This window comes from Terriglobus sp. ADX1 (assembly GCF_036877645.1).
Classification (GTDB): Bacteria; Acidobacteriota; Terriglobia; order Terriglobales; family Acidobacteriaceae; genus Terriglobus.
The window spans coordinates 1-40,796 of record NZ_JAEDXV010000036.1 but is presented as its reverse complement, the minus strand read 5'-3'; the positions used below and the strand labels follow the sequence as shown (position 1 = coordinate 40,796).

Below are 40,796 nucleotides of genomic sequence, written 5' to 3'. Positions count from 1 at the left end.
ATACCAGACATTGCCTGAAGCCTGCGGCGCAACAAACGCCAACTTCATATCCATAAAGGCGCGCGACAGCCCAAGAATGTCTCCCGCGTTACTGCCGCGGCCATGCAAAAGCACAACGGCTCCGGCGGCCTCCTTTAGAGGCTCGCCTGCCGTATAAACCGGACTCAGATCATGAGGTCCTTGCATCGTTCCAATCTCCTTTCTGTGCAGGGATGACGGCCTTTACACCGTCACCGCCGTCTTCGACGACTGCTTCAGTTCCACCGGGATCAACCGGCGCTCAATCTGCTCAAGCAGTCCCTGGTGCATCTTCGGCACACGCAATGCCTCGCCCAGCGTCTCCATCGGCTCGTCAATTGCAAAACCCGGCTCGTCCGTTGCCATCTCAAACAACACACCACCCGGCTCGCGGAAGTAGATGGAGTGGAAGTAGTCACGATCCTGCACTGTCGTCACCGGCAGATGCTTCAGAATCTCCTCTCTCCACGCAAGCTGCGACGCATCATTCGGCGTACGGAACGCAATGTGGTGCACCGATCCCGCACCACTGCGTCCATAACCAGCATTTGGGTTCACCACCACATCAATGTGGTTGCCCAAAGCCGCGCCTTCCGGCGCAGCATAACGAATCCGGTTGCCGTCACGACCAATTTCCGCAAAACCCATCCAAGCCAACGTATCCGCCGTGGCGTTTTCGTTGCGGTGCAGCATCGTCACACCAAAGAAGCCACGAATGCTGTGCTCCGCAGGCACATCCGCATACCGCGGCACCTTCGTTGCCGCAGGAGTATCCGCATGGCCCACAATCTCCAGCTTCATGCCATCCGGATCAGCAAATGTCAGCACATCCTCCGCACCGTTGAAACGCAAACCGGTGTGCTCCACCAGGACGCCCTCGGCAGTAAGCCGCTTCTCCCAGTAAGGTATGGAAGCCGTCGGCACAGAAAACGCTGTATGCGTAACCTCACCCGCACCTGCGAGTCCACGGCGTGCACCCGGCCATGGAAAGAACGTCAAAATCGTTCCTGGCGTACCGGCATCGTCACCAAAATAAAAGTGATACGTGCCCGGATCGTCAAAATTAACGGTCTTCTTCACCAACCGCAGACCCAGCACCTGCGTATAGAAATCCAGGTTGCGCTGCGGATCGGAAGCAATCGCCGTCACATGATGCAGTCCTTGAATCTTCGCCCGTTCGGTAGCCATTGTCTTAACCCTCCGCAATAATTGATTCGATATCGAAAGAAAGGATTCATTCGCCCTTCTGCGGCTATTTGCCCTTGCAATACCGAACACGATAGCGTTCCGCCATGGTCCGGTTTTGCAAACTGTTCGTCTTCTTCCTCTCGCTGTCCTGTGCCGTCTCTGCGGTCGCACAAAAAGATGTTGTCAATGAAGTGAATCCACTCATCGGCACCGGCAATGGCCCCATCGGGTACGGCGGCACCATGCCCTTCGTAACAACGCCCTTCGGCATGACGAACTGGACGGCGCAAACCCGGCAGAACCGCCTCAGCGTCACCTCGTACGAGTACGGCGACAAGACCATCCAGGGCTTCATGGGCACCCACCAACCCGCCATCTGGATGGGCGACTTCGGCTACGTCACGCTGATGCCTGAAATCGGCGATCTGAAGATCACGCCCGAATCACGCGCTCTGGCTTACGACCACGCACATGAAACCACGCACCCCGACTTCTACAGCGTGGACATGAAGACGCAGGACGGCAAAACCATCCATGCCGAGATGACTGCAACCGAGCGTTGCGCCTATCTCCGCTTCACCTTCCCCGCTGGCGTGCAACCGCGCATTCTGTTGGAGTCCTCGCGTCCCGGCATCAACGGCAAGGCATCCGTCGATATCGCAAAGGGTGAAATCGCCGGTCAGAACCCACACCGCATCGACAACAACCTTGGACCATTCGCGCTGCCGAAGTTCAGCGGCTACTTCGTCGCACAGTTTCACCAGCACACCACCGATGGCGACACCTACGGCCTGAACACAGCCACTGCGCGCGGCGCATCCGTCACCTTCGCCAAGACGACCGCGCCCACGGTGATTGAAGTACGCGTGGGAACATCCTTCCTCAGCATCGATCAGGCGCGCGAGAACATCACCAAAGAAATCCCTGCATGGAACTTCGCTGCCACGCGCCAGAAACTTCATACCATCTGGCAACAAAAATTAAGCAGCCTAACGATCGCAGGCGCTACACAGGATGAGCGCATCACCGCATACACCGCGCTGTATCACGCACTGCTGTACCCGCGTGTCTTCTCGGAATACGGCCGCTACTACAGCGCTTTTGACGACACCATTCACAACGGCGCGTCGTACACCGATTACTCCATCTGGGACACCTTCCGCGCAGAACACAGCCTGCTGACACTCGTCGCACCGGAACGCATTGACGGCATGATCACCGCACTTCTGCAGGACTACAAGGAAGGCGGATGGATGCCCAAGTGGCCCAATCCCAGCTACACCAACATCATGATCGGCACCCATGCCGACAGCATGGTGGCGGAAGCCATCCGCAAGGGTTTCCATGGATTTGATCGTGAACTGGCATGGAAGGCCGTCTATAAGGACGCCATGACGCCCCCCGACGGCGACACCACACGTCGCTGGCTGGACCGCGAAGAGCACACGCCCTACGAAGCACGTGCAGGCCTAACCTACTACAAGCAACTCGGCTTCATTCCTACCGACAAAACCGACGAAGCTACCAGCCGCACACTGGAAGACAGCTACGACGACTGGTGTGTGGCGCAGGTAGCCAAAGCCCTCGGCCGCGATGAAGACTATCGCTTCTTCCTGAAGCGCTCGTTGAACGATCGCAACATGTTCGACAAGACGAACAACCTGATGCGCGGCAAAACCTCCGACGGCAAGTGGGCGCCCATCGGCGGCTCGCGAGACACCGATGGCAACCGCAGCGTCTCCGGATGGACGGAAGGCGATGCGTGGGTCTACACGTGGTCGCCCTTCCATGACATTGCAGGCGTGGAAAAGCTGATGGGCGGCCCTGAAGTCGCCAGCAAGCAACTGGATCAGCACTTCGCAGGCAATCACAACGTCCACAAGAACGAACCCAGCCATCACTACGGATACCTGTACGACTTCACCAACCAGCCTTGGAAGACACAAGCAAAGGTTCGTGAAATTGCCTACAAGGAATACGCCAACCTGCCCGCTGGCCTGGACGGCGATGACGACTGCGGCCAGATGTCCGCGTGGTATCTGTTCACCGCACTCGGCATGTATCCGGTGAATCCCGCCAGCGGCGACTACATGATCGGTAGCCCTATGTACGGCCGCATGAGCCTGAAATTAGCCAACGGCAAGGCTTTCACCGTCATCGCTGACAACAACAGCCACAGCAACGTGTACATCCAATCCGCCACGCTGAATGGCAAGCCGCTGGATAAGCCCGTCATCACATGGGAACAAATCCAGTCCGGTGCAACGCTGCATGTGGTGATGGGCGCACAGCCTTCCAAGTGGGCGTCTGCATGGCACCCATCGCTGCCTGAAGCAGCCATGTAATCAAGCGGCGAAAAAGCGTGTAGCAACGCACGCTTTTTCGCCGTCACAAATCATTCGAGGGCGCGCTATCCTCGTTCTACCGCAATGATCCAACGACTGCTTTCTGCCGCTGCCCTTCTATGTGCTTTTGTGTATGCCGTGCCCTCACGGGCTGACGTAGCCCTGCTCATGGAACAGCCCTATGGCGAGTTCGGCAAATACAACCCGACAGGCCACGCCGCAGTCTTCCTCAGCGATATTTGCGCAGAGACACCGACACAACTACGCCGCTGCCGCCCCGGCGAATATGGCTCCGTTATCAGCCGTTATCACAAGATCCACCATCAGGACTGGATCGCCATGCCGCTCGTTCCGTATCTTTACGGCGTAGAGCATCCCTCGGAAATTCCAGCGAGCGTTACCAAAGAACAGGTGAAACTACTTCGCGATGCCTACTGGCGCGCCCACCTGCAACAGTTGGCTCCGCCTGATAAGAACGGCGACGCGCCCAAGGGCGAATGGCCGCAGCTTGTGGGTTCATTGTTTGATCGCACCATCTTTGGCTTCGCCGTGCACTCCACGCAGGAGCAGGACGACCGCTTCATTGCCATCTTCAACGACAAGCGCAACGTGGGCCATTTCAACCTGTTTTTCCACAACTGCGCCGACTTCTCGCGCGTGGTGTTGAACACCTATTACCCCGGCGCGATCCATCGCAACGTCTTCGGAGACTTCGGCATGACCACGCCCAAGGGCGCTGCAAAATCGCTGGTGAAGTATGGAGAAAAGCATCCGGAACTTCACCCAACCACCTTTGAAATGCACCAGGTTCCCGGCGACATGCCCCGCAGCACCAATATTGACGGCGTGTCAGAATCGCTGGTGAAAAGCAAGAAATACCTCATTCCACTGGCCATTCTGCAGCCGGAGGTTACCGGCGTCATTGCAGCGGACTTCCTCACCCGAGGCCGCGCCAAGCTGCCCCGCACAGCCACCGCATTTGCCGTGCACGACTGGAAAGTGCAACCACAGCCAGTGGATGAAACGGCATCCCATCCGGACGAGGTAGGCTCACCCAAGCTTGGAAGCTAGGATCAGCCAATTTCCCGGCGATATTCGCTCTCAGAGCCGGATCGCGGCTTTAAAATCAAAGCCATGAGCTATCCGGCAAACTACCGCTACACCAAGGAACATGAGTGGATTGACGCCCACGGCAACGAAGCCACCGTGGGCATCACCGAACACGCCCAGAGCCTGCTTGGCGACATTGTTTTCGTTGACCTGCCCAAGACAGGCACGGAATTGAGCCAGAAGGAATCTTTCGGCTCGGTGGAAAGCGTGAAGGCGGTCAGTGACGTGTATGCCCCCGTCTCGGGAACCGTTACCGCTGCAAACGAAGAGCTTGCCAACGCACCGGAAAAAATTAACGAAGACGCGAACAACACCTGGCTCATCAAGCTCACCCTGAAGGATGCTTCCGAGTTGGACGGCTTGCTGGATGCCGCTGCATACGAAGCTTTCGTAGCTGAAGAAACGCACTAAACGAGTTCTGTTCGAGAAGGGCCGCCGCTTCACCGCAGCGGCCCGCGAACCTTCTACTCACCGCCCCTCCGCACACATACCAGACGAGGCAACATTCCCATGCGTTACCTTCCTAAGTCGCCCGCCGACCGGGCCGCCATGCTCCAGGAGATGGGCGCGGCTTCCATCGACGATCTGTTTGATTCCGTCCCCGCCGAATTTCGCCTCACACGCGATCTGAACGTTCCGCGTCAGCACTCTGAGCACGAAGTCATTGAAGCGTTCAAAGTCTTCGCCAGCCAGAACGCCACCGGATATGCGTCGTTTTTGGGCGCAGGAGCCTATCGCCACTATCGTCCGGTGCTGATTGACACGGTCGTTTCGCGCGGCGAGTTCCTCACCAGCTATACGCCCTATCAGCCGGAAATCGCTCAGGGCACGCTGCAGGCGCTCTTTGAGTTCCAGACCATGATCTGCGAGCTCACCGGCATGGATCTGGCCAACGCCTCCATGTACGACGGCAGCACCGGCGCAGCAGAAGCCGTGATGATGGCCGTCCGCGTCACCGGCCGCAACGGCGCTGTCATCGCGCGCACCGTGCATCCGGAATACCGCGAAGTGCTGGCCACCTACGCGCAACACCAGGGCATCCCGCAGACCGAAGTGGGTTACACCGCCGATGGCCGCGTGGATTACGCCGCTCTGGATGCCGCCATCACCAGCGACACCGCTTGCGTGCTCATCCAGTCGCCCAACTTCTTCGGCACCATTGAAGACGTTGCAAAGATCGCGGAGATCGCACACGCCAAGGGTGCTCTGCTCATCGTCTCCATTGCAGAAGCGATCTCACTCGGCATCGTCAAGCCGCCTAAGGAAGCCGACATTGTCTCCATGGAAGCGCAGAGCTTTGGCGTCCCCGTGGGCTACGGCGGCCCGTACTGCGGCGTCATCGCCGCCAAGGAAAAGTTCCTGCGCCAGATGCCCGGCCGCCTCTGCGGTCAGACCGTAGACCAGAACGGCGACCGCGGTTTCGTATTGACGCTGTCCACACGCGAGCAACACATCCGCCGCGAAAAGGCCACCAGCAACATCTGCACCAATCAGTCGCTCGTCGCGCTCATGGTCACGGTCTTCCTCACCGTCTACGGCAAGGGCCTGCAGGAACTCGCAGAACAGAATCTTGCCAAGGCACACTTCACCGCACAGTCGCTGGAGAAGAGCGGAGCCAAGCTGCTGTTTGCAGGAGCACCGCGCTTCAACGAGTTCGTCATCACCACACCGAAATCCGCAGACGCCACCAACACGGCACTGCTGGAAGAAAAGATCATCGGCGGTCTGCCGCTGTCGAAGTGGTATCCCGAACTCGGTGAAAACGCATCCCTGTGGTGCGCCACGGAACTGACCACGCGTAAGGACATCGACGTCGCAGCCACTGCATTGGCAAAAGCATAAGCGGGATAAGACATGGATCTAAACAGCCTGCACAGTGAAGAACTGTACGCAGTGGAATTCGTAGAGAAGCACCTGCAACTTCGCTTTGCGGACGACGCATTGCTGACGCTGTACATCTGGCCGGAAGTCGCGGATGCCGATGGCATCTCCGTGGGCTACGGGCAGACAGGTTATCGCGATGCGTTGTGCTCACTGATTGGTGAAACGGTCAGCGAGTCACAGTTCCACGACGACACAGCCCTCACCGTGGAGTTTGAGAATGGCACCCTGCTGGCACTGAGCCTGCGGGATGAAGACCGGGACGCAACCGAGGCAGGCTCGTTCCGCACAATTGATGGCGAGGTTTTCGACTTCTAGAGGCAAATCTATGAAGAACGAACATCACTACAACACGAGCATCGTCTGGACGGGCAATCGCGGCACCGGCACTTCGTCATACCGCGACTACGCGCGTTCTTACGATCTGACCGCACCGGGCAAGCCTCTCATCGCAGGCGCCGGCATCTCTGTCATCGCTTACAGCGACAACGCTGAAGGCACGATGCAGTTGAATCCCGATGGCTCAGGACACTTCACCTCCGTCACATTGCATCCGCAGGTGACGATCGCTACAGGACACGACCTTACCCAGGCTGACGCGCTGCATCATCGCGCGCATGAACTTTGCTTTATCGCCAACTCCGTCAACTTTCCCGTTGCGTGTGAAGCGACCACCGCACACGCCGCAAACGATTCGAGGGACATCTAATGGCAGACACACCTTTTGTTGGTACGCCGCGCAAGGCCACCACGCACGTCAACCAGAACGAAGGCTTGATCTTTGAGAAGAGCTCGCCCGGCAAGAAGGCTTATCGCCTCGATGCACTCGACGTTCCTGCGATCGACGCAGCTTCGCTGCTCGGCGACGCCGTGCGAACAGACAACCTGGGCCAGATGCCGGAGTTGAGCGAAATCGAAATCGTTCGCCACTTCACTCGCCTGTCCACGTGGAACTACGCCATCGACCTCGGCATGTTCCCTCTCGGCTCCTGCACCATGAAGTACAACGGCCGTGTGAACGAGGCCGTCGCACGCCTGGAAGGCATCGCGGAAGCGCATCCTTACCAGCCGGAATCGCTCTCGCAGGGCACACTCGGCATCATGAAGCAGTTGCAGGACTGCCTCATTGAAATCACGGGCATGGACGCCATCACGCTACAGCCCGCTGCTGGCGCGCACGGTGAGTTCACTGGCATCCTGATGATCCGCGCGTATCACGAGAGCAAGGGCAACGCCCGCAAGAAGGTGCTGATCCCCGACTCTGCTCACGGCACCAACCCCGCGACCGCAGCGGTCGTCGGTTATCAGATTCAGAACCTGAAATCGAATGCCGATGGCGGCGTCGATCTAGAAGAACTCCGCCGCGTGGTCGATGAAGACACCGCCGCGCTGATGCTCACTAACCCGTCCACCATCGGCGTCTTCGAATCGCAGATCAAGGAAATCGCAGACATCCTGCACGCCAAGGGCGCACTGCTGTACATGGACGGCGCAAACATGAACGCGCTCGTCGGCAAGACACGCCCCGGCGACTTCGACGTGGACGTAATGCACCTGAACCTGCACAAGACCTTCTCCACTCCGCACGGCGGCGGTGGCCCAGGCAGCGGCCCTGTTGCATGCAAGGCAATCCTCGAGCCGTTCCTCCCCGCACCCATCGTCGTTGAAAAGGCAGATGGCACACTCTCATTCGAGTACAACCGTCCGCACACCGTAGGCCGTGTTCGCATGTTCTACGGCAACTTCGGCATGTTCGTTCGCGCACTCGCCTACACACTGGCCAATGGCCCCGATGGTCTGCGCCTCACCACGGAAGACGCCGTGCTCAACGCGAACTACATCCGCGCGAAACTCGAGGGCATCTTCGATCTGCCGTACAAGACCAAGTCGATGCACGAGGTCGTCTTCAGCGACAAGCTGCAGGCAAAGAACGGCGTTAAGACCGGCGACATGGGCAAGCGTCTCATCGACTACGGCTTCCACGCCTATACCGTCAGCTTCCCGCTCATCGTTAGCGGCGCCATGATGATCGAACCCACCGAAAGCGAATCGCGCGAGGAACTCGACCTGCTCATCGACGCGCTGCAGCAGATCGCGCGCGAAGCCGCCGAGAACCCCGAGCTGGTGAAGACCGCACCGCACACCACGCGCATCCGCCGCCTCGACGAAACCGCCGCAGCCCGCAAGCCCATCCTGCGCTGGCAAGGCCCACCCGAAGACGTGGAGGCTGACACAGCCGCCAAGGAGTGGTAAGCCAAGGCAATGGATGAGGCAGCGCTCAACGCATTATCAAAACGTGTTCTGGACGCTGCCTTTGCGGTGCATACACAACTTGGCCCAGGATTGCTCGAAAGCGCATATACCGCTTGCCTTGTGTTCGAACTCAGGCAAGCTGAACTACTGGTACAAACAGAGATTCCGGTTCCCATTGTCTATCGAGGACAGAAGCTCGCCGAAGTTGGCTACCGGATGGATATTCTCGTTGAACACGAAGTAGTCATCGAAGTGAAGTCTGTTGAGGCAATTGCACCGCTCCACGAGGCACAGTTGGTTTCCTATCTCAAGTTATCCAACAAACGCCTTGGTCTGCTTATCAACTTCAATGTCCCTTTCCTCAAAGATGGAATTCGTCGACGAGTGAATCGACTGTAAGAGCAGTACGCAAAGAGCGCGGAGTGCGCGCAAAGAACGCCAGGTAGAGTCTTTGCGACCTTCGCGTGTACTTTGTGACCTTTGCGTACTGCTTTTTCGAAAGGAGCCACCCTTGTCCGCCTTCTGGGATCACAAAGAAGAACTGGAGAAATACGAGTTCATGATGGGCGTCGAACGTGGACGCCTGGCTGTCGCGATGGACGTGCTGACAGACGCGCTGGCTCTCGTGGGCCAGCACGGCGTCTACTGCACCTCCAACCGCAACCCGACGGTACCCGCGCTCGACATTCAAGCCGTCATGCGCGGCATCAACGACGCCAAGGAGCTCATCGGCTCCTCCATGGAAGAGATCCGCAAGAAGAGAGAAGCCTCGCAAGCTGCGGGATAGTACACTAACACTTGAGCACCCGTAGCTCAGCTGGATAGAGCGGCAGCCTCCGAAGCTGTAGGTCAGAAGTTCGAATCTTCTCGGGTGCACCATATTGGAAACATAGAGAACCCTGGCGATTGCCAGGGTTCTCTATTGCATATCGAATCGACAAGTAGAAAAGCCCCGGACGAATCCGGGGCTTTCCTGTTTCCAATACTGCGTTTGAATTAGAAGGTGAACTTCGCGATGAACTGCATCTGGCGGGCACCATACAGCAGGTTGCCCGTGCTGGCAGGCGCGCCAAACGCATTTGCAGCGCTCGATGCTACGTAAGGAGTGATGCAACCCGTGTTGCCGCCAGCCGTGTTGCAAGAGGTGGAGGTCGCGGTCGCCTGGGTGTAGGTCGAATACGTCGAGTTCACGCTGGTAACAATCCGGTGGTTAAGCAGGTTGAACGCTTCGGCAGTGAGCTGAAGCTTCGCGCGCTTGTAGATCGGAATGTCACGGGTTACGCGGAAGTCGAAGTTGTTGAATCCGGGTCCGTAGATCGAGTTACGACCAATCTGCGGAGGACGACCCGTCGTTGCAAAGCCAGAGCCGGAGCTGATGGCGCCACCGTAGATGTTGCCACCGGAACCGCCCGCCACTGTTCCGCTCATACCGAGGAATACCGGCTGACCACCAGATGCCGTATCCGTACCGGAGAACTGGAAGTCGTCCAGGATGTGCTTCACCCAAGGGTTGCTCATCAGGATGCGCGGCTGGTAGTTGAAGCTGAGCGTCATACGGCTGCGGATATCGATATCCGAGTTGCCGTTTTCAAGACGAATGTTGTTCGGATCAAGCGGGGTGTCACCACCATAGAACGTACCGTTTGTACCCTGAACCTGACCGGTATCCGTTGCATGTGACCAGGTGTAGTTCATCAGAACTTCCAGGCCGTTCTGGAACGGACGACGAAGGGTCACACCCAGGCCGTTGTACCAGGTATTCGCGACACTGAAGCCCGTGTTGTACGAGGTTAGCGCCGGAACAATGCGGTCAGAAACCAGGTAGTACGGAACATTCAGCGTTTGGGAAGTGTTGCCGCTGGCATCCTTCACCTGGAACGAACGGTTTCCGTGCGGTGTCTGGCCAACCAGGTTGGCGTCGATGAACACCGGCAGACGCATGCCGCGCGTGCCCACATAGCCAACCGACAGGCTCATGTGGCCAGGAAGTTCCTGTTCAACTGCCAGGCTGGCCTCATGCGCGTACGGAGGAACGAAGTTCGGATCCAGACCGTGGAAGCTCTGCGCACCAGCGTTCTGCGAACCACCCACAATAGGAGCTGGAGCTCCTGACGGGCGTAGCTGTCCGGAGATGTCCGGTCCGGGAGGTGTAAACGGCAGGTTCGGGAACTGGATACCAACTGCATTTTGAGCAGCAGTCGTAGCGCAGACGCCGTTGCAGCCGGAGTAGTTGTAGTTCACCTGGATCACGCCATTTTCCACGCGCATCGCGTAGTAGGTGGATCCCTGGTTTAGGCCGGAAAACAGACCATAGCCACCACGCACCACGGTACCCGGATGGGGATTCCATGCAAAGCCCACGCGCGGAGACCAGCGGTTCGTGTTCTTGATGGTGGACGAGTAATAGGTGGAGAGAGCGCCGTAGTTGGTGTTGTTCTTGATCGGCGCCGGGGTGATCTGGATGTCGTAGCGAATGCCAGCATTCAGCGTAAAGCTCGGCGTGATCTTCCAGGAGTCTTCAGCGAAGCCGTCAAACATCTTGAAGTAGAAGTCATCCTTGCCGGCGTTCGCGGCATTGTTCAGGATGTCTGTCGTCTGCACCAGGCTGTAGAAACGGTATCCCTGGTTCGGAGCCGTGTTTCCTGCAACACCGTGGAATACGTCCGCAGTGTAGTTGGAGAAGTTAGCACCGTTGGTGGAACCAGAGTAGGCGTATACGCCGCCGCCCTGGTACAGGTTAATCATCACTTCGTGTACCAGGTTGAAGTCGCCACCGAACTTGAAGGTATGGCGGCCACGAGTGGTAGAAAACACGTCCGTGATCTGCATACGCTTTTCATCCGGCTCAGCGGTACGCGGCAGTGCATTCGGCATGCCATAGGTGAACGTACCAATGGAGACCGAAGGTGCAGGTGCGTTTGCGCCAGCAGTCTCAAGGTCGCGGCCAAGCTGGAAGTGAACCTGGTTCACGCTGCGATCAGAGACCTGCGTGGTCAGGCCCGCAACCAGGAAGCGCTCGTGATAGCTGGTGGGCGCATTGGTCGAAGGCGACGACCCGCTGAAAGTGTTCGCAGTCGAGTAGCCGTACGTGGAATCGAAGTTCGCCCAGTTGAAGTTCACGAACATGTCATTCCGCTTCGAGATATGCCAATCGATACGGGGGAAGAACAGGTTCTGCTTCTGGAAGCGACCAGGTGCGCCAAAGGCATTGGCTTGCACGAATGCAATCGCGGACTGGCACTGTGCAGCAGTCAGGTAATACTGCGTAGCATGCTGGCCGTCGGGGCCGAGAACGCCGTTGTTCGCGCACTGCGTCGGCGAAATCACGTTGTTCGACGCGATCGTGCCGGAGTCCGTAGTGGAGATCGTGTTCGTGTTGTAGTACAGCACGCGGCCCACGCGACGGAAGCCGTCAAACGTGAAGAAGTAGAACAAGCGATCCTTGATGATCGGGCCGCCCACCGATCCACCAAACTGGTGCTGCTGGTGCACAGGCTGCGTCAACAAAAACGACTTCGACTGTGCAGGAGCTGTATTAAAGGCTGACCACTTGGTCTGCGGATCCAGCGCGTTCATCGAGGGATAGCGCAAGTAATAGAACAGGTCGCCATGAATTTCGTTGGTGCCGTTCTTGGTGATTGCATTCACCTGGCCGCCTGCAGCCTGACCAAACTCAACCGAGTAGTTCGACGTGTTCGCCTGGAATTCCTTGATGGAGTCAACCGAGTAAACGTACGGAGCGCCCGAAGCACGGCCACGCGCTTCGCTGAACAACATCTGGTTGTTGTTTCCGCCGTCAACGTAGTTCTGGTTGTACAGGCCGCTGATGCCGTGGAAGCTGACCAGGCCGCTGCCGCCATCGGGCGTCACATTCGGCGTCAACAGGACGAAGGAGCTCCAGTTACGGCTGTTTACCGGCAGGTTGCCGATCAGGTTCTGGTCCACCACCTGCGACACTTCTGTCTTTTCCGTGTCCAGGATCGGCATTTCGCTCGTCACCTGAACTTCAGTGGAAGTACCGGCAGCAGCAAGCGCCGCATCCACCGTCAGCGTCTGACCGACGTTAACTACCAGATCCCGACGATCAACCTTGCCAAAGCCCGCGCCGGTCGCAATGACTTCATACTTACCGGGCTGCAGGAACTGCACCAGGTAGTCGCCCTTGCTGTTGGTCGTAATGTCACGCCGAACACCGGTGTCGGTGTTGATGACGGTAACGGTCGCATTCGGCACAATGGCGCCGGTGGAATCCGTCACAGTACCGGAGATGTTGCCCACACCGGCGGTCTGCGCAAATGCGGTTGCGGCGCTGAGACTACAGGCGAGTACCGCCGTAGCCCAGAGCTTCATTGTTCCCATGTTGTTCTTCAAGGCGACTCCTGCAAACTTTTCTTGCAAAATCTCCGCGGCACTTCAGGCGGCTGCGGGTTCAAAAACTTCGCCGTACATCGGCGATATCCTGCGCTTCGATCGAGTATTTGTTCCCGTTCAATGAAGTCGAAAACGCAAATTAAGGTGATATTTCTACGGTCGGGCAGGTTTGCACCCTATGTCAAGCAGGAAAAATGAAAAGAAAGTGAACGGACGCAGGTTGTCGCAGGAAAACCCGTACTTCTATGGCAGAATGTACGAATTTCCTAAAAATCATAGGTTTACAGGCGTTTTAGCCGAGTCGATTAGTGCAGCTTGTCGGGGATGACAGCGTGCTGCAAAAGCAGTTCAAACGGGACAATGTTCAGCGTGTTTTCATGCGTCGCTTCCAGCACCACAGGGCACGCGGCACCCGCCTCAAACACCTGCAGCCAGCGCGCCGCGCATACACACCAGCGATCACCCGGTTTCAGCCCTGGAAAGCCATACTGCGGCATCGGCGTGATCAGGTCGTTGCCCAGGTGCTTTGACACAGCCAGGAACTCCTCTGTGAGCACGCAGCACACCGTATGCACGCCAATGTCGTCTGGTCCGGTATCGCAGCATCCATCACGGTAGAAGCCGGTCATGGGATCGCAGCCACATGTCTGCATTGGCTGACCCAATACGTTCTTCGATTCCGCTTTGACGGGTTCCACAAAAGACATGCGACACTCCTCGTTCCAGTATAGGAGCGAGACAGAGCCATCGCACACCCGGTACAACTGTGTGCATGTTTCTGCGACGCTTCCTCCTCGCCGTACTCGCTCTTACCGCCGTCTCCCTTTCAGCACAGCAGCCCCCCGTTCCGCACAAAGAGGCGATGCGTCGCGTAGAAGCAGGCATCACCGCATTGCAACGCTGGTACGTACAGCGCACTGGGCTTTACCAGACCACCGGATGGTGGAACTCCGCCAACGCCATCACCATGCTGGTGGACGCGATGCACGCAGGCCTGTCTCGCTCGAACGAAGCGACCGTAAGCAACACCTTCACGCAGGCGCAGATCGTTGTGCCCAAGTCCGAACAAACCGGCGAACTCGTAAAGATGAGCGGCAATACCAGCTTTCTGAACGAGTTCTATGACGACGAAGGTTGGTGGGCGCTTGCGTGGATTGATGCCTATGACCTCACTTCAAAACCGCAATACCTTGCTATGGCACAGTCCATCTTTCGCGACATGCAGGGCGGATGGGATGACACCTGTGGGGGCGGCATCTGGTGGAGCAAGAAGCGGCATTACAAGAACGCCATTGCCAACGAACTCTTCTTTGACGTCAGCGCATCACTTGCACGTCGCGGCACACACGCTGACCGCGCAGAAGCACTCGAATGGGCAAAGAAGGAATGGACGTGGTTCCAATCCACTGGCATGATCAACGACGATCATCTGGTGAACGACGGCCTTGACATCAACAAGTCCACAGGCGTCTGCCGCAACAACAAGCGCAACGTGTGGACGTATAACCAGGGCGTCGTATTGGGTGCGCTGACCGAATACTCACGCGCAACACACGACGCATCGGCGCTGACAGAAGCACGTACGCTTGCCGATGCCGGACTCGCACATCTCACAGACGACAACGGCGTCCTGCATGACACCTGCGAACCTAAGTGCGGATCCGACGCGAATCAGTTCAAGGGTATCTTCGTGCGCAACCTGCGCATTCTCAATCACGAGCTACACGAACCCCGCTATCGCACCTTCTTCGCGGCCAACGCAAACAGCATCTGGCAAAACGCACGCACCGACAAAGATGAACTCGGTGTGCGATGGAGCGGCCCTCCCGCTGAACTCAATGCAGGCACACAGGTCTCAGCGCTGGATGCACTCGTAGCAGCCACAAGCGATCGCTAAGACATCTGCCAGAACAAAAAGAAAGCGGCCACTGAAAAGTGGCCGCTTCATTCTTACTGCGATAGAACTACTTCGCGTTCATTGCAAGCTGCTGCTGATATTCCTCGTATGGCCCCTTGTGATCAGCGATCTGACCATGCTCAAAGTGCCAGATACGCGTGCCCACTTCCTCAATCAGATCCTGATCGTGCGTGACCAGCAGCACAGTACCTTCATACTTTTGCAGTGCCTGATTCAGCGCATTGATGCTTTCCAGATCAAGGTGGTTCGTCGGTTCGTCCAGGATCAGAATGTTCGGCTTCTGCATCATCAGCTTGCAGAACAGCAGACGCGCAGCCTCTCCACCAGAGAGAGCCTCAGTCTTCTTCAAACCTTCTTCACCGCGGAACAACATCTGTCCAAGAATGCCGCGAATCTCTTCCGTCGACTTCTTCGGATCAAAGCTGTGCAGCCACTCTGAAACCGTGGTGCCATGCTGAATGGCAGCCTTGTGGTCCTGCGCAAAGTAACCAATCTGCGCTTCGTGTCCCCACTTCACTTCACCAGTAGAACGCGGAAAGTCGTTGTCCTGCAGATCCGGCATGCCCGACAGCAACGACTTCAACAGCGTCGTCTTACCCGTAGCATTACGGCCCATCAGAATGACCTTCTCACCACGCATCAACTGCGAAGAGAACGGCTTGAACACAGGCCCATGCGTGCCATCAGGAGCAGGCGTGTCATAGGTGTGCGTCACGCCTTCCACTTCCAGCACATGCTTGCCGCTGGGGCGCAGCATGTCAAAGCGAATAAACGGGCGCTGAATGTTCGAGCGCGCAAGTTCCGTCGTGGCCAGACGTTCCACTTCCTTCTTACGGCTGTTTACCTGCGACGAACGCGTACCAGCGCTGAATCGTGCAATGAAGTCATTCAACTGCGCAATCTTCTTCTCGCGCTCTTCATTCTGCGACTCGATGCGGTTACGGACGCTGACCTTCTGCATCACCATCTCGTCATAGCCACCGGTGTAGGTGATGATCGTTTGGTAATCGATGTCCGCCGTGTGCGTGCAGACCGCGTTCAAGAAGTGGCGATCGTGCGAGATGGTGATGAGCGTTCCGCGATATGCCAGCAGGAAGTCCTGCAGCCAGTGGATCGACTCAAGATCGAGATAGTTCGTCGGTTCGTCCAGCAGCAAAGCATCCGGCTCACCGAACAGTGCCTGCGCCAGCAGCACGCGGACCTTCTGGCCGCCCTGCAGCTCGCTCATCTTGCGCTCGTGCACTTCGTTGGGGATATCCAGGCCCTGCAGCAGAATGGCCGCATCGGCTTCGGCTTCATAGCCGTTCTCATCGCCAACAACGCCTTCCAACTCACCCAGACGAATACCGTCATCGTCGGTCAGCTCGGCCTTGTTATACAGCGTCTCGCGCTCTTCCAGCGCGGCCCACAGCGGCGCATTGCCCATGATGACGGTATCGATCACGCGATACGCATCAAACGCATACTGGTCCTGGCGCAACACGCCAAGCTTGCGAGGACGAACAACGGTGCCCTTCTGCGCTTCCAGTTCGCCGGTAAGGACCTTCATGAAGGTCGACTTGCCCGCACCATTGGGACCGGTCAGGCCGTAACGACGGCCCGCAATAAATTGTGTCGACACGTCCTCAAACAGAATCTTGGAGCCGTACCGCATCGTGACATTCGAGACAGAGATCATCACTCCAATTCTCTCATGTGGCGAATACTAGGAGAAAACCACAAACATCACGCGAAAATGAATTCTGATCTGGAAGCCATGAACCTACTCTTCATCTGCAGCCGGAACCGTCGCCGAAGTCTTACGGGAGAAGTCCTCTTCGGAGAACGACCAGGTGTCAACGCACTTTCAGCAGGCACAGCCCCTGACGCGGAAACAGTTGTATCTGCTGACCTTGTGCAGTGGGCCGATGTGGTTTTCGCGATGGAAGCGACACATAAACGCAAGCTGATGAAGCGTTTTCCGCGGGAATTGAAGGATAAGCAACTGATTGTGCTTGGAATCCCTGATCGTTATTCCTACATGGATGAAGCTTTGGTGAACCTGTTGCAGATCAAGGTAGAGGCACATCTCAACAAATCCTAGAAATGCTCTACGGGGAAACATAACTTGAATCTCCCCGCAGACACTCGATTTACCAGGCGCTCTTCACCACACCGCCATCCACACGCACTGGCGCACCATTCGTGCCGCTGGCCTGCTCGCTGCAAAGATAGACAGCCATCGCGGCCACTTCTTCCACCTTGGCAAGTCGCTTGTTCAAGCTGGAAGGACGATCCGTAGCAATGAATTGCTTTTCCACCTGCTCTACAGTGATGCCCTTTTCCTTCGCAATCTTCTCCATCATTGCAGTCACGCCTTCACTCTCCGTGGGACCGGGCAACAGGCTATTCACCGTCACGCCACTCGCCGGAATCGTCTCTGCAATGCCGCGCGCCAGTGCAATCTGCGCTGCCTTCGTCACGCCGTAGTGCACCATCTCCGGTGGAATCTGCACACCGCTTTCGCTCGAGACAAACAGCACGCGTCCCCACTTACGTTCCACCATACCCGGCAGATACTGTCGCGTAATGCGCACACCACTCAACACGTTTGTGTCCAGAAAGCGCATCCACTCCGCGTCATCAATCTCAAGAAATGGCTTCGTTTCAAAGATGCCAAGGTTATTCACCAGCACATCCACCTGCGGCAACGCTTTGAAGAGTGCAGGCGTGCCTTCAGCCGCACTCAGGTCCGCTGCAATCCCATGAACATCCCCGGCAAGCTGCTTCAGCGCAGCGTCGACACGTTCCTGCGTGCGCCCATTAATCCAGACAGTCGCACCTTCCGCCGCAAGTCCCTTCGCAATCGCCAGTCCAATACCCGCAGTTGATCCGGTTACCAGCGCGCGTTTTCCCTTGAGTCCCAAATCCATCGGTAGCACCTTCCTATCCGCTTAGATTCGTGCCGCCCCCGTGGCGATGCGCGCCAGAAGTGCCTGCACCTTCCCGCTATCCACCGTCTGCGCCGCAACCGCAACGCCGTCCCGAAGATCCTTCGCCACTCCGGCCACCACCAGCACCGAAGCCGCATTCAGCAACACAATATCCCGCCGCGGCCCCGTCTCTCCTGCAAAGATGCCGCGCAGAATTTCCGCGTTCTCTTGCGCATCGCCACCAGCCAAGGGATCGTCAGACATCTGCAATCCTGCGTCCTCCGGTGTCACGGTATAGCGACGCACATTGCTTCCCCTCACCTCTGCCACCAGGCTCGGCCCTGAGAGCGATAACTCATCCAGCCCACCTGCTCCATGCACTACCAGCGCATGATGCATGTGGCCGCTGTGAGCCAGCGCATGAGCCACATGATCCACCGCCTCTGCCGAGTACACACCCAGCACCTGACGCTTCGCTCCCGCCGGATTTGTCATCGGTCCAAGCAGGTTGAATACCGTTCGGAACGGTAACGCCTTACGCACCGGAGCGACGATTTTCATGGCCGGATGCATCCTCGGCGCCAGCAGAAAAGCGAACCCATGTGCCCGCAACGCAGCCGTTGCCGATTCCGCCGTATGCTCCGTTTCAATGCCCAGCGCATGCAACACGTCGGCCGATCCGGAACGCGACGTCACCGCCTTATTGCCATGCTTTGCAACGGTCACGCCCGCCGCCGAAGCAACCAGAGCTACCGCCGTGGAGATGTTGAATGTCCCCGATCCATCGCCGCCCGTACCGCACGTATCTACAGTGTTTTCGCGCTCTTCGTCACTCAACGGCAATGTTGTTGCAGCACGCCGCATCGCAGCGTGGAAGCCCGCCAACTCCTCCGCCGACTCGCCACGACGATGCAGCGTCGTCAACAAAATAGCCATCTCGCTTTCGTCAAACGCGCCGTTCAAAAGATCCGTCAACAACTGTTCTGCGCTGTCAAAGCGCAGCGTCTCGCCGTGGTGGACAACAGACTGAAAGAGTTCGGTGGAAGCCATGCAACTCCATGGTCGCAGATATGCCGCACAATTCGATAACCGAACACGCGTGCGATATCCATTTACGTGTTTCATCGCGCTCCGCTACCATGAGCCGTGTTGTAACCCAAGAGCGCTTTGTTCCAACAAAACGCCGCTCCGGAGCTGTTCTGAACGATGAAGATTCACGAGTACCAGGCGAAAGAGATCCTGCGGAAATACGGCGTCCCCGTCCCCGAAGGCGAAATGGTCACCACGCTGGAAGACGCCGACCGCGCTGCGAAGAGCCTCTTCTCCGCCGGCAACCCCGTCGTTGTGGTTAAGGCGCAGATTCACGCAGGCGGCCGCGGCAAGGGCGGCGGTGTGAAGGTCACCAAGAACATCGACGCGGCCAACGAAGCCTCCAAGGCCATTCTCGGCATGCAGTTGGTCACGCATCAGACCGGCCCGCAGGGCCAGAAGGTGCAGCGCCTGCTCATCGAACAGGGTTCCGCCATCGACCGCGAACTCTATCTCGGCGTCACGCTGGACCGCGGCAACGGCAAGCTCACCTTCATGGCATCGCGCGAAGGCGGCATGGAGATCGAAGAAGTCGCGCACAGTAACCCGGACGCCATCTACAAGGAAGCCATCGAGCCCGCGCTCGGCCTCCAGCCATGGCAGGCACGCAATCTCGCATTCAAGCTCGGCCTCGAAGGCCCGCAGATCAACCAGGCTGTCAGCTTCATGATGGGCCTCTACAAGGCGTACGTCGAAACCGACTGCTCCCTGCTTGAGATCAACCCGTTCGTCACCACCAAGGACGGCAAGCTGCTCGCGCTCGACTGCAAGATCAACTTCGACGACAATGCGATGTTCCGCCACAAGGATCTGAAGGAACTCCGCGACATCAGCGAAGAAGACCCGCTCGAAGTGGAAGCCAGCAAGGACTCGCTGAACTACATCCGCCTCGACGGCTCCATCGCCTGCATGGTGAACGGTGCCGGTCTCGCCATGGCGACCATGGACATCATTCAGTACAGCGGCGGTTCGCCTGCCAACTTCCTCGACGTAGGCGGTGGCGCAAACCAGCAGCAGATTGAAGCAGCATTCGCCATCCTGCTCGCCGACCCGAACGTGAAGGCAATCTTCATCAACATCTTCGGCGGCATCCTCCGCGTTGATGTGCTGGCAACCGCAGTCGTCGCAGCAGCTCGCAATCTGAATGTCACCTTGCCTCTCATCCTTCGCTTGGAAGGAACAAATGTTGAGGAAGGCCGCAAAATTCTTGCCGAGAGCGGCTTGAAGTACGCCGTCGGAGCAACAATGGCCGAAGCAGCACAACTCGCAGTGGAAGCTGCAAAGGGATAAGGTGGCTGGCAAAATCAAGCAGATTCAGGTCGCGATTGCTGCGTGTTTCGAAGAAAACACGCAGCCTCTCACTCGCGCCCAGATCGTCGCTTGGATTGGCGGTCACTATCCAGACAGTGGCTTTAACCCAAGCACCATAACTGCGCAGATATATCGTTCTTGCATCAACGTGCCATCAGCGCAGGAATATAGTGCTCCGAAGATTCTGTTCTTCGACAAGCAAAATCGGACGTACAGGTTGGCTTCGGGAACAGACACAGTCGTAACAGTTGTCGACGAGGAAAGTCCGGTAGAGAGCAGTGAGGAAGAAGCGTATTCGCCTTCGTCACGCTTTGCTCTTGAATCACACCTGAGGGATTATCTTGTTGCAAACCTTCAGGTAATCGAACCAGGTCTCGTTCTCTGGAACTCTAACCCGCCAACTGTGGAGTATCAGATTGGCAAGAGACGCATAGACATACTCGCGAAAGATAAGGCGGGAACGCCTGTTGTTATCGAGTTGAAGCGTGGGTTGGGCTACGACAAAGTGGTTGGGCAAGCACTTCTATATCAGGGGATGATTGCGCGAGAGATGAACATCCAGCGCGTCCGAATCATCCTCATCGCCAGCGAAGTTTCTGATGAGTTGAAGATTGCTTCATCCAGACTTTCAGATATCGATTTACTCGAATATTCAATCTCAATGCAGACCACGAGGGTAAACACAACCCTCCTTGAGGAGTAGCGACATGGCAGTATTGGTCAACAACGAAACACGACTCATCGTTCAAGGCATCACTGGCCGCGAAGGTACTTACCACGCGAAAGGTTGCCAGGACTATGGAACGAAGGTAGTCGGCGGTGTTACTCCAGGCAAAGGTGGCACCACGCACGAAGGCTGGCCTGTGTTTAACACCGTAGAGGAAGCTGTCGCCGCCACCGGCGCAAACGCCACCATGATCTTCGTTCCGCCACCGTTCGCAGCGGACGGCATCATGGAAGCCGTCGCAGCAGAAATCCCGCTGGTCGTCTGCATCACCGAAGGCATTCCGGTGCTGGACATGGTGAAGGCGTGGACTGTCGTGAAGGACTCCAAGTCCATTCTCATCGGCCCCAACTGCCCCGGCGTTATCTCGCCCGGCATGGCCAAGATCGGCATCATGCCCGGCCGCATCCACAAGCAGGGCAAGGTGGGCATCGTCTCGCGCTCCGGCACGCTAACCTACGAGGCTGTACACCAGCTCACGCAGCGCGGCATCGGCCAGTCCACGGCCATCGGCATCGGTGGTGACCCCATCATCGGTACCAAGCATATTGACGCCATCAAAATGCTGAACGACGACCCCGATACTGAGGCCATCGTAATGATCGGCGAAATCGGTGGCACCAACGAAGAGCTGGCAGCCGAGTACATCAAGGCGCACGTGAAGAAGCCGGTTGTTGGCTTCATTGCAGGCCAGACGGCGCCTCCGGGACGCCGCATGGGCCACGCCGGCGCCATCATCTCTGGCGGCGAAGGTACGGCAGAAAGCAAGATGGCCGCCATGGCCGCTGCCGGCATCCACGTTGTGAAATCGCCTGCCGACATCGGCGAAACCATGGCCCGCGTACTCGGAAAGTAAACCTACCTAACCATCAGTTGCCTCGCAGGGGACGCCACACGGCGCCCCCTGTTGTCTTTCCTGACTCTGCTTTCACCGCCTCAAACAACCGTGTTACCCGGAAAAACCCTTTAAATCCGCAAAGGCACAGCTTCGCTATGTTTTGCATCCATCTAGAAGCAGGGGCGCTTGATTAAGCTCCGCTGCCTTGGAGAAGCAGCATGGAGAGGCCGGAACGACCAAAGGACGTGCAGGAAACTCCGCAAAACACCGCGGATGACCTCTTGCAACACGTAACCGTCGCCATCTTTGCTATGGATGCGCAAGGCATCTGCACCCATGCCAATGCTGCGGCAGCCAGAATGTTCGGCTATGAGGTTTCCGATCTCCTCGGAGCAGATATACACGCCCTTCTGCACACCCGGCACGCAGACGGGAGCAATTACGACCGCACCACCTGCCCCTTCCTGCACTCTGCCATCACAGGCGAAGAGATTCGTAGCGTAGATGAAGTGCTGTGGTCCCGCTCCGGCGACCCCATCCATGTATTCGGGTCGTCCGTTCCTTTGCCCAACGGCAAAGGAGCCGTGGTCACCATTCAGGACGGCACCTCCCTTCACCATCTGCAGGAACACCTGGAACACACCCAGCACGAGCAGGCCGAAATACTGCGTCAGCGCGATGCCGCGGCCCGCATCGAGCGCGAACTCGCCCACGAAAAGGAAATGCACCAGCGCGAAGTTGCCGTAGCGACCGAACGCGCCGCCACACAGCAGCTGCGTGCTCAGCAACGCGCCGCAGAAGACCGCCTTCTGCAATCGGAGAAGCTGGCGGCAGTCGGTCGCCTCGCGGCCTCTATTTCGCACGAGATCAACAATCCGCTTGAAGCCGTCACAAACCTGCTCTACCTCGTACGAAACGATCCTTCCATCTCCGCTGAATCAGGCGAATATCTGAAGCTGGCCGAATCAGAATTGGCACGCGTCTCGCAGATCGTCTCACAGACGCTGCGTTTCCAGCGCGCCGGAACCACGCCGACAGAAGTCGTTCCGGAATCGCTTATCGACTCGGTGCTCTCACTGCATCAAGGGCGGCTGCATCATCGCCGCATCCAGATTCGTCGCAGGCATCGCCCTTCGTCTGCGTTCCGTTGCGCAGAGGGCGATGTGCGCCAGATTCTGAACAATCTCGTGGGCAACGCCATCGACGCCATGAGCAAGGACGGCGGCACGCTGACGCTCCGAACCACGCCCGCCCGCGACCGCCGCACCGATCAATCTGGAGTCCGCATCCTGATATCCGACACCGGCCACGGTATGCCAAGCCATACCTCTGCACGCATCTTCGAGCCCTTCTACACCACCAAGGGAGCCAACGGCTCCGGCCTGGGTCTATGGATTTCCAACACGCTGGCGAACCGCATGGGCGGCCGCATCTGTGTGCGATCCAGAACGGGCGGCGGAAGACACGGGGGCACAACATTTTCCGTCTTCATCCCGAATGCCTTGGAAGAGCAGCACTCTTTCACGCAGGAGCAACACGCGGAAGCCGCCTGAATCTGCGAAAAACGGTACAATCGTAGGGTTGAGATCAAAACTCACCTAGGGAGTACCATGTCGCAGCGCACGTTTTCCATCGTCAAGCCGGACGCCGTCCGCAAGGGCCACACCGGCGCCATCCTCGCCAAGATTGAAGAGGCAGGCTTCAAGATCGTCTCCATCAAGAAGATGTCGCTGACCGACGAGCAGGCGCAGGGCTTCTACCACGTTCACAGCGAGCGCCCCTTCTTCAAGGATCTGACCAAGTTCATGTCCTCCGGCCCCATCTTCCCCATGGTTCTGGAGAAGGACAACGCAATTGCTGATCTGCGCAAGTTGATGGGCGCCACCAACCCGGCCAACGCTGAGGAAGGCACCATCCGCAAGCAGTTCGCTGCTTCCATTGAAGAGAACGCGATCCACGGCTCTGACGCTGAGGACACCGCAGCATTCGAGATCGGCTACTTCTTCGCCGGTTACGAACTGAAGTAGTTTTCGCTTTCGCAGTACACAAATACGAAGGCGCTTCCATTGGGAGCGGCCTCGTATTTGTGTTTGCAACGGGCTTACTGTGCCTGTTGTTTATCCCTTCGCACTGCATCGCGTGACATCTGCTCTGCCTGCTTCTGTTTCTCCAGCGCTTCCCTCTGCTTTTCGTGCGCTTCCCGCATCTTTTCGCGGGCCTGTTCCATCTGCCGACGGGCCTGTTCCTTCTGCTCACGGGTCAGGTCCTTTGCATTCTCCAGCGACTTCTGGCTTGCCGCAAGCGCATCTTCTGCCTGCTTCAAAGCGTTCGCTGTGATCGCGTTCACGTCCGGCATCGGGATGGTGAGGGTATCCGGCGGTTCAGGTGGCATTGGAGGAACCGGCACGCCCGACAGCTTCTGCGGCGCAGGAGGAGGTGTCAACCCGCCTTCAATGTTGCGGCTCACCGAAATGTCGCCGTGAGAGGTATTAATCCGCACCTGCGGTCCACCACCGTTCACATTGCCGGTCAGGATGCCTTTGCCCGGCGAATTCGTGGAACCGAACTCGCTGTGCACATCGCCGTCGCTGGTCTCTGCCTGCAGGTTGAACTTGCCCTTATCCGGCAGAGTCAACGTAACGGAGCCATTCTGGTTGTCGATGGTCAGCGCGCCAACCGGCAGCGCCGCATCCACCTTCACATCGCCGTGATTGTTCACCACCTTCAGTTCGCCCGAGACCTTGTTCAGCGTCACGTTGCGGCTGCGTGTCTGCACCAATGCAGGGCCAACCACCTGGTCCGCCTCAATGTCATCGCGATCAATGGAGAAGCTGCCATACAGCTTCGAGAAGCTCAGATCGGTCCGGCTGCTGTTATAGGCAACACGTCCGCTCACACGCTGTACATTCGATCCGCCAAAGAAGTCACCATGAATCGTGGCGCTACCCGTAATGTCGGTCAGCGTCACTTCATTGCCTGTGCCATCAACAGTGGTGTCACCTGCAACGCTGCGCACGCTGATGTCGTGATGCCGATTGTTTCCGTGCACCTGCACCGGCCCGGTAATGGCAGCCACTTCCACGTCGCCGTTATCGGATGTCACCACCAGCGGTGCTCTCATGTTCGTCACATGAACGTCGCCGCGGGTGCTGTTCAACAGCAGATGCGTTGCAGGAGGCACCAGCAGAGTCACATCAGCCGTACCGCCCTGCACCGTTGGAACACGCAGTGTCAGGTTGTCATCCGCGCCTTCAAACACTGGCGAAAGATCACGCATGCGGTCCGACGCCGCATTATCCGAGTTGGTGTAAACCGACTTGTGTACCGACAGATGAATCTGCCCGTCATCGCTCGTTCCCGCGACCGAGATATCGCCGCGCGGATTGACGATGGACAGTGAACCATTTGCCTGGATCGTCCGCAGCATCGGCGCTGCATCTTCCTCGTGCTTCTGTCCGAAGAAATGTTCCATCCCTTCGCCCTTGAAGCCAAAGAACTGCATGCCGTTGTTATCGGCGCGCCACTGCAGCGTGTGTGTTGCCAGGCCAATGCAGGCCAGCACCACCAGAACGAAGATCACGCCGCCACCAATGCTGTAACGCATCGGCGGTGCATCGGCAGGAGCCATGGCACGATCAATGCCCCACTCCGCCAACCGCAATACGCCAACCGCAATGAATAGCAGCGGCCACCAGTGCGCGTACCAGTTAAAGAAGCCAACGGCAGAGATCTTGTCCGTGTGAATCAGGAAGAAGATCACACCAATCGTAATCAGCAGAATCGGCCCGATCAGCGAAGTCCGGCGCTGTCCGCGCCAGTACATCTTCATCTGGTCACGCTGCGCGCGGGCCTGCATCTTCCATGCCGCTGCCGCTGCTTTCTGCTGCGCCCGGCCCTGGCGATCGGCCATCCGCTGCTGATCGCGATAGAACCGCTGCTGCGCCTTCTGCCAGCGTGGGTCATAACGCGGATCACGGCTGGGATCGTAGCGCGGATCGTTCACGTTCGTCGGATCATACGGCGCGTTCGGATCGCCGCTGGGCGGATAGGGAGGCTGGTTTGGAGGTGTCGTGCTCATGGCTCTTTACCGTCCTTCCTCATCGTTGCCGATGCTCAAATCGTTCTCTGGCCGCGTGTACTTCGGCACAATCGAAACAGGCTCATCCTTCGCTGCAACAGACGTCTCCGCTGCGGGAGGAACCGGCTGCCCCGGATATCCGGGATAGCCCGGATAATTCGGCATGGTGCGGTTCTGCGTCACACGTTCCACCAGCAGGATTCCGCCCAGCGCAATCAGGAACACCGCCCAAAGTATCTGGCCATGCAACACGTGCAGTCCCTGCAGGAAAACCAGTAGACCGAGAACCAGCACGATGGCGGCTCCGCGATACGCCCGGACATTAGTGAACTCCAGTTCAGGCGAACCTTCGGGATACAGGTACCGCAGTGCCGTGTGGCGGCGATAGATCAGGAACGCACCCAGCCCCATCAGGAACAGGCCGCCGGTCGCTTCGCCTTCCAGGCCGGAGAACGGCCGCAAAGAACCCATCAGGGCAAAGATTCCCAGTCCAATCAGCCAGAACGCACCCGCAGGAATCTGTTTCGCCGGGGGCACAACAGGCATCGGAGGAACAGGGGGTACTGGAGGCATGCCATAGGCCGCAGGAGGCACAGGCGGCATGCCATACGCTGCAGGATCATACGGAGGTGCATAGCCCGCAGGAGGCACCGTCGTGGTGCTCTGTGAATACACGTTCCCCGCAGGGTCTACCTGGTAGCTGCTCGTGTTTCCCGCAGCATCCGTACGCGAGTAATAGCTGGCTCCGGTTGCCGCGTCGTAGCGCGTCTCTTCCATCCCAGGTGCAGCACCGGGCATACGTCCCACCGTCTGCGACCACGTGCGATTCAGGTCAGGATGCGAGTGCGGCTGAAAGCCAAAGCGCTCGCCAATGTTGTTCAGGCCAAACGGGTCAGGCAGCGGGCTTCCATCACGACGCGCCAGCGCCGTCTGGTACGCCTCAAATGCCATGTAGATCACCCAGCCCGCCACGAAAATACCAAAGATATCGGCAACATGGTTGGCCAGTGAAGTGAAGATCGCAAAGATCGCGATGTGTGCCAGCCCCTTGGCAAACTGGCCGTTGTACATCGCGCCTACGCCGGGGATAAAGCCCAGCAGGCCCGCCAGCAGAGGATTGGGAATATGCGTTCCCGGCGGCGGAGGATAAGCAAAAGGTGGTGGTGGAGGCGGAGGAACTGCTCCTGCCGGGTCATAATTCGTGCCTTGCGTACCCGCCACCGGGTCGTAACCCGTGGAAGCACCCGGCGCAGTGTAGCCCTGCTGATTGCTGCTGTTGTCCTGGATGCTCATGCCTGTTCTCCTTTTCCGCGACGATCCAATGCGGAAGTCTCTCTGCTGCTCTGCACTTCCTGGAAGTGCGGGTGGTGCCAATCGACGTGCAGCTCCCGTCTGGGAAAGGGTGAACTGCTGCGAGGCTGCCCGGCTGGAGCAGGACGCTGTTCGGAATCGTCCTTCTTCTCCGGTTGGTTGGTAATACCGCGTTGCGTTCCGTTGTCGGTATCACGCTGCATCTCACGCACACGCGATTCCAGCTCGTACACCACGCGAAGGTTGTCGTAATACCGCACCACCTGGCTGTTCATGTTCCAGAAGCTGCGGCGGAGACTTGAGGGCTTTAGATCGCTGGCACGCAACGCGCCAACATGAACGCCAAACAGATTCATCGTCAGCGCAATCGAGAAGAACGCCATCGCCGCCGTCATCGCAAAGCGTGGCTGCATCACCGTGTGCACCATCCGCGCCCATGCATTTTTCGGCTCCGGTGCACGGAAGGGCAGAATCTTCGCGCCCTGGCTATTTCCAAACAAGGAACCGGAATGCGCCACCTGAGCGGCCATCGCGCTGGCCAAACCTTCGTTGCCACTGGTCCGCATCAGGATGCGAGCCACCAGGTTTGCCGGCGGCACTGGCTGCTCCTCCTTCAGCATGTCCATCCATGCACTGCCCTTGCGAATCTCTTCGTAGAGCTTTTCGCACGATGGGCATTCGGCCAGATGCAGGCGGAAATGCGTATCGTCTTCGGCCAGCAGTACGCCATCGGCTGCGTCCAGCAGCATCGCTTCGCACTGTGTGCAGGTGAGCCGACTCATGCGCTTCTTTCCTCCCTCTGTCGAATTGGTCTTTTCATCGCTCACCTACATCACCTTCCTCTCTGTGCGTCCCAGCATCCGCGCCAGTTCGGCGCGGCCCCGGCTTATTCGGCTCTTTACGGTGCCCTCCGGCACACGCAGAACCGCGGCAATCTCTCGGTAATCCATGTCCTGCAGATCGCGCAGGATCACAGCCTCGCGCAACTCCGGCGAAAGCTGTTTCAGCGCATGCTGGATGCGAACACGCATCTCCTGCCGCGCCACCTGCTCCATCTGGTTCGGCCTTGTGTCGGCCAGACGCTCCGCCATGGTGGGGCCGTCTTCGTCGTGCAGGTTTTCATCCAGCGAATCCGTGGCGCGATCCAGTCGCGTGCGACGGAAGTGATCCACCAGCATGTTGCGCGTCAACGTGGTCAGCCACGTCGTAAACGCGCCCTTCTCCGGATCAAACCCGGGCAGATTCTTGTAGACCTTCAGGAACACATCCTGCGTCAGGTCTTCCGCGTCCGTGGGCGATCCCGTAAAGCGATAGCAGATGCCATATACCCGGCGATGCTGTGCCAGCACCAACTGCTGCCATGCGGACGAATCGCCGCGCAGGCACGCATACACCAGCCGGTGCAACGTCTCCAGTTCCTGCGCCTTCGCCGCGTCCATCACGGGCGCAGATGGCGCAGCCGCATTCCACGGCTCCAGATTCCGACTTTCCTCTGGTGTACGCTGCAAACTCTGTCCCTCTGCCAGTTGCGACAGTGTACCGTGTGCATCGCCCGCTGCCGATGCCTCCAGAGGCACATCCGTTAACACGCCGCGACGATCACGGATCACGGGCAGGTCCTGTCCACGCAGGCTCACAATATTCGCCTCGGCAACCTTCTTCGCCCGGCGCGGCGTCTTCGCTTCCTCGGCCGCAGCCACCGGAGCCTCAACCACAGTCTGTGGCGGCAGAACCTTTGCCGAACGGGGTGCAACTGGCATCTTCCAGCCCGTCATCCCGGGAATCATCGGCGTCATCGCAATGGACAGCGTACCCATGAAATGCAGTACGCAAGAACTTGCGATTCAGTTCCACGCGGAAGCATTCTTTTTCACAGGCAAATGTGCATTTGACACAAAAGTGGGACGACCGCCGAAGCATCCGTCCCACCCTTTACTAAATCGATTGTTTCTTTGAATTTCAGGCCAATTTAGTTCTGTTTTCCAACCCACGTCACACGCCAGACCGTATTCGCCCCATCTTCGACCACAATAATGGCGCTATCCTTCGCCACCGTGATGCCCACGGGACGTCCCCAAACCTTGCCATCCGGCGTCGTAAAACCCGTCAGAAAATCCTCGTACTCGCCCAACGCCTTGCCGTTTTTCACCGGGATGCGTGCCACTTCATATCCCGCACGTTCTTTACGATTCCATGAACCATGTTCCGCTGCAAAAATGTCGCCCTTCACAATGCCCGGCACATTCTTGCCCTCATAGAACGTCATCTGCAGCGAGCCGTTATGAGGCTGCATCAGCACATCTGGCGTAATCACCTTGGCCTGCAACTCCGGATGCTTCCCCGCATGACGCGGATCCTGCGTGCCACCCATGTACCACCACGGCCAGCCGTAAAATCCGCCCTCCTGCACATGCGTGATGTAGTCCGGCACCAGGTGATTGCCAAGCAGATCACGCTCATTCACGCTGCACCACAACTCGCCCGTCTCCGGCTGAACGGCCTCGCCCACGCAGTTGCGGATGCCATAGGCATACACCTTCACAAACGTGCCATCCGGTTTGTACTCCAGCACATCCGCACGATTCTTCTCCGCAGGATGCGTGTCAGGATCATCCACATTCGATCCCGATCCCACAGACACAAACATCCGCTGGCCGTCCTTGGAAAACACCACATCGCGCGTCCAGTGACCACCACCCGCCGGAATGCCGCTGACCACCGTTTCCGCCGCGCCTGTGGCCTTCAGATCGCCATTCTTATAGGGAAAGCGCACCACGGAATCCGTGTTCGCCACATACACATACTGCGGGTTATCTGCGGGCCAGAAGTTGATGCCAAACGGCTTATTCAATCCCGTCGCAAATACCTCGCGCTGTGCCGCCCGGCCATTTGCGCCCACGCCACGCAGCACAATCACCGATCCCGCACCGGAATCCGCCAGGAACAGATCGCCATTCGGAGCCGTGCGGATCAACCGCGGAATCTTGAATCCGCCCTCGGCATACAGCTCCACACGATATCCCGGCTTCGCAATCGGAATCGCCCCATTACGCGGAACAAGCTGAGGCCCATTCGCCACCGTCTCATCCGGATGCGGCGCAGGCACGTCAGCCAACGTAATGTGAATGCGATTGCCGGGCTTTTCATCCACGGCATTTTCAAAGGCACTCTGTCCTGTCTTTACCTGGGCGGCAAGCGTGGAGGCAAACAGAACAGCAGAACAAAAAACAGCGGCGCGGCGAAAGTTGTCCATGCCCCATGAAATGCCCGTCGCACACATTTTGCAACTGCAATCAGACGCCAGAAATACGTCCGTCAGGATGCGCTATCGAACGTCCTCTGCCTGCTTCACCATGTGCACAATCGGAAGTCGGCTTCCATTCGGCAGAGGCACTTCTACGCGCTCGCGTTCCTGGTATCCCTTCAACGCATACAGCGCCACACCCGTCAGCGTCGACCCCATCTCAAACCGCCGAAACCCAGCATCCTGCGCAGCCTTTTCGCAGTGTTCCAGAATCATCGAACCGACGCCCTGCCGCGCCCATTCCGGATGAATAAAGATCGCGCGAATCTTCGCAGCATCCACCGCAGGGTCGAGCACCTCCGGAATCCTTCCCGGCCCATGATCGCTTCCAAACAGCGTCTTGCGAAAACTCCATCCGCCACACCCGGCAATCATCTCCGGCTGCTCTGCAGGACACGCCACAAAGTACGTCTGATCCTGGATTAGTTGCGTATCCACGCCAAACACATGTCCCAGCGCGCCATCCCGTTGCTCTGCGGTGTATTCATTCGTTTGCAACTGCTGCACTGAAGCTTCAATCACCCGATGCAGCGCAGGAATGTCATCCAGCGTCGCGACACGAATATGAAACCGAGGACCCATCTGTACTGCGTTACTTCCCGCCCACTGCTTCACTCAACAGCGAACGCGAAACATCTCCCGTAATCACCACGCGGCTCTTCTTCTGCTCCACTGCAAGCGAAGCAAACGCCTCGTGCAACGCAGCGTCCTGCGGCGTCGCCGTTCCCTTCGAAAATCCGCGAAGAAGCTGCAGGATAGTCGACAGATTCGCCGCCGTCTGCATCGCATCATTCTCTGAAGGAGCAAGCTCTTCCACCCGCAACTGCAGACTGCCACGGAACGCAAGCGACGCGATAAAGTCCGTGTCCTCGCTCATCGGCAACGTCACACCAAACACCTGAATATTGCCACGATCGCTGAACGGCAAACCCACATGCCCAATGCCCCACGCCAACGCAAAGTAAGGCACCTCGCGATATCGCAACGACAACAACGACGATCCTGAAAACGGCGAAGCGCCCGCCGCATACCGATCAATCACAGAATGAATCTGCTCCGGCGTAGGCATGTTGCTCGCAACAACCATGTCATACCCAAGCGCGCTCACACGCATCACTCGGCCTTCACCGCCGGGAACGGTGTACACCGTGTGCCCTGCATAGTTCTCCGTCGCGACGCTGTTCTTCTGCAGATACTCCGTCAACTTCTGCGAATCGAAGCGCCCTTCCATCACGCCCGTATACGCCACCACGCCATTCGGCCCATTCGGGTCGGGCATGCGATGCAGCGAAACGGCAATGCGATCCAGGTCGCTTTCCCAGTGGAATCCCGTGCCATCCAGAAACTTCGCGTACTCCGGGGAAGGCGTAACCGGCTTCTCATCAAAGTGAGTCGCCGCACGCACCGGCTTCAGACTCATGTAAACAATCGCATCGGATTCCGGCAGCAGACGTGCCACCTCAGGCGGAGCATGAAAGCGCAGCACCAGCGCCACAATCAGCACCACAATCAGCGCAATGGGAATGCCCAGCGAATACAGTCGGCGTTTTCGTCGCGGTTCCACTCCACAGCAGAATAGCGCGACCGGCACATTTCCGCCGCTTTTCTATGCGTGCGCCTGCGAAGCCCGCAAAGGCAACTGCGACGTAGCCGCCACCACCGCAACGTTAATCACACACAAAACCCCAAACACCCATGCAAACGCCGCTGGCTGAGCCGTTTGTTCCATTCCCCACGCCAGCAGCGTTGCGCACAATGTCGTCAACGTAGGCCCACCCAATCGCTGCACAATGTTCATCGATGTCGTCGCCATCGGCAACTCTCTGCGCGGCACCGAAAGATACGCCGCCGTAATCGAAGGCAATCCAATCGCGCCCTGCCCCATGCCACGTAGAAACAGCGCAACCACCAGCACAGAAGTACTCAGACCACGCGTCGGCATCAACAGAAACGGAACCGTCGTCAACGCAACAACCGTTGCACCCACCACGGCCAGCCTGCGAATCCCGAACCGCTCCTGCAACCATCCGTTCGACGGATACACCAGCAACATCCCCAGTCCCAACGGCATCAGCAACCAACCCACCTTCGCAGGCGACAACCCCATCTGCCGCACCAACAGATACGGCAGCAACAACTGAAACGAATACACCGCGCCGTTCGACAGAAACTGCGTCACCGCAGCCACACGAAACGTTCCATGAAACAACTTCAGATCCACAAGTGCATCATCACCACGCTGCCGCGCATGGCGCACAAACAACACGAAACACAACGCCGCCACGAACAGCAGCGCCACTCCCGTGCGTTCGCGCACATGATCCGCGCCATACAGAAACAGCACCATGCTCGGCGAAAGAATCGCCAGTCCTAACAGATCCAGTGATCGCGGACTGCGTTCCGTCTCATCGTTGGGCAACAGGAACATCGCGCACAGCACCGCGACAACACCCACTGGCACATTCACCAGAAACAACCAGTGCCACGAAGCATGTTGCAGAATCGCTCCTGCAATCACCGGCCCCACCAGTGGCCCCAACAAAATCGGCAACGTCGCATAGCCCATCACACGGGCCATATTTTTCCCGGCCACACGCGCCATCATCAACTGCGCCATCGGTGCCAGCAGCCCGCCACTCAATCCTTGCAACACGCGAAACGCCACCAGCATTTCCGCGGAAGTTGCAGCAGCACACAACGCCGACGACACCGTGAACGTCGACAGGCACACCATGTACAACCGCCGTGCGCCGATGCGATCCACCAGCCATCCATTCAGCGGCAGCATAAACGCAAGCGCAAGCAGATAGCCGCTCGTGACCCACTGCATCACGGAGAGATTGCTGTGCAGATCGCGCACCAGCGTTGGCAGCGAAACATTCACCACCGTCGCATCCATCTGCGACAGGAACGATCCCATGACGGCGACCGCTCCCACCTTCCAGATCAGCGCCGTATGCGCGCGTTCTGTCTCCACGCTAGGCAATGGCTTCAATCACCTCGTCCGTAGAACGCACCAATCCCGCACGCGGAAAGATGTTCTTAAACGCAAAGTCCTGCATCTCCTGGCTAAACGTGGCGCACGCATCCTCCACCACCACAAAGGCAAAGCCCAGTCCCGTTCCCTGCCGGAACGTCGACTCCACGCCAATATTCGTTGCAATACCTGCCAGCACAACCGTCTCCACGCCACGCGCACGCAACTCAGCCTCAAGCTTCGTCTGTGCAAACGCGCCCCAGTGCCGCTTCGTAATCACCAGATCGCCATCCTGCTTCCCAGCCTCTGGCACAATCTCGCTTGCCTCCGCCGGAATATCTTTCGGAAGCTGCGTCGGCTCATCGGACGGTAGTTTCATAAAGTCCTGCAGATTCACATGCACATACACCACCGTGCCGCCCTTCGCCCGCAAAGCCTCCGCCATGCGTCGCGAACGCTCAATCACATCCTTCGCCGCATAAGGCTGCACATCACGCCCCACAATGGCGTACTGCAAATCAATGAGGACCAGCGCTGTTTTCGTCGCGTCCAGAGAAAGTGTTTTATCCGCCATGCGTGTCATCTCCTGTTCACACAAATATGAGGACACCCTCACATTTCAATATTGCTAGAATATGAGGGTGCCCTCAACTTCGTCAATCCCGGTTCGCCGCGCACCCCGGCAGGATCGCGCCACAAAGCGCGTGGAGGCGTTTCTTGGCGCTGCCGAATCACTTTTTGTCGAACAGGGATATGAAGGCACCACGATGACCGCAGTAGCAGAGCGCGCCGGTTCTTCCATTGGCGCACTCTACAGCTACTTCCCCGATAAAGTCGCGCTGGCCCGCGCTTTAGCTTCGCAATATGCTGACGCACTGGCCGCCTACTGGACACCGGCGTTTGAACAACTCGACGGCGCGTCCGCAAAGAAATTCGCAGACCGTTTCCTTGACAGTTTTCTTGAATTCATCGCGGCACAACCTGCCTACCTGCAACTGCAGGCGGCGCCCGTACGCTTTCGCCGCGACCCCGCCACGCGGCATGCCTTTCGCGTCGTGTTGCAAAAGGCGTTGCAGCGGTGCGCTCCGCAACTCGAAGACGCACGCGCTTATCTCTGCGCCAACACCGTACTGCAAATCACCAAGGGCATGGTCACGCTCTATGTTGACAGCGCGCCCGCAGACCGTCCCCGCGTCGTCACCGAATTTAAGACAGTACTCGCGCTCTACCTGAAAAGTGTATTCGCTGAGAAGCGCGATTAAAGCGCCGGATCGACACGCATTTCCGCATCCAGATCTTTCGGCGTTTCTCGCAGCGTGCGATCGCGCAACCAAAGCGCAGGCCGCTCCACCACAACATGCAACACCAGTGCCGCACCCAGACAAACCACCGCATACATCAGCCATGAAGCAGGCCCATGCGCCTCAGCAACACTTGGCACATGCACCATCACAAAATGCGCCACAGGCTTATGCGTCAGATACAACGCAAACGCCAGCGTAGCCAGCATCTCCGCACCCGGCACACGCACACGCGCCAGCCATCCGCTCTCGCTCATCGCAGACGCCGTCACCATACCCAGTCCCAGCGACAGCAGCGGGAACCCAACAATCACGCCCCATTTCGCAGCCCCTGTGTCACTGCCCAGATCCTGCCCGCGAAACATCCACACCACCGCAGCAACACACGCAGTCCCGGCAAGAAACAACAAGTGTCCACGCCGCATCCACGCCTTCCACCACGAAGGTCGAAACGCATGCACCAACGCAAGACACACACCAACCATCAGTCCATCCAGCCGCGTATACGTGGGGTAATACACACGTTCATACACCGCATCGGGATACTGCAACACCAGCCACCACCGCAGCGCGATACCGCCAGCCACAACACATGCAATCAGCGAAATCGTCTTCGTTGCAGACGGCTTGCGCATCATCAGCAACACCAGCCACGGCAGCATAAGATAAAAGTGCTCTTCCACGCACAGCGACCACGCATGCGAAAACGCACGCGTGCTGAACGTGAAACCAAAGTTCATCGTGAACGTAAGAAACTTCCATAGCGACGGCAACTGCGGATAATCGCGCCACGCAGGTACAAGAAAATACAGCGCCACCACCACGAAATACGCAGGCAAAATGCGATACGCACGGCGCAGATAAAACTCACGAATCGAAGGCCGCTTCCCGCGCAGATATGGCTTCAGCAACTGCCGCCCAATCAGGAACCCGCTCAACACGAAGAACAGGTCAACGCCCATGAAGCCGTAGTACGTCACCGGCAACAATGCCTGCGGCAGTTCGCCAAAGATGGTCAGGTGATACAGCACCACCACCAGCACCGCAAAAGCGCGCAGCGTGTCCAGCCCATGCAGGCGGGAGATTGAACCGGTCGATGTCATGTGTGGAGGCAGCCGCGGAGCAGCACCAGAGCAGCTTCAGCCTATTCCACTTTCTTCACGCGCAACACGTTGCAAACTGGATTCCCTCGTAGAGGAAATCCCGCGCACTATTCCGAAATCGAAAACGTATAGATCTTTCCGGCATGCGCAATGCCGGGAGCACCCGCAGAACCAGGCGCGAGCACACCATACTCGCCCTTCTGCAGATCACGCGGCACTGTGAATCCAAATAACCGCGAACTTACTTTGTGAATGGGAATATCCAACGCATCGCGATCCGCACCTGTCTCTGAGTGAAAGACATTCCCCGTCTTCACACGAAATTCACGCCGATCACTCTTCTCATGAAAGCGCAGAATGACATATTCCACCGCATCCACCTGCATACTGGGCGCAAGAATCATCATCTCCGTACCGGGTGAAATCTTCAGGTGCGACTTCGGCCCTGTTACTACGCCGTTCTCATCCTTCTTCACAATGTCGTGCGTCAGCACGCTCTTCAGCGCGCCGCCATCGCGATACTTCACCAGCTCAGGCCCAACAGCTTCCCACTGTCCCTGCACGTTCTTGTAATACAAACCTGGGTCATCGCTATTCACTGACAGCGGAGTTACCTCCACTGGCGTCACCGGATGCGTATCCAGCCCACTATTCTTCGCCAACATTGCAGAAATCACCGCCTGCGACACACCCGCGTCCTTCAGCGCAACCAGATCATCCGGCCCCGTCTTGTACTCGCCCGGCTGCGAACGCACCGTCTGCAGAATGATGCTGTCTTCCAACCCCGCCTTGCTCATCTTCACAATGGCATCGTTGGTCAGCACAGGACTATGTTGTTTCGCCGCAACCTTCCCACCGTCAGACAACTGCGGCAACGGCCCTTCAACACCACTCTGCGCATGCAAAAGAGGTGTAACAACAAACACAGCGGAAAGAAGAAAACGACGCATAAGAAGGAAAGAACTCCGCAAAGCAGAATGACACAGATATAGACGAAGCGCGCCAGGCATCCGCGTACACCTGTTCCCTGTTCCCTGTTCCCTGTTCCCTGTTCCCTGTTCCCTGTTCCCTGAAATTCGACGCGCACCAATCCGCCCGTGTATACAGTCTTCGCGAAGGGAGCATGAGCATGAATCGACGCGAACTGCTGCAAACAGGAGCCATGGCGCTTGCCACAACCAGCACCACACGGTGGATGATGGGACAGGGGAAACCGATGAACGATCACGCTGCCGTACCACGCACCAACTGGGCCAAGAACCTGCATTACAGCACCAACCGCGTTTACGCCCCCACCGACGCCGCGCAGGTGCCAGAGATCGTCAAAGCCAACGCCAAACTCAAAGGCCTCGGTTCGCGCCACTGTTTCAACAACATCGCCGACTCCACCGCCGCACAGATTTCCATGCGCGAAGTGAAAGGCATCTTCATCGACGCGGCGGCAAAGACCGTCACCGTCGGCGCTGGCATTGCCTATGGCGAACTCGCACCCACGCTCGACAAGGCAGGATTCGCACTCGCCAACCTCGCCTCCCTGCCGCATATCTCCGTCGGAGGCACCATCGCCACGGCCACGCACGGCTCCGGCGTGCGCAACAAGAATCTCTCCGCCGCCGTCCGCGCACTCGAAATCGTGAAGGCTGACGGTAGCATCGTGCATCTCTTCCGCGATCACGACGGCGACCGCTTCCGCAACGCCGTCGTGCACCTCGGAGCCATCGGCGTCATCACCAAAGTCACGCTCGACATCCTGCCGCGCTACGACATGTCGCAGGTCGTTTACCAGAACCTGTCGTTCAACGAACTCGAACACAATCTGGAAACCATCATGGCTTCCGGCTACTCCGTCTCGCTCTTCACAGACTGGCAGAAGAATCGCGTGAACCAGGTGTGGATCAAGGACAAGGCAACCGCGCAAAAAGAGATGCCGCCCATGTTCTACGGAGCCACGCTGCAAAAGCGCAAAATGCATCCCATCGACGACCATCCCGCCGACGCCTGCACCGAACAGATGGGCACCGTGGGCCCGTGGTACCTGCGCCTGCCGCACTTCAAGATGGAGTTCACACCGTCCAGCGGCGAAGAAATTCAAACCGAATTTTTCGTCGCCCGCAGCGACGGCTACAAGGCCATCCGCGCCGTAGAAAAGCTGCGCGACCGAATCACGCCCCACCTCTTCATCACGGAACTGCGCTCCATCGCCGCAGACGACCTGCCCATGAGCATGGCTTACCAGCGCGATTCACTCGCCATCCACTTCACATGGAAGCCAGAGCCTCAAGCAGTACTCGCGGTCCTTCCCGACATCCAGAAAGCGCTGGAGCCCTTCGGCACGCGACCGCACTGGGGCAAGGTATTCACCATCGACCCCGCCTACCTCCACAAGCAATACGCGGAACTCGATCACTTCCGCGCCTTCGCCAAGGAGATGGACCCCACCGGCAAATTCCGCAACGCCTACCTCGACCGCAACATCTTCGGCTAAACAAAAACGCAGCGCTGCAGCAAATCCACTGCGAGCGCTGCATTCGTTCTTCAAGGAGCCTCGGATAAGGGTGGGAGCAGGGGCCTTCAGGCCCCTGACAGTGTTTGGAATAAGAGGCTTTAGCCTCGGCCAAGCTTCATCAGCCCCGTTACCGAGTAGCCGAAGGAATCACCGGCGGCGCAGCCAGCGATCCCGGAGGCAGCGTGCCTCCCTCCGCCAGCGTCTTCAGGTTCTGAAGCATCTTCGTAAATCGCACCCGCCGATTCGCAATGTCCTTCTCGCGCGCCGCATCATCCGCCAACATGCTGTTGTCGAACAGCAACGTGTAAAAGACGCGCGTCGTCGTCGGCGTCAGCGCCCGAGCCTCCAGCGTGCCGTGGTACATGTTGTAGGTCACGCCCTCACGCACCGGCTGCGTGTAGGTGTAGCTGTACTGCGTCTTGGCCACCAGGATCTCGTTCGCAATCGAACGCACCGTGCCGAAGTCGCCATCGCCGGACAAAAGCTTGCATCCGGGAATGCCCCACTCGCCAATGTCGCAGTACTTTCCGACGCGAGCCCACACTTTATCCACCGGCGCATTCACATCAATCTGCATCGGCACAGAAACATAGTGCGGATTCGGCACCTGCAGCGGCGCAGGGGCCGGACGTGCAGCAGGAGCAGCCGGCTGCTGCGCAGAAAGCGACGCAGCACCAAACATTAGTACGGACAGAAGAGCAACGGATTTCATCGGACAGTTCATCCTCGCGGAAATGGGTTTCTGGGAAGCAGCGGAATAATACTTCGCGAAGGAAACAAATGTCGCTCACCGCAAAGTAAAAATCTCCTCCATCGCACTTTGAGTTCTCCGCATTTTGGCTTTCAGAAACCTTACGGGACTGCCCTCGCCCCGCCCCGGGAATCTGTGCTAAAGTCAAAGACAGCGCTGCGCAGGTCATGGCAGCGTTGTTTGTTGTGCGAGCGTTTGTTTTGGGCCGGTGCACTGAGTGGGTACTGGCGGCAGAGATGGGCTGGCGTAGCTCAGCCGGTAGAGCATCTGATTTGTAATCAGAGGGTCGGGGGTTCAAATCCCTTCGCCAGCTCCAGCATCCCGATTCCCAGGCAACACAACAGGCAAATAAGTGCACAGGTGGCCGAGTGGTTAATGGCAGCAGACTGTAAATCTGCCACGCAACGCGTTACGAAGGTTCGAATCCTTCCCTGTGCACCATAAGTTTTAGAGGCTCTCGTAGTATGAGAACCTCGGAAGATGAAGATGGACGGACCGGGATCACAGCAGCGAATGTACGTCGCGCTTGGGGTGATCGCAATAGCCGCCATCGGAATCGGTCTCACGATGGAACCCGGCAAATACCGGAGTCTGGCGTGGGTGTTGTTAGGGTTTTTCGCGTTTCGCGTGCTCTTGGGCAGGCAAAGCGCGGTTCGAAGAGGGCGCGATCAACGGCCTTCAACGAAGCAGGGCTGATGTAGCTCAGTGGCAGAGCACTCCCTTGGTAAGGGAGAGGTCGAGGGTTCAATCCCCTCCATCAGCTCCAGGTTTCAAAGGGCGGGTCCTCTCAAATCCGCGAAAGCGAGGCTGACTCGCTAACTCGCTGACTTGCTGACTCGCTCCAAAGGACGCGGGAGTAACTCAGTGGTAGAGTCACAGCCTTCCAAGCTGTTGGTCGCCGGTTCGATCCCGGTCTCCCGCTCCAGAGTTTCAAGGTAGGAGTCCCCAGGACACGGCATGTACGAGCAGGCAACCATCGCGGTCGAGAACCAGCAGGCATTCGACGCCGTCAAATCGGCTATCGACAACTCTTTCTCTTCGGCAAAGGTATCGGACTTCCTCAAGTCGCTCGACCGTTCGAAGCTCCGCATCCGCGAGTTTGAAGATGTTCTCCGCGCAGGCAAGCTGGGCTCCGGTGCCGAACAGGCTTACAACAGCCTGAACAACGGCGACCAGGGCATGATCCGCGAGCACTATCTCTCCACTCTGGAGAAGGTCGATCCCGCTCTGCGTCAGAAGTACCTGAAGGTCTACGCCTACTACTGAGGCAAACGGACCTCCCCGTAAAAGTTTCCCTGGGCTTGGAGCCGCACCGTGCGGCAGCCCGCACCACGTTCTGAAACCATCTTTGGAGCCGCCTGGCAAACGGCTTACAACTCAGGAGCAAGAGAGCAATGGCGAAGGAAAAATTTGACCGTAGCAAACCGCACGTAAACGTAGGCACGATTGGTCACATCGATCACGGCAAGACGACGTTGACGGCGGCGATCACGAAGGTGTTGTCGAA

At 57.9% G+C, this 40,796-nt stretch carries 38 protein-coding genes, 5 tRNA genes and 1 pseudogene; 25 read left to right on the top strand and 19 right to left on the bottom strand.

Features of this window, described 5'->3' with window-relative positions; genetic code table 11:
• Together JAO32_RS17875 and JAO32_RS17870 are read right to left on the bottom strand one after the other, a co-directional pair.
• Nucleotides 1-186, bottom strand: a pseudogene (locus JAO32_RS17875) (phospholipase); the annotation flags it as partial.
• Nucleotides 187-222: 36 nt separating this feature from the next.
• Entirely contained in the window at nt 223-1,206 is a 984-nt protein-coding gene (locus JAO32_RS17870) for a VOC family protein (RefSeq protein WP_334242909.1), read from the bottom strand.
• Between the two features lie 104 nt (nt 1,207-1,310).
• Here JAO32_RS17870 and JAO32_RS17865 point away from each other — a divergent pair, with 104 nt between their 5' ends.
• The 10 genes from JAO32_RS17865 to JAO32_RS17820 all read left to right on the top strand — a co-directional run bounded on the left by JAO32_RS17865 (nt 1,311) and on the right by JAO32_RS17820 (nt 9,674).
• Entirely contained in the window at nt 1,311-3,551 is a 2,241-nt protein-coding gene (locus tag JAO32_RS17865; protein ID WP_334242907.1) for a GH92 family glycosyl hydrolase, read from the top strand.
• A 138-nt stretch (nt 3,552-3,689) separates the two neighbouring features.
• Entirely contained in the window at nt 3,690-4,622 is a 933-nt protein-coding gene (locus tag JAO32_RS17860; RefSeq protein WP_334242905.1) for a hypothetical protein, read from the top strand.
• Between the two features lie 63 nt (nt 4,623-4,685).
• Nucleotides 4,686-5,072 (top strand): glycine cleavage system protein GcvH, encoded by a 387-nt coding sequence (gcvH, locus tag JAO32_RS17855; RefSeq protein WP_334242903.1) that lies wholly within the window; start codon nt 4,686-4,688, stop codon nt 5,070-5,072.
• Nucleotides 5,073-5,171: 99 nt separating this feature from the next.
• Nucleotides 5,172-6,503 carry an aminomethyl-transferring glycine dehydrogenase subunit GcvPA gene (gcvPA, locus tag JAO32_RS17850; protein ID WP_334242901.1) on the top strand — a complete coding sequence of 444 codons (1,332 nt, stop codon included), beginning with the start codon at nt 5,172-5,174 and terminating at the stop codon, nt 6,501-6,503.
• Between the two features lie 12 nt (nt 6,504-6,515).
• Nucleotides 6,516-6,860 (top strand): hypothetical protein, encoded by a 345-nt coding sequence (locus JAO32_RS17845; RefSeq protein WP_334242898.1) that lies wholly within the window; start codon nt 6,516-6,518, stop codon nt 6,858-6,860.
• Between the two features lie 10 nt (nt 6,861-6,870).
• Nucleotides 6,871-7,251, top strand: coding sequence for an OsmC family protein (locus JAO32_RS17840; protein WP_334242896.1), 381 nt, complete (start codon nt 6,871-6,873; stop codon nt 7,249-7,251).
• Entirely contained in the window at nt 7,251-8,795 is a 1,545-nt protein-coding gene (gene gcvPB, locus JAO32_RS17835) for an aminomethyl-transferring glycine dehydrogenase subunit GcvPB (RefSeq protein ID WP_334242895.1), read from the top strand. Before JAO32_RS17840 ends, gcvPB begins: the two co-directional genes overlap by 1 nt.
• A 9-nt stretch (nt 8,796-8,804) precedes the next feature.
• Entirely contained in the window at nt 8,805-9,194 is a 390-nt protein-coding gene (locus JAO32_RS17830; RefSeq protein ID WP_334242893.1) for a GxxExxY protein, read from the top strand.
• Between the two features lie 112 nt (nt 9,195-9,306).
• Nucleotides 9,307-9,582 (top strand): hypothetical protein, encoded by a 276-nt coding sequence (locus JAO32_RS17825; protein ID WP_334242891.1) that lies wholly within the window; start codon nt 9,307-9,309, stop codon nt 9,580-9,582.
• Nucleotides 9,583-9,597: 15 nt separating this feature from the next.
• A tRNA-Arg gene (locus tag JAO32_RS17820) sits at nt 9,598-9,674 on the top strand.
• A gap of 117 nt (nt 9,675-9,791) precedes the next feature.
• Here the strand turns inward: JAO32_RS17820 and JAO32_RS17815 are convergent.
• Together JAO32_RS17815 and JAO32_RS17810 are read right to left on the bottom strand one after the other, a co-directional pair.
• A complete protein-coding gene (locus JAO32_RS17815) occupies nt 9,792-13,154 on the bottom strand; it encodes a TonB-dependent receptor (RefSeq protein ID WP_334242890.1) in 3,363 nt (1,120 codons plus the stop codon).
• A gap of 317 nt (nt 13,155-13,471) precedes the next feature.
• Nucleotides 13,472-13,873: a DUF2237 family protein gene (locus JAO32_RS17810; protein WP_334242889.1), complete on the bottom strand. Its 402-nt coding sequence runs from the start codon at nt 13,871-13,873 to the stop codon at nt 13,472-13,474.
• Between the two features lie 65 nt (nt 13,874-13,938).
• Between JAO32_RS17810 and JAO32_RS17805 the strand changes: the two genes are divergently transcribed.
• The gene (locus JAO32_RS17805; RefSeq protein ID WP_334242887.1) at nt 13,939-15,063 is read left to right on the top strand and encodes a glycoside hydrolase family 76 protein; all 1,125 of its coding nucleotides are present in this window, start codon (nt 13,939-13,941) and stop codon (nt 15,061-15,063) included.
• Between the two features lie 67 nt (nt 15,064-15,130).
• On the opposite strand, the gene JAO32_RS17800 is transcribed toward JAO32_RS17805, so the two are convergent.
• Complete coding sequence (locus JAO32_RS17800) at nt 15,131-16,762, bottom strand: ABC-F family ATP-binding cassette domain-containing protein (RefSeq protein WP_334242885.1); 1,632 nt, start codon at nt 16,760-16,762, stop codon at nt 15,131-15,133.
• A gap of 57 nt (nt 16,763-16,819) precedes the next feature.
• Between JAO32_RS17800 and JAO32_RS17795 the strand changes: the two genes are divergently transcribed.
• On the top strand, nt 16,820-17,167 hold the full coding sequence (locus tag JAO32_RS17795) for a low molecular weight protein tyrosine phosphatase family protein (RefSeq protein WP_334242883.1): 348 nt from the start codon (nt 16,820-16,822) through the stop codon (nt 17,165-17,167).
• Nucleotides 17,168-17,216: 49 nt separating this feature from the next.
• On the opposite strand, the gene JAO32_RS17790 is transcribed toward JAO32_RS17795, so the two are convergent.
• Both JAO32_RS17790 and trpD read right to left on the bottom strand, forming a co-directional pair.
• Nucleotides 17,217-17,996, bottom strand: coding sequence for an SDR family NAD(P)-dependent oxidoreductase (locus JAO32_RS17790; protein WP_334242881.1), 780 nt, complete (start codon nt 17,994-17,996; stop codon nt 17,217-17,219).
• A gap of 21 nt (nt 17,997-18,017) precedes the next feature.
• Entirely contained in the window at nt 18,018-19,046 is a 1,029-nt protein-coding gene (trpD, locus tag JAO32_RS17785; protein ID WP_334242879.1) for an anthranilate phosphoribosyltransferase, read from the bottom strand.
• Nucleotides 19,047-19,202: 156 nt separating this feature from the next.
• Here trpD and sucC point away from each other — a divergent pair, with 156 nt between their 5' ends.
• The 5 genes from sucC to ndk all read left to right on the top strand — a co-directional run bounded on the left by sucC (nt 19,203) and on the right by ndk (nt 23,985).
• Entirely contained in the window at nt 19,203-20,375 is a 1,173-nt protein-coding gene (gene sucC, locus JAO32_RS17780) for an ADP-forming succinate--CoA ligase subunit beta (protein ID WP_334242877.1), read from the top strand.
• Between the two features lies 1 nt (nt 20,376).
• The gene (locus tag JAO32_RS17775; RefSeq protein WP_334242875.1) at nt 20,377-21,099 is read left to right on the top strand and encodes an endonuclease NucS domain-containing protein; all 723 of its coding nucleotides are present in this window, start codon (nt 20,377-20,379) and stop codon (nt 21,097-21,099) included.
• Between the two features lie 4 nt (nt 21,100-21,103).
• The gene (gene sucD, locus JAO32_RS17770; RefSeq protein WP_334242873.1) at nt 21,104-21,976 is read left to right on the top strand and encodes a succinate--CoA ligase subunit alpha; all 873 of its coding nucleotides are present in this window, start codon (nt 21,104-21,106) and stop codon (nt 21,974-21,976) included.
• Nucleotides 21,977-22,176: 200 nt separating this feature from the next.
• Nucleotides 22,177-23,511 (top strand): two-component system sensor histidine kinase NtrB, encoded by a 1,335-nt coding sequence (locus JAO32_RS17765; RefSeq protein WP_334242871.1) that lies wholly within the window; start codon nt 22,177-22,179, stop codon nt 23,509-23,511.
• Nucleotides 23,512-23,568: 57 nt separating this feature from the next.
• Entirely contained in the window at nt 23,569-23,985 is a 417-nt protein-coding gene (gene ndk, locus JAO32_RS17760) for a nucleoside-diphosphate kinase (RefSeq protein WP_334242869.1), read from the top strand.
• Nucleotides 23,986-24,059: 74 nt separating this feature from the next.
• Here ndk and JAO32_RS17755 read toward each other — a convergent pair whose 3' ends face one another.
• The 9 genes from JAO32_RS17755 to JAO32_RS17715 all read right to left on the bottom strand — a co-directional run bounded on the left by JAO32_RS17755 (nt 24,060) and on the right by JAO32_RS17715 (nt 34,202).
• Nucleotides 24,060-26,036: a DUF4097 family beta strand repeat-containing protein gene (locus tag JAO32_RS17755; RefSeq protein WP_334242866.1), complete on the bottom strand. Its 1,977-nt coding sequence runs from the start codon at nt 26,034-26,036 to the stop codon at nt 24,060-24,062.
• 6 nt (nt 26,037-26,042) lie between these two features.
• Nucleotides 26,043-27,329, bottom strand: coding sequence for a hypothetical protein (locus JAO32_RS17750; RefSeq protein ID WP_334242864.1), 1,287 nt, complete (start codon nt 27,327-27,329; stop codon nt 26,043-26,045).
• Nucleotides 27,326-28,129 carry an anti-sigma factor family protein gene (locus JAO32_RS17745; protein WP_334242862.1) on the bottom strand — a complete coding sequence of 268 codons (804 nt, stop codon included), beginning with the start codon at nt 28,127-28,129 and terminating at the stop codon, nt 27,326-27,328. The genes JAO32_RS17750 and JAO32_RS17745 overlap by 4 nt, the downstream gene beginning before the upstream one ends.
• Nucleotides 28,130-28,174: 45 nt before the next feature.
• Nucleotides 28,175-29,164: an RNA polymerase sigma factor gene (locus JAO32_RS17740; RefSeq protein WP_334242860.1), complete on the bottom strand. Its 990-nt coding sequence runs from the start codon at nt 29,162-29,164 to the stop codon at nt 28,175-28,177.
• 152 nt (nt 29,165-29,316) lie between these two features.
• Nucleotides 29,317-30,600, bottom strand: a complete 1,284-nt coding sequence (locus tag JAO32_RS17735) for a PQQ-dependent sugar dehydrogenase (RefSeq protein ID WP_334242858.1) — start codon at nt 30,598-30,600, stop codon at nt 29,317-29,319.
• A gap of 72 nt (nt 30,601-30,672) precedes the next feature.
• Nucleotides 30,673-31,233: a GNAT family N-acetyltransferase gene (locus JAO32_RS17730; protein ID WP_334242855.1), complete on the bottom strand. Its 561-nt coding sequence runs from the start codon at nt 31,231-31,233 to the stop codon at nt 30,673-30,675.
• 10 nt (nt 31,234-31,243) lie between these two features.
• Entirely contained in the window at nt 31,244-32,215 is a 972-nt protein-coding gene (locus JAO32_RS17725) for a hypothetical protein (RefSeq protein WP_334242854.1), read from the bottom strand.
• Nucleotides 32,216-32,257: 42 nt separating this feature from the next.
• A complete protein-coding gene (locus JAO32_RS17720) occupies nt 32,258-33,646 on the bottom strand; it encodes a DHA2 family efflux MFS transporter permease subunit (protein ID WP_334242852.1) in 1,389 nt (462 codons plus the stop codon).
• Nucleotides 33,630-34,202: an isochorismatase family protein gene (locus JAO32_RS17715; RefSeq protein WP_334242850.1), complete on the bottom strand. Its 573-nt coding sequence runs from the start codon at nt 34,200-34,202 to the stop codon at nt 33,630-33,632. Before JAO32_RS17715 ends, JAO32_RS17720 begins: the two co-directional genes overlap by 17 nt.
• Before the next feature lie 67 nt (nt 34,203-34,269).
• Between JAO32_RS17715 and JAO32_RS17710 the strand changes: the two genes are divergently transcribed.
• Nucleotides 34,270-34,890, top strand: coding sequence for a TetR/AcrR family transcriptional regulator (locus tag JAO32_RS17710; RefSeq protein WP_334242848.1), 621 nt, complete (start codon nt 34,270-34,272; stop codon nt 34,888-34,890).
• On the opposite strand, the gene JAO32_RS17705 is transcribed toward JAO32_RS17710, so the two are convergent.
• Together JAO32_RS17705 and JAO32_RS17700 are read right to left on the bottom strand one after the other, a co-directional pair.
• Nucleotides 34,887-36,032, bottom strand: a complete 1,146-nt coding sequence (locus JAO32_RS17705) for an acyltransferase family protein (protein ID WP_334242846.1) — start codon at nt 36,030-36,032, stop codon at nt 34,887-34,889. The two genes, JAO32_RS17710 and JAO32_RS17705, sit on opposite strands and share 4 nt — an antisense overlap.
• Nucleotides 36,033-36,139: 107 nt before the next feature.
• Nucleotides 36,140-36,982: a hypothetical protein gene (locus JAO32_RS17700; RefSeq protein ID WP_334242844.1), complete on the bottom strand. Its 843-nt coding sequence runs from the start codon at nt 36,980-36,982 to the stop codon at nt 36,140-36,142.
• Nucleotides 36,983-37,161: 179 nt separating this feature from the next.
• On the opposite strand from JAO32_RS17700, the gene JAO32_RS17695 reads away from it, so the two are divergent.
• Entirely contained in the window at nt 37,162-38,517 is a 1,356-nt protein-coding gene (locus JAO32_RS17695; RefSeq protein ID WP_334242842.1) for a D-arabinono-1,4-lactone oxidase, read from the top strand.
• Nucleotides 38,518-38,665: 148 nt separating this feature from the next.
• Here the strand turns inward: JAO32_RS17695 and JAO32_RS17690 are convergent, their stop codons facing one another.
• Nucleotides 38,666-39,250 carry an SRPBCC family protein gene (locus JAO32_RS17690; protein ID WP_334242840.1) on the bottom strand — a complete coding sequence of 195 codons (585 nt, stop codon included), beginning with the start codon at nt 39,248-39,250 and terminating at the stop codon, nt 38,666-38,668.
• A 279-nt stretch (nt 39,251-39,529) separates the two neighbouring features.
• Here JAO32_RS17690 and JAO32_RS17685 point away from each other — a divergent pair.
• The 6 genes from JAO32_RS17685 to JAO32_RS17660 all read left to right on the top strand — a co-directional run.
• A tRNA-Thr gene (locus JAO32_RS17685) sits at nt 39,530-39,605 on the top strand.
• A 38-nt stretch (nt 39,606-39,643) separates the two neighbouring features.
• Nucleotides 39,644-39,730, top strand: a tRNA-Tyr gene (locus tag JAO32_RS17680).
• 250 nt (nt 39,731-39,980) lie between these two features.
• Nucleotides 39,981-40,055 (top strand) — tRNA-Thr (locus tag JAO32_RS17675).
• Nucleotides 40,056-40,139: 84 nt separating this feature from the next.
• Nucleotides 40,140-40,214, top strand: a tRNA-Gly gene (locus tag JAO32_RS17670).
• A 32-nt stretch (nt 40,215-40,246) separates the two neighbouring features.
• Nucleotides 40,247-40,555: a hypothetical protein gene (locus JAO32_RS17665; protein WP_334242838.1), complete on the top strand. Its 309-nt coding sequence runs from the start codon at nt 40,247-40,249 to the stop codon at nt 40,553-40,555.
• Between the two features lie 128 nt (nt 40,556-40,683).
• Nucleotides 40,684-40,796, top strand: a 113-nt coding sequence (locus JAO32_RS17660) for a GTP-binding protein (protein ID WP_334242911.1), incomplete at its 3' end; no start/stop codon positions are given.

Coding starts and splice junctions, on each gene's coding strand:
- JAO32_RS17815 (WP_334242890.1), bottom strand. CDS start 13,154: ATGGGAACAATGAAGCTCTGGGCTACGGCGGTACTCGCCTGTAGTCTC.
- ndk (WP_334242869.1), top strand. CDS start 23,569: ATGTCGCAGCGCACGTTTTCCATCGTCAAGCCGGACGCCGTCCGCAAG.
- JAO32_RS17805 (WP_334242887.1), top strand. CDS start 13,939: ATGTTTCTGCGACGCTTCCTCCTCGCCGTACTCGCTCTTACCGCCGTC.
- trpD (WP_334242879.1), bottom strand. CDS start 19,046: ATGGCTTCCACCGAACTCTTTCAGTCTGTTGTCCACCACGGCGAGACG.
- JAO32_RS17870 (WP_334242909.1), bottom strand. CDS start 1,206: ATGGCTACCGAACGGGCGAAGATTCAAGGACTGCATCATGTGACGGCG.
- JAO32_RS17700 (WP_334242844.1), bottom strand. CDS start 36,982: ATGCGTCGTTTTCTTCTTTCCGCTGTGTTTGTTGTTACACCTCTTTTG.
- JAO32_RS17735 (WP_334242858.1), bottom strand. CDS start 30,600: ATGGACAACTTTCGCCGCGCCGCTGTTTTTTGTTCTGCTGTTCTGTTT.
- JAO32_RS17790 (WP_334242881.1), bottom strand. CDS start 17,996: ATGGATTTGGGACTCAAGGGAAAACGCGCGCTGGTAACCGGATCAACT.
- gcvPA (WP_334242901.1), top strand. CDS start 5,172: ATGCGTTACCTTCCTAAGTCGCCCGCCGACCGGGCCGCCATGCTCCAG.
- gcvPB (WP_334242895.1), top strand. CDS start 7,251: ATGGCAGACACACCTTTTGTTGGTACGCCGCGCAAGGCCACCACGCAC.
- JAO32_RS17665 (WP_334242838.1), top strand. CDS start 40,247: ATGTACGAGCAGGCAACCATCGCGGTCGAGAACCAGCAGGCATTCGAC.
- sucD (WP_334242873.1), top strand. CDS start 21,104: ATGGCAGTATTGGTCAACAACGAAACACGACTCATCGTTCAAGGCATC.
- JAO32_RS17840 (WP_334242896.1), top strand. CDS start 6,871: ATGAAGAACGAACATCACTACAACACGAGCATCGTCTGGACGGGCAAT.
- JAO32_RS17730 (WP_334242855.1), bottom strand. CDS start 31,233: ATGGGTCCTCGGTTTCATATTCGTGTCGCGACGCTGGATGACATTCCT.
- JAO32_RS17845 (WP_334242898.1), top strand. CDS start 6,516: ATGGATCTAAACAGCCTGCACAGTGAAGAACTGTACGCAGTGGAATTC.
- JAO32_RS17740 (WP_334242860.1), bottom strand. CDS start 29,164: ATGGGTACGCTGTCCATTGCGATGACGCCGATGATTCCCGGGATGACG.
- JAO32_RS17750 (WP_334242864.1), bottom strand. CDS start 27,329: ATGAGCATCCAGGACAACAGCAGCAATCAGCAGGGCTACACTGCGCCG.
- JAO32_RS17705 (WP_334242846.1), bottom strand. CDS start 36,032: ATGACATCGACCGGTTCAATCTCCCGCCTGCATGGGCTGGACACGCTG.
- JAO32_RS17830 (WP_334242893.1), top strand. CDS start 8,805: ATGGATGAGGCAGCGCTCAACGCATTATCAAAACGTGTTCTGGACGCT.
- JAO32_RS17810 (WP_334242889.1), bottom strand. CDS start 13,873: ATGTCTTTTGTGGAACCCGTCAAAGCGGAATCGAAGAACGTATTGGGT.
- JAO32_RS17745 (WP_334242862.1), bottom strand. CDS start 28,129: ATGAGTCGGCTCACCTGCACACAGTGCGAAGCGATGCTGCTGGACGCA.
- JAO32_RS17795 (WP_334242883.1), top strand. CDS start 16,820: ATGAATTCTGATCTGGAAGCCATGAACCTACTCTTCATCTGCAGCCGG.
- JAO32_RS17695 (WP_334242842.1), top strand. CDS start 37,162: ATGAATCGACGCGAACTGCTGCAAACAGGAGCCATGGCGCTTGCCACA.
- JAO32_RS17765 (WP_334242871.1), top strand. CDS start 22,177: ATGGAGAGGCCGGAACGACCAAAGGACGTGCAGGAAACTCCGCAAAAC.
- JAO32_RS17865 (WP_334242907.1), top strand. CDS start 1,311: ATGGTCCGGTTTTGCAAACTGTTCGTCTTCTTCCTCTCGCTGTCCTGT.
- JAO32_RS17690 (WP_334242840.1), bottom strand. CDS start 39,250: ATGAAATCCGTTGCTCTTCTGTCCGTACTAATGTTTGGTGCTGCGTCG.
- JAO32_RS17800 (WP_334242885.1), bottom strand. CDS start 16,762: ATGATCTCTGTCTCGAATGTCACGATGCGGTACGGCTCCAAGATTCTG.
- sucC (WP_334242877.1), top strand. CDS start 19,203: ATGAAGATTCACGAGTACCAGGCGAAAGAGATCCTGCGGAAATACGGC.
- JAO32_RS17755 (WP_334242866.1), bottom strand. CDS start 26,036: ATGAGCACGACACCTCCAAACCAGCCTCCCTATCCGCCCAGCGGCGAT.
- JAO32_RS17715 (WP_334242850.1), bottom strand. CDS start 34,202: ATGGCGGATAAAACACTTTCTCTGGACGCGACGAAAACAGCGCTGGTC.
- gcvH (WP_334242903.1), top strand. CDS start 4,686: ATGAGCTATCCGGCAAACTACCGCTACACCAAGGAACATGAGTGGATT.